Origin of the sequence: Plantibacter flavus (genome assembly GCF_002024505.1) — a bacterium.
GTDB lineage: Bacteria > Actinomycetota > Actinomycetes > Actinomycetales > Microbacteriaceae > Plantibacter > Plantibacter flavus_A.
The window spans coordinates 2035485-2092993 of sequence record NZ_CP019402.1; the positions used below are offsets into that span (position 1 = coordinate 2035485).

Here is a 57509-nt window from a genome sequence, read left to right on the forward strand (position 1 = left end):
AGTCCCGTCCACCGGAGCATCCGGGCCCGCTCGATCGGGTCGTGGTTGTCGGAGGTGTGGACGCGATCGGACCGCTCGAGGACACCGAGGTCGACGCGGCCTCCGCCCGACGCGCAGCTCTCGATCTCGAGGTGCGGGTGCCGCGATCGGAGCTCGTCGAGCAGCCGGTAGAGGGCTTCGGTCTGGTCGTGCACGGCTGCCCGCCCGGTCGACGGATGCCCGGCATCGACGAGGTCGCGGTTGTGGTCCCATTTCAGGTACGCGATCCCGAGCTCGCCGACCAGTGTGTCGATGGCCTGCAGGATGTGGTCGAAGGCCGCCGGATTGCCGAGATCGAGCACCTGTTGGTGCCGGACGGGCGACGGGAGCTCGTCCCTCGCCCGCAGGATCCAGTCCGGGTGCTCGCGTGCGAGGTCGGAGTCCTCGTTGATCATCTCGGGTTCGAACCACAGCCCGAACTCCATGCCGAGCGATCGCACCCGGTCGGCGAGCGGCGCGAGACCGTCCGGCCAACGCTCGGGGTCCGGTGTCCAGTCACCGAGGCCGCGGGTGTCGTCGTGACGTCCGCGGAACCATCCGTCGTCGAGCACGTAGCGCTCGACGCCGATGGCCGCGGCCCGGGTCGCCAAATCGGTGAGGACCTCCAGGTCGTGATCGAACAGCACCGCCTCCCAGACGTTCAGGGTGACGGGGCGCGGACGCCGAGCCGCCCGCGAGGTCGAACGCAGCCAGCGGTGGTACCGCGACGAGGCGGCATCGAGGCCGACGCCGTGGGCCCCGTACACCCATGGAGTCCGATGGTCCTCGCCCGGGCCGAGTCGGACCTCGCCCGGCAGGAGCAGCTCGCCGCCACGGAACGCGAGGTGTCCGTCGGTGCGTTCGACGCCGATCGTGTGGTTGCCGCTCCAACCGACGTGGCACAGCCAGACGTCACCGGTCCGGCTGTCGAACCCCGGTGTTCCGATCGCGGTGACCCCGGTGGCGTCGAGACCGGGGCGACCGTGCCGCGACTCGCGGAGGTGCGTCCCGGTCGTGACCGGAAGCCGCTGCGGCAGCTTCTCGTTGCCCCACCGACCGGCGAAGTCGAGGATCTCCCGAGCCGACGTCGGGATCGGGAGGGCCGGCACGACACCCTCGATCTCCAGGAGGTCGTCGCCCCGGTTCGTGACCGTCACGCGCGTGCGCAGCAGGCCACTCTGTGTCAGTTCGATCGCCACGAGGAGAGCGATGCCCGTCTGGTCGTCGACCGCGGTCACCTCGACCAGCGCGGCGCCGCACTGCCGCACCTCTCCGGCCGGGAGGGCCGCTCTGTCGACCTCGACCGAGGCCACATCGAAGCGCGACGACCAGGCCGTCCCGGCGCGATGCGCCCGGAGCCCCGGGAGACCCGACCAGCCCGACACGTGCTCGGGCAACAGGCTCGGCTCGTACGGCGCGTCCGATCCGTCGACGAGGTCCCCGCGCACGGCGGCTGTGGCCGCGGCAAGCCACTCGAGGTCGTCGGCATCGACGGCGGCACCCCAGTGCGCGATCGTCGGGAGGCGGGTCCCGTGCTGGACGAGGACGACGGAGACGCCGTCGCACTGCAGATGGACGACGCGGTGTTCGAGCGTCGCTGAGCGGTCGGACATGGTTCCTCCGAAGCGGTCGGTGAGGCGGGTGTGACGGCCGGTGGGCCGAAGGTCAGGCTGAGTCTCGGACGACGAGCGTGGTGTCGAGCCAGCGCGGAGCGGTCGTCCGGCCGGCGATGAGCTCCATGACGAGTTCCGCGGCGACCCTGCCCATCTGCTCCAACGGCTGACGGACCGAGGTCAGCGGTGGCTCCGCGGTTGCCGCGACGACCGTGTCATCGAACCCGACGAGCGCGATGTCGTCCGGGACCGTGCGGCCACTGGCCTCGAGGACGCGCATCGCTCCGACCGCCATGAGGTCCGAGCCCGCGAAGACGGCGTCGAGGTCCGGGTACCGGGAGAGCAACCGAGCCATGGCCGACGACCCGCTCGGCATGGTGAAGTCGCCTCGGGCGACCGCACGGGTGTCGAGGCCGCGTTCGGTGAGGACGTCTCGCCAGCCTCGGACACGGTCACTGGACGCGGCCATGTCGGCGGGGCCCGAGATGACGCCGATCCGCGTTCGGCCGAGCGCGATCAGGTGTTCCGCGGCGAGCCGACCGCCGGCGTAGTTGTCGGAGTCGACGAAGGTGACGTCCTCCGTGTGCTCACCCATCGGGCGGCCGACGAAGACGATGGGGAGGTCCACCGAGGCGAGCGCCTGGGTGATGGTGCTGATCTCGTGCTGCAGGATCACCACCGCCCCGTCCACGTAGTGCGCCGCCAGGTAGGCGACGAGCGCGTCGAGTTGGCGCGGGTCGGCGAGGAAGAGCGCGGGCTGCTGGGCTGCCGACAGGAGCGCGGCGGTGGCGCCCTTGAGCGGTGCCGCGACGAACGATCCGGAGAAGGGTTCGAGCTCACCCGCCGCGAGGACGATCGCGACGGCGCCCGTCCTGCCCCCGGCGAGCGACCGGGCTGCGACATTCGTGCGGTAGGCCAGTTTCGCGGCCGCTTCGCGCACCGCGACGACCATCGAGGCGTCGACCGTCGAAGCACCGGCGAGGACCCGCGACGCGGTCGCTCGGGAGACGCCGGCCTCTCGGGCGACGTCGACCAGGGTCGGTTTGCGCATCCTCGCTCCTTTGCGATCGTCCACCTGCCGGTGGTCTGGCAACGAGCATCGCAGAATCCGAGAGAGCGTTCTCCCAGTTGCGCAATATTGCCCTGGTGCCGCGGAACCCCGCTGCCTATGGTGATCACCACGCCCGAACGGTCCGGATGCTCCCCGATCCAGTCGACATCGGCGCGAGCCGGAGAGCGATCTCCGGCCGGTGACCGCAACGTAGCGCGACACCGCGGAACACGATCCCGCATAGGAGGGGGATTTCCAGTGAGATTCCGTCTTGCAGCAGCAGCAACCGTCACCGTCATGGTCGGCGCCCTGGTCACCGGTTGTTCCGGGTCCGGCGGCGGCGATGACAAGACCTTCCAGTTCTGGTCCTTCACGGGCATCGACCAGAAGGCCGATGTCGAGAAGTACAAGGAAGCGCACCCCGACATCACCGTCAAGCTCACCGAGGTCGGAAGCACGCAGGAGACCGCGCAGGCGCTCACCGCGGCGTTGGCCGGCGGTAAGGTCCCCGACCTGGTGCTCATCCAGGGGGACGACATGCCCAACTTCGTCGCGAACCCCGACAACTTCGTCGACCTGAGCACGATGGGCGCCGACGACATCTCCGGGGACTACCTGCCGTGGGTCTGGGACCAGGCCGTGGCTCAGAACGACGCCGTCATCGGGGTACCGACCGACGTGGGCGGGATGTCGATGGCGTACCGTGCCGACCTCTTCGAGGCCGCTGGCCTGCCGTCGGAACCGGACGCGGTCGCGGCGCTCTGGCCCACCTGGGACGACTTCATCTCCGTCGGCCAGCAGTACGTCGCCGCCACCGGGAAGCCGTTCCTGGACAACGCCGGCACCTCGGTCTTCTTCCAGACCGTGAACCAGGTCGACGAGAAGTACTACACGCCGGAGGGTGAGCTCGTGTACGACACGAATCCGCAGGTGAAGGAGGCGTTCGACATCTCGATCAAGGCGATCGAGGCCGGCATCACCGCGAACGTCCCCGCCTTCTCCACCGGCTGGAGCACGGGCAAGACCAACGGCGCCTTCGCCGCGATGGCGGCTCCCTCCTGGATGCTGAAGAGCATCAAGACGGACGCGCCCGACACCTCGGGCCAGTGGCGCGTGACGACGGTGCCCAAGGTCGCCGGCAACTGGGGCGGCAGCTACCTCGCCATCCCGAAGCGCGCGTCGAACCCCAAAGCGGCGTGGGCCTACATCAAGGAGATGCAGTCACCCGAGTCGCAGCTGAAGAACTTCACCGACACCGGAGCCCTGCCCAGCACGGTCTCCGCCTACGAATCCACGGCGATCGCCGACTACACCGACCCGTTCTTCGGCGACTCGAAGATCGGTGCCGTGCTCGGCAAGTCCTTGCAGGAGTTCAAGCCGTTCTTCAACGGTCCGGAGACGGCGACGATCGGTTCGGCGATGATCAACACCGTGACGGACGTCGAAGCCGGCAACACCCCACCGGACAAGGCCTGGGACGTCGCGATGAAGGCCGTGAAGGACGCCCTCGGCGGCTGACCCGACGGCCCCGTCCATTCGTCCGCTCCGACCCGGGGCGTTCCGGCCGAGCAACACGCCGGAACGCCCCTGAAGGATCATCGTGACCACGCACATCACTCCACCTCGGCTGCTGCCCAAACAGTCGCCACCCGGTATCGGGACGCGCATCCGCAACACCCTGCCGGAACGCTTCGCCCCCTACGTCTACATCGCCCCGTTCTTCCTGATCTTCGCCGTCTTCGGGCTGATCCCGCTCCTGTTCACCTTCGTCGTGTCCCTCTTCGACTGGAACCCGATCGGTCAGCAGACCTTCATCGGCTTCGACAACTTCACCAGGCTCGCGGCCGACCCACGGTTCTGGAACGCGATGCTGAACACCTTCGCGATCTTCATCATCTCCACGGTGCCGCAGCTGGTCATCGCCCTGGGCCTCGCCCATCTGCTGAACCACGTCCGCCTGCGCTTCGCCACGGGGTTCCGGATGGCGATGCTCGTGCCGTACATCACCTCGGTCGCCGCGACCACGATCGTGTTCGCCCAGCTGTTCGACCGTGACTACGGGCTCTTCAACTACCTCATCAGCTTCTTCGGCGGTGACCACGTCGACTTCCTCAACGACAAGGTCGGCTCGTGGTTCCTCGTCGCGCTCATGGTCGTCTGGCGGTGGACGGGCTACACGACGCTGCTCTACCTGGCGGCACTGCAGGCGATCCCTCGCGACGTGTACGAGGCGGCCGCCGTCGACGGTGCCGGCGGTTGGAAGCAGTTCGTCTACATCACCATCCCGTCGTTGCGTCCCATCATCGTGTTCACCATCGTCACGTCGACGATCGGCGGGCTCCAGGTGTTCACCGAACCACTGCTGGTGAACCCGGCCACCGGCCTCACCTGCGGTGCGGCACGACAGTGCCAGACGCTCACGCTGTTCCTCTACGAGCAGGGCTTCGGCCAGTTCGAGTTCGGATACGGCTCGGCGATCGGTGTCGCGCTGTTCGTGATCGTCGTCCTCGTCGCCCTGCTGAACTTCTTCCTGTCCACCCGCACCCGAGGAGGACGCTGATGTCCGAGACGCTCAACTCCACCCAGCTGATGGCGAGCGCGACCTCCGCCGGCCGGAAACGGAACGGCGGCCGGATCGGCCGCATCCCCTGGTACACCTACGTCCTCCTCGTGTGCGCCGTCGTCGTGAGCATGTTCCCGCTGTACTTCATGTTCGTCGTCGCGACCACGGACTCGGCGACGGCGACCACCCTGCCACCGCGGCTGTATCCGGGCGACAACCTGTTCCACCTCGTGGGGCTCGTGCTCGAGACCGTGCCGTTCATCCAATCGATGATCAACAGCCTCATCGTCGCGCTGTCGATCGGCGTCGGATCGGCCCTGCTCTGCGCCCTGGCCGGGTTCGCCTTCGCGAAACTGGAGTTCCGCGGCCGCAACGCGCTGTTCATCCTCGTGGTCCTCACCATGACCGTGCCGACGCAGCTGAGCGTGATCCCGCAGTACCTGATCATCTCCGCGCTCGACTGGGTGGACACGCTTCAGGCGCTCATCGTCCCCGGCCTTGCGAGCGCGTTCGGCATCTTCTGGATGCGTCAGCACATCTCGAGCTCCGTGAGCGACGAGCTGCTCCAGGCGGCGAGACTCGACGGTGCCAACACCTGGCAGATCTTCTGGCGGATCGTCTTCCCGGTCATCCGACCGGCGGCGTTCGTCCTGGGACTGCTCGGCTTCGTCGGATCCTGGAACGACTTCCTCTGGCCGTTCATCGTCCTGAAGTCGCCCGAAATGTACACGGTCCAGATCGCGATCAAGGCCCTGCAGTCGCAGCGGTCGATCGATCTCGGCCTGGCGATGGCCGGGTCGTTCCTGGCCACCATCCCGCTGCTCATCGCGTTCATCTTCGTCGGCAAGCGCATGGTGACCGGGATCATGGACGGAGCGTTCAAGGGATGACCCTGCAACACGACGGCGTCACGCCGACCACGTCGGGTATCGTCCGCGGCGTCTGGAACGACCGACGGGCGTCACCCGACGAGCGGGCGCGAGCACTCCTCGATGAGATGACCCTCGAGGAGAAGGTCGGTCAGCTCGGTTCGGTCTGGTTCACCGAGACGGCGGGCGACTTCGCGCCGAGCGTGGACGGCTCCGACGACCCGGCTGCGCCGACATCGGCGCCCACCGGCGACTTCACGGGTGGCCTCGGGCAGTTGACGCGCATCTTCGGGACCGAACCGGTGACGGTGGCCGAGGGCGTCGATCGCCTGCGGGAACGGCAACGGCAGGTCGTGGCCGGCAACCGGTTCGGCATCCCCGCGATCGCGCACGAAGAGTGTCTGACGGGGTTCGCCGCGTTCGGTGCGACCGCCTTCCCGACGCCGCTCGCCTGGGCCGCCTCGTTCGACGAGGAGCTCGTGGAGCGGATGGCGGAGGCGATCGGAGACGACCTTCGCTCGGTCGGGGTCCATCAGGGGCTCGCGCCGGTCCTCGACGTCGTGCGCGACTACCGCTGGGGCCGGGTCGAGGAGACGCTGGGGGAGGACCCCTACCTCGTCGGCCAGCTCGGCGCCGCGTACGTGCGTGGTCTCGAGCGGTCCGGGGTCGTGGCGACGCTCAAGCACTTCGCCGGCTACGCCGCGTCCCGAGGCGCGAAGAACCATGCCCCGGTGAGCATGGGGCGCCGCGAGCTCGCCGATGTCGTGCTTCCGCCGTTCGAGACGGCGATCCGGCTCGGGGGAGCGCGAAGCGTGATGAACGCCTACACCGATCTCGACGGCGTCCCCGCCGGTGCCAGTGTCGAATTGCTCACCGACATCCTGCGCGACGACTGGGGTTTCGACGGCACCGTCGTCGCCGACTACTGGGCGATCCCGTTCCTCGCGACCATGCACCACGTCGCGAGCGGTGCGGCGGAGGCCGGCGCGCTCGCCCTCACCGCCGGGATCGACGTCGAACTCCCGGAGACCGCCGGCTACGGCGCCGGTCTCGTCGGGCTCGTCCAGGACGGGGCGCTCGACGAGCGGCTGGTCGACCGAGCCGTGCTCCGGCACCTGCGGCAGAAGATCGAGCTCGGCCTGCTCGACCGGGGCCCGCTCGTGCCGGAGCACGCCGCATCGACCGACCTCGACGGCCCCCGCAACCGCGCCATCGCGACGCGTCTGGCCGAGGAGTCGGTCGTCCTCCTCAGGAACCGCGCAGTTCTCCCGCTCCGGACCACCGCGCGCATCGCCGTGATCGGGCCGGCGGCCGACCAGTTCCGCAGTCTCGTGGGCTGTTACGCATTCCCCAACCACGTGTTGTCGAAACACCCCGGGCACGATCTCGGCATCACCATCCCGACGATCCTGGACGCGGTTCGTGCCGAGTTCCCCACGGCGGACATCGTCGTCGAACCGGGATGCAGCATCACCGGGACCGGTCAGGAGGACGTTCCGGCCGCGGTCGAAGCCGCCCGTTCGGCAGACGTCGTCGTGCTGGCCGTGGGTGACATCGCGGGCCTGTTCGGCGATGGCACCTCGGGAGAAGGCTGCGACGCCGAGGACCTGCGCCTCCCCGGGGGTCAGCACGACCTCGTGCTCGCCGTCCTCGAGACCGGGACGCCCGTCGTCCTGACCGTGCTGTCCGGGCGACCCTACGCGCTGGGGGACTACGACCGGGCCGATGCACTGGTCCAGGCCTTCTTCCCCGGCCAGGAGGGCGCAGCAGCCGTCGCGGGGCTGCTGTCCGGCCGCGTGAGGCCGAGCGGACGGCTCCCGGTGCAGATCCCTCGCTCACCGGCCATGCCGGGCACGTACCTGCAGCCGCCGCTCGGTCTGGCGTCCCGCGGGATCAGCGTGCTCGACCCCACGCCGCTCTTCCCGTTCGGTCACGGCCTCACCGCCGGGGACGTCCGCTACCGATCGCTCACGAGTGCAGCGGAGCTCGCCGTCGACGGCGAGGTCCTCGTCGACGTCACGGTCGAGAACATGGGTGTCGAGGACGCCGTCGAGGTGATCCAGCTCTACGGCACGGATCCGTTGGCCTCGGTCGTGCGCCCGTCGGTCGAGCTGCTCGCGTTCGCACGCCTCACGGTCGCTGCCGGGACGTCGACGACCGTGCGTTTCTCGGTGTCGGCCGACCGCTTGTCCTTCACCGGGGTCGACGGTCGCCGGGTGGTCGAACCGGGGACGTACGTGCTGTCCGCCGGGCCATCGGCGCTCGAGCGTCCGCTCACCCGCACGATCGAGGTGACCGGCAACCGGCGGGAGCTGGTCGGGCCGCGCGAGCTCCGCGTGGACTGGCGGCCCGTCGGTGCGGGCGCGAGGAAGGCCTGACCATGCCGTTCGTCCCGATCACCCAGGTCACCCTCACGGGTGGGCCCCTGTTCCGAGCGCAGGAGGCCGACCGCGCCTACCTGCGAGCCCTCGAGCCCGATCGTCTGCTCGCCCCGTTCCTCCGTGAGGCGGGCCTGGAGCCCCGGGCGGCGTCCTACGACGACTGGGAGGTGCGCGGACTCGACGGCCATACCGCCGGACACTACCTCTCGGCCTGCTCCCTGATGGTCGCCTCCACCGGGGACGACGTCCTGCGTTCCCGGCTCGAGTACACGGTCGCCGAACTGGCCCGCGCACAGGACCATCTGGGGACCGGATACGTCGGTGGTGTCCCTCGGAGTGCCGAGCTCTGGGCCGAGGTCGCAGCGGGGATCACCGAATCGACCTTCCGTGCCGGGCGCTGGGTGCCCTGGTACAACCTGCACAAGCTGTACGCCGGGCTCATCGACGCGGCCCGCTTGACGGGGGACCACGCGGCACGTGATGTGGTCCTGCGCCTCGCCACCTGGTGGGAGGAGCTTGCCGCGGGGATCGACGACGAGCACTTCCAGCTCATGCTCGAGACCGAGATCGGAGGGATGAACGAGGCGTACGTCGACCTCTTCGACCTCACGGGCGACGCCCGACATCTCGCGATGGCCGCCCGCTTCACATCCGTCGCCCTCAGCGAACCGCTGTCGCGCCGGTCCGACGAACTGACCGGCCTGCACGCCAACACCCGTATCCCGCAGTTCGTCGGCTTCGCCGCCCTCGCCACGCGGAGCGACGATCCGGCCCTCGCCCGCGCGGCCCGGTTCGCCTGGGAGACGATCCTGACGCGGCGCACGGTCGCGATCGGCGGCAACAGTGTCCGGGAGCACTTCCATGCCATCGACGACTTCACCCCGATGACCGAGGATCGGGAGGGGCCGGAGACCTGCAACAGCTACAACCTCATCAAGCTGGGCCGACGGCTCAGTGCCGACGAGTCCGACCCGGCGATCGCCGACGCGCTCGAACGGATCCTCTTCAACCACCTCCTGTCATCGCAGCACCCCGAGCACGGCGGCCTCGTCTACTTCACCTCCATGCGACCCGACCACTACCGCGTCTACTCCTCGCCGGAGCACAGCTTCTGGTGCTGCGTCGGGACCGGTCTGGAGAGTCACGCGAAACACGGCGAGTCGCTGTACCGGTTCGACGACGACACGGTGTCGGTCGAGCTCTTCGCGCCCTCCATCGTGCGGATCCCGGAACTCGGTCTCGAGCTGCAGCAACGGACGGCCTTCCCGTCCGACGGCGTGGTCGGACTCACCCTCGGGCTCACCGGCTCGCGGCGGTTCCGGCTCCGCGTCCGGGTCCCCGGGTGGAGTGATCCGACACCCGAGATGTTCCTCAACGGCGCTCCGGTGACCGCCGAACGCGAACGCGGCCATCTCGTCGTGGAGCGTGAGTGGAGCGACGGCGACACCGTGTCGTTCGAGCTCACCATGGGCGGTCGTGCGGAACCGTACCCGGACGGCTCGGACTGGATCTCGCTCCTCTGGGGTCCGTCCGTCCTGGCGGCCCGTGGCGAGTCGCTCCCGACCGGCGTCGTGCTGGCCGATCGGCCGCACGCCCCGCACACGGCGGTCGGCCCGCTCACCCCGCTCGCCTCGGCACCGATCGTCACGCGGACGGCTGTGCCCTACCGGGACGCCGACGGGCGACTCCGGGTCGACTCGGACCGAGGACCGATCCCGTTGGAACCGTTCGCAGGCCTGCACGACGCGCGGTACACCGTCACGTTCCCCGTGGCGTCGTCGGCGGACGAGGACGCCGTCGACCGGCGCCGCACCGCCTTGGTCGAGCGGGACCGACGCGCCGCGAGCATCGACGGACGGACGGTCGACCGGGTCGCTCTGGGCGAGCAGCAGCCGGAGGCGGATCACGGGTTCGAGGGGCGCTCCAGCGTCAGTGGCGCGGTGGGTGGGATCCGCTGGCGGAGCACGGCCGAGCGTCTGTCCGTGAGGCTCGTCGATCCGCATCTCCTCGGCCGGGTCGTCAGAGTGACCTGGCTGCACGATCAGGCGGGCCACGGTTTCACCCTGGAGATCGACGGTACGCCGATCGCTCCGCAGGAGGTCGGGCGAGACGACGACCTGGAGTGGGCGGAGTACCCGCTGACACCCACCAGCGCCGGGTGGGGTGTCCGGCGGTTCGCGCTCGTCGCGCAGCCGGATCGCGAGACCCCGCGGTGCACCGAACTCCGAGTGCTGACCGCAGAGGGCGCCTGACCACCGGTACCGGCGCACACAGCACCCCGGGATGCGGGAGCATGGAGCCATGACGACGACGCCGGAGCGGGACGATCTCAACGTGACGCTCGCGGACGTCGCCGCGAGGTCGGGATGCTCGGTGTCGCTCGTCTCCCGGGTGCTCGCCGGGAAGCGCCATGCATCCCCGGACACCAGGGACCGCATCCTCGCTGCAGCGCACGACCTCGGCTACGACCGCGCAGCACAACGTCGCGGTCGACCTCGCTCGGTCCCGCGCCTGCTCGACCTGGCGATGAGTCAGTGGGACGACCCCTGGGCGAACACGGTCGTGACGAGTGTGCGGCGGGCGGCCGCTGCGGCGAACTACGATCTGGTGCTCACGCCGGAGAGCGAGTCGATGCTCGACGACTGGCCCAGTCGGGCACGTGCGCGGGGATCGGCCGGTGTCGTCGTGTGTCTCATCCGTCCCAATGTGTCCCAGCTCGACATCCTCGCCTCGGCCAACATCCCCGTGGCGCTCCTCGATCCGCGTGCGGAGCCGGCGCGGAGCCTGCCGAGCGTCGGGTCCACCGACTGGCAGGGTGGCTTCGACGCGGGTCGGCATCTCGCCCGGCGGGGGACACGTCGGTTCCTCATCATCACCGGCCGACCGAAGTACCGGTTCGGCCGTGCGAGGGAGGCCGGTTTCCGAGCGGCGGTCGAACGGCACGCCGACGGGGCGACGGTCGAGGAGATCTCGTCGCCCTGGTCCTCGGAGAGTGCGTTCGTCTCCGTGCGCAAGCTGCTCAGGCAGGGCGGGCTCCCGATCGGCGTCTTCAGCTGCAACGACGAGATGGCCTACGGCGTCTACCGCGCCGCTGAGGAGCTCCAGCTCCGCATCCCCGACGACATCAGGGTCGTCGGCTTCGACGACCTCCCGCAGTCCAGGTTGATGCCGCCGCCGATGACGACAGTGCGCCAGCCGATGCGCGCGATGGCCGCGCGTGCGGTCCAGCTCGTCCTCGAGGCGGAGCCCGGGACGGACCCCGGGGACCGCGCGGAGTTCCCGACCGAACTCATCGTCCGCGCCTCGAGCTGACGCGGACGCGGACGCGGGAGAATGGTCGCCATGACGGGACCATCGGATACCGAAGACGTGTCGACCGAGTACTCGAGCGTGTCGGCGTGGATGCGGGCGCTCGGCACGGCGACCGGGAACCCCGGCGGCGGGGCCGCATCCGGACTCATGCTGGCGATCGCCGCCGGCCTCACCGCGATGGTCGCCGGCTACACCCGAACCACGCACGCCACCGAGGACGCGAGCGGGCGGGACTCGGCCGAGGCCGAGGCGACGATCGCCGCACTCCGCGCTCGCGCTGAGGCACGCTCCGAGCTGGCGCTGCGTCTGGCCGACGAGGACGCCCACGCCTCGCGAGCGTTCGGCAGCGCCTTCCGTCTACCGGCCGGCGTCGGACGCGACGAGGCGATCCGTGTTGCGTCCATCGAGGCGGCCGCGGCCTCGGCTCGGCTGGGCGAGCATGCCGTCGACGCGATCGACGATCTCGCCTGGCTGACCGAGCACGGCAACCCGGCGTTGATCGCCGACGTGGCGGTGGCGATCGGTGCACTCCGCGCGGCGATCACGGGAGCGCGGACCAACGTCAGCTTCGATCTCGGTTCGGTCCGCAGCGCACACGGCTCCCTCGAGGAGATCCGCGCCGAAGAGCCGCGCCTGTGGGAACTCGTCCCCGTGTTCGACCGCGCCCTCAAGCGGATCGACCGGCTCGCGGCGTCGATCGACCCCGAGGCCGCTCCCACCGACGCGGCGTCGTAGCCGGTGGTCAGCGCCCGCCGGGGCGCGCAGCCGGGCCGCTCGGAACCCGGACGATCAGGGCGTGGTGCAGGTTCCTCAGCGAGACCGAGATCACCGAACCGTGCGAGTCGCCGTCCAGTTGGATCTCCTGCGGCTCCTCGAGTCTGAGATGCATCGTCCGCGCCTGTGCGTAGCTGATCGCGCGTGCCTTCGGCGAGAATCGTCCGACCAGTCGGCCGAACCGCGTGCGGTGCAGCATCCGGTTGAACGTCAGACGGTAACCGATGTTCCCCCAACCCGGACCCTTGCCGGGGCGCAGCATGACGGCATCGAGGAGGCCGTCGTCCACGACGGCCTCCGGGAGCAGCAGGACCCCGCCGGTGAGCGTGCCGGAGTTCCCGACGATGATCGTATGCGCTCGGGCAGCCGCCTCCGGACGGTCGTCCAGTCGATAGTGCAGATCGAACTGCCGGTTGCCGATGATGCTCCGCGCGATCGGATCGGAGTAGGCGAGCCAGCCGATCCGTCGCTTCAGCCGCTCATTGGTGTGGCCCGCCATGTGCGCGTCGAGGCCGATACCGGCCATGACGAGGAAGACCTCGTCCCGGTTCGTGCCGTCGCTGCGCCCGAGACTGACCTGACCGACGTCGACCACCTGGTCTCGCCCTGAACAGGCGATGTCGACCGACCGCTTGAGGTCGCCCAACGGCAGGCCGAGCGCGCGGGCGAAGAGGTTCCCCGTTCCGGCCGGGACCAGCCCGAGGGGGATGCCGGTGGAGGCGATGGCCTCGGCGGCGACCCGCAGTGTCCCATCGCCTCCTGCGACCAGGATGAACGAGGGTGCCGAGGCGATCGCGGCCGCGGACGCACCCCGGCCGTCGTCGTCGGCGCTCGTCTCGTGCCAGGTGGAGGGTGCCAGTCCGTGCGTCGATTCAGCGGCTGCGACGGCCGAGCGGAGGACCTCGATGTCGACCTTGGAGGGATTGACGACGACGGCTGCGCGTCGACGTCCGCGTTCGGCTGGTGCATCGTTCACAGCGTCAAGGATAGGAGGCACCGGCTCGGAACCAGCGGTGGACGCGAGCCGTGCCGCGGGTTCGTGAGACGCTTGCCCCATGGACCTCGAGGTGTCGCCCGGACTGACGATCCCAGCAGCCGAGCTGCAGTGGCGTTTCTCCCGGTCGTCCGGCCCGGGCGGACAGCACGTGAACACCTCCGACAGCCGTGTCCAATTGACATGGAGTGTGGCAGAGTCGGCCGTCCTCACCGACGAGCAACGAGACCGACTGCTCGAGCGGCTCGACGCTCGGCTGGTCGGCGGAGCCATCACCGTGACCGTCTCCCGCGAGCGATCGCAGCTCCGGAACCGCGAACTCGCACTCGAAGCGCTCGCGACGCGCATCAGGTCGGCCCTCGCGCCGCCGGCGCCGACGCGCCGGTCCACGCGTCCGACCCGCGGATCGGCGCGACGCCACCTCGCCGCGAAACAGCAGCGGAGCGCCACCAAACAGCAACGACGACGTCCCTCCGACGACTAGCGGGTCACCACGTCGCCTCCCGCAAGGGCGTGCGTCGGACGGTCCGGTCCATTAGCGTTCCCGGAGAGCGCACCCGTCGACGCCGTCGTCGTGCGCGAACGGAGGAACACCATGCGCATCGTCGTCATCGGAGGGACCGGCCACATCGGCACCTTCCTCGTCCCGCGACTCGTCCGGGCCGGCCACGAGGTCGTGAGCGTGAGCCGCGGCGATCGTTCGCCGTACACGGAGGTTCCCGAGTGGGACCAGGTCGAGCGGGTCCGGGCCGATCGGGAGGCCGAGGACCGGGACGGTGTCTTCGCACGACGCATCGCGGATCTCGGTCCGGACGTCGTCATCGATCTGGTCTGCTTCACGGTCGCCTCGGCGACGGCACTCGTCGAGGGGCTGCGCGGCAACACGGGCCAGCTGCTCCACTGCGGATCGATCTGGCGCTACGGTCCCAGCGCGTCCGTCCCCATCGTCGAGGGCTCCGGGACGGCGCCGTTCGGCGACTACGGTGTCCAGAAGGATCAGATCGCCCGACTGCTCCAGCAGGAGAGCGCCGACGGAGGACTGGTGACGACCTCCCTGCATCCCGGGCACATCGTCGGACCGGGGTGGGCGCCCATCAACCCGCTCGGCAACCTCGACCTCGGGGTCTGGCGGACCCTCGCACTCGGTTCACCGCTGCGCATCCCCGGACTCGGTGCCGAGCTGCTGCACCACGTGCACGCCGACGACGTCGCGCAGGCCTTCGAGCTCGCCGTCGCGAACCGGGATCGTGTCGCCGGCGAGGATCTCAACGTGACCTCGGCCGCCGCGGTGACCGTCCGCGGCTACGCCGAGGTCGTCGCCGGCTGGTTCGGACGCTCGGCTGAGCTCAAGTCGGTGACCTGGGAGCATTTCCGAGCAGAGACACCGAAGGAGCACGCCGACACCACCTGGGAGCACCTGGTGCGGAGCCATTGCGCGTCGATCGACAAGGCACGGTCGCTGCTCGGATACGAGCCCGCCTACACCTCGACGGAGGCGGTCCTCGAGTCCGTCCGTTCGCTCGTCGCCCGCGGGGAGTTGGACGTGCCCGAACCACGAGCAGCCCTGAACACGAGCCGCTGACGACGCGATCCTTCAGGTGGCGTGCAACGAGCTCCGGAGTCCGTGCGGTGCGTCGACTTTCGGACGCTGCAGGATCCCGCGGCGTCGGAGGATCGGCACGAGTTCGTCGAGCATGCGGTGCACCGTCACCGGGTGGAGGTCGCCCGAGAAGATGAACCCGTCGTTGTCCGCCTCACTGCCGGCGCGTTCGATGTGGTCGGCCACCTCAGCCGCCGTGCCGACGACACCGCTGCCGTCGGTGATCCGCCCGAGTCGTGCCTTCGGCACGAGCAGCTCCCGGAGCGTCGCCGCCGCGAAGGACTCGTGCTGGCCGCGCAACGCGTCGAGGCTGCCGCGCGACACGTGGTCGCCGAAGACGGACGGGTCCACCGGTCGGTCGAGGTCGAGCGCGGTGAGGTCCGTCTCCAGGTCGCTCGACCACGCGAGTGCGACGGAGCGCAGGGTCTCATCGTCCGGCTGTTCCGAGGCGGCGACGAGACGGTCGGCCTCGGCACTGCTCGACACGATGACGGGCTTGAACACGAACAGGATCGCGGGAGGGGTGTCCCGACCGACGGCAGCCGACGCGTCGAGGACCCGCCTCCGGTACGCACGGAGGCTCGCGATGTCGAGCGGTGCGAGGGCGAGCTGGACGTCCGACTGTCGTCCGGTGAAGGCGAGCCCTCGCGGCGAAGAGCCCGGCGACACGATGACGGGCTCCCCACCGGAGTCCTCGTCGAAGGGCAGGGCGTTGAGCGGCCCGTCGAAGTCGTAGTGTGCGCCGCGATGCTCGACGCGGTCGAGGTGGCGGCCGTCGGCGAAGCGTCCGGAGGCGGTGTCACCCACGTACGCGCCAGGTCGCCAGCTCCGCCAGAGCGCGCGCACGCCGTCCAGCCACTCCTCCGCCCGCTCATAGGCGATGTCGTGCGGCACGACCGGCTCGCCGAAGTGACGGCTGCTGCCGACGTCGGTCACCACGTTCACCCCGAACCGTCCGCGACTGAGGTGCTGCAGGGTCGCGAACTGCCGTGCCGCCTGGTACGGCGGCAGTTGCAACGGGTTCACGGTCGGGATGATGCCGATGCGCTCCGTCACCGCGAAGAGGAACGGGGCGAGGCTCAGCGGGTCGTGCTTCGGCCCGCCGTAGGCGCCGCGGATGCGGAGGTCGAGTGTCTCGGGGTTCCCCAGCGAGAGGGCGTCCTCGATGATCAGGAGGTCCAGGCCCGCCTGCTCGAGCTCGCGCACGGCCTGCTGGTAAAGAGCAGGTTCCTGCCAGCGGTAGTCCCAGTCGAGGTACGGGTGCCCCCAACCGTGCGGACCGAACCCACGTGACAGGAACCAGCCGAAGCGTTGCCGGGCACTCACGCGGCGACCGCCTCGTCCGCCGTGACGGCCGCGCCGGAGCTCGTCGACGGTTCCCGGACCGGGAGGGCGTCGAACGCCGAGGCGAGGTCCGCGATGAGGTCGGCCGCGTCTTCGATGCCGACGGAGATCCGCACGAGTCCTTGGCCGATGCCGCTCGCCGCGAGCTGCTCGGCCGAACGCTGGGCGTGCGTGGTCGAGGCCGGGTGGAGGATCAGCGACCGGACGTCGCCCAGATTCGTCATCCGCGTGAACAAGCCGACGTGGTCGATGACCGTCCGTGCTGCGTCCCGTCCGCCGTGCAGGGTGAACGAGAACACCGATCCCTGTCCATCCGGCAGATACCGGTCCGCCAGGCCGCGGAACGGACTGTCGCTGAGCCCCGAGTAGTCGACCGAGGCCACTTCGGTCCGTCCCGCCAGCCACGTCGCGAGGGCGAGGGCGTTCTCGCTCTGCCGTTGGACGCGGAGTGACAGCGTCTCGATGCCCTGTGCGATCAGGAACGCGTTGAACGGCGACGGCGTCGGGCCGAGACGCAGCGCGACCGATGCCCGTGCGTAGGCTGCCAGCGCTGCACGCCCGTCCGCCTCGACGTGGCTGAGCCCGCCGAGCGCGGCGACCGGTGAGGTGAGGTGACGATAGCGGTCCGCGTGAGCGGTCCAGTCGAACGTGCCGCCGTCGACGACGACCCCGCCGAGAACGGTGCCGTGCCCCGCCAGGAACTTGCTGGCCGAGTGGACGACGATGTCGGCGCCGTGCTCGATGGGACGCAGGAGGTAGGGCGTGGCGAAGGTGTTGTCGACGACGAGCGGGACCCCGTGCGCATGGGCGACGTCGGCGACGAGACGGAGATCCGTGAGGTCGTTGCGTGGGTTCGGAATGGACTCGACGAAGATCGCGCGCGTCCCGGGTCGGATGGCACGCGCCCAGGCGTCGGCGTCGAGCGGATCGGAGACCTCGCTCGTGGTGATACCCAGCCGACCGAAGTTCTCCGTGAAGAGGCTGCGCGAGCCCTCGTACAGACTCGGCGCGGTGAGCAGGTGGTCGCCGGCCTCGAGCAGGGAGAGCAGGGCGACGCCGACGGCCGCCTGTCCGGAGCCGAGGAGCAGCGCGTCCACACCACCCTCCAGGGCGGCGAGACGGCGCTCGACGGCGTCGATCGTCGGATTGCCGACCCGGCTGTAGCTGTAGCCACCAGGGTCCGGACCGAACCGCTGCTCCGCCTCGTCGAAGTCCGCGAACACGAACCCGGCACTCGCGTAGATCGGCAGAGCCCGCGGCTGGAGCGGCGCATCGGGTGCGCCACCGGCGTGCAGCTGTCGGGTGCTGAAGCCCCCTCGATCCCGCTCGTGCATCGCCTCGTCCTCTCCGTCAGCCCGGCCGTCGTCGACGCCCCGGCGTCGGTGACAGGCACTCTACGGTCGGGATCGGGGCGGGCGCAGGTGACGACGACATGTGCGGACACAATCGGTCGGCGACGCAGCCGTCGGGAGAGGCCCCGTACCCTGGAGAGACGTCGGCCGCGCACACGGTGACCGGCGCCGACGGATCGGACGAGGGGGAACCGTGAAAGCACTCATCGCATCGGGGAGCGGTCGGTATGCGGATCCGTGGCACCCGTACGCGCGCACGAGCCCGCTCATCGCGGAGGTCCTGGAGACGGCCGGCTTCGCGGTCGAGATCGACGAGGACGTCGATCGTGCGATGACGCGACTCGAGGGCGTGGAGCTCCTGGTGGTCAACGCAGGCGACCCGTGGCGGTCCGAGGACCAGGGTCGAGCGCCCGCTGCCGCCATCGACGGTTTCGCGGAGGCGCTGGGTCGGGGGATCGGTGTCCTCGCGATGCATGCGGCGCTCGCCTCGCTGCGGGACTACCCGGACTGGGCGCCGACGATCGGGGCGCTGTGGCTGCCCGGCGTGTCCTGGCATCCGCCGATGGGCCCGACCGTCGTCCGCGGCCTGGCGTCGCCCGACGGCGCGGCGCTCGGCGACATCCCCGTGGACGACGAACAGTACCTGCGGCTGCAACCCGTCGGTCGGAGCACCACCGTCGCCGAGCACGAGGTCGACGGCGAGCGGTTCCCTGCGGTGTGGGTCCGCGAGGTGGGGCCTTCGCGCGTCGCCGTCGACGCACTCGGACACGACGAGCGGTCCTACGCCTCGGCGGAGCACCGTGCACTGCTCGCGACGCTGGCACGGTGGGTGGCCCGGGCGCCGTCTGCGTGATCCGTCACGGATCCTCGATCGGCTTCGTCTGTGTCGTGACCCTCGTCGGCGCAAGCCCCCGTCGAACGGGAGTCGCCTCCCGCGACCGGGTCTATGCTCCTGTTCGGGGCTGCGAGCGACCATGACGGCCGGATGCGGCCCTCGTCAGGAATCGGAACCTCGAGAAAGCCGCACCACGTGTCACAGGACCTCATGTCACCCGAGAACAACGTCCAGCGCATCATGCGCACCGGAACCGTCTGGTTCGGCGTCGCGGTCGGGAGCACCGCGATCGTCCTTGGGCTCCTCCTCAGCTCAGGTTGGCGACCGGCGGTCCTCGCCGAGGGACTCCGCGTGGTCTGGTGGTGCTGCTCGGTCATCGTGGGTTTGAGCATCGGTCTGCTCGGCTGGTCCGGGTGTCCGATCCTGGAGGTGGACGTCCCGACGGCGTCCCGGAACAAGTCGTTGACCATGCAGCTCGGAACGATGCTCTTCATCCTCGGGAGCATCGGCGCCATGTTCACCGTGCTGGCCGGCTCGCCGAGCTGACACCCGCGGCGCGGGCACGTCCGGCTCCTGCAGCATCGTCGCGTCGGAACGGCGTCGTAGAGTCGATGCATGGCCAGATCCTCAGCACCGCTCCGCAGACTCGGGTTCCTCACGATGGGCCTGTTCGACCCCGAGGAGCCGGCGGCCGGGCACGAGGCGACCCTGCAGCTCATCGAGCTCGGTGAACACCTGGGGTTCGACAGCGCCTGGCTGCGGCACCGGCATCTGCAGTTCGGCATCTCCTCACCGGTCGCCGTCCTCGCGGCGGCGACGCAGCGCACGAAGCGCATCGCGCTCGGCACCGCGGTCACACCGCTCGGCGCGGAGAACCCCTTCCGGCTCGCAGAGGACCTGGGCACGGTCGACGTCCTCTCGGGCGGCAGGCTGCTTCCCGGCTTCAGCACCGGTGAGCCGATGCGCTTCGACGCGTTCAAGCACGCGATCTACCCGTCGACGCTCGACCAGGAGGACCTCGGCTACGACCGCGTCCTGCGCCTCCGCTCCTTCATCCGCGGTGACGTCGTCAGTGACAGCGCCGGTCGTGAGGGCCAGGAGGACTACTCCTCACGGGTCGAGCCGCATGCCGACGGTCTGGCGGAGCGGCTCTGGTACGGAGCCGGCAGCCTGCGGTCGGCGGGTTGGGCCGGTGAGCAGTCCTTCAACCTGCTCACGAGCAGCGTCATCGCCGCCGAGGACGGCACGACGGACTTCGCGGCGAACCAGGCCGCTCAGGTGCGTCGGTTCCGAGAACTCCACCCGGCGGGTGAGCGGGCCCGCGTGTCGCAGGGGCTCGTGGTCATCCCGACGGATTCCGCGACGGCGACCCAGCGAGCCCGGTACCGCGAGTACGTCGACTCGAGACGGCACCGCGTCGGCGTCGCCCATGGGCCGCGGCGGATGCTCTTCGCGGAGGACCTCGTCGGCAGCAGTGCGGAGATCGCGGAGCGGCTGCACGAGCACGCCGGCTTCCAGGAGGTCGACGAGGTCGCCTTCGCCCTCCCGTTCACACTCGAACCGGACGACTACACGCAACTACTCACCGACATCGCCGGCGCGCTCGGGCCCGCCCTCGGCTGGCGACCGGCCGCGGACGGAGAGTCCCGTCCCTCCTGAGCGGGCCAGTCGGAGACGCCTTCCGGTCGCGCGTACAGTGCAGGTATGACGCAGCACGGGTTCGGACGGTACGTGGCCATCGGCGACAGCTTCAGTGAGGGCTACGGGGATATCCGGGAGGACGGCACCCTCCGCGGGTGGGCGGACTTCGTGGCCCTCGGCCTCGCCCGGGCGTCCACGGAGACCGTCAGCTACGCGAACCTCGCCATCCGCGGGAGGAAGCTCGTCCCGATCCTCGACGAACAACTCGACCGTGCGATCGAGATGGGTCCGGACCTCGTCAGCTTCAACGGCGGCGGCAACGACATCATGCGCCCGCGGGTGTCGATCGACGGCGTCGCCGACCGCCTGGACGGTGCGGTCGATCGTCTGCGCGCCGGGGGAGCCCACGTGCTGCTGTTGAGCGGCGCGAACCCTTCCGCCCACATCCCGATGGGTTCGCTCCTCGCCCGCCGCGGCGAGCAGCTGGCCCAGGCCGTGCGGGTGCGGTATCCGCGTGACGGGGTGACCTTCGTCGACAACTGGGCTGACCGGACGCTCGCCGACCTCAGGTACTGGTCGGTGGACCGCTTGCACCTCAACGCCCTCGGCCATGCCCGGGTGGCGGGCAACGTGCTGACGGCGCTCGACGTGCCGGTCCCGGAGGAGTGGGGGATCGACGACGTCGCTGCTGCCCCGCCCGGTCCGCGTCAACGTCGCACCGCGGCCTACTACCGGGAACACGTGCTCCCGTGGATCGGGCGCCGTCTGACCGGTCGGTCCTCGGGCGACGGTCGCGAACCGAAGATCGCCCAGCTGCGACCGGTCGACACCCGCGGCTGACCGTCACCGGTCAGCCGCGGACCGTCAGCCGACGCGGACGAGCGTCCGCTGCCAACCGGAGGATCCGTTCGGAGCGATCGGCGCCTGCTTCTCGATCTGGAGGTTCCCGGCCTTGTCGGTCGCGCGGACGGCGACGTAGTGCGTGCCGGCCGTCGCCTCCCAGTCCATCCACCACTGCACCCAGGTGTCGTCGTTGATGGCGGTCGTGAGATTGACGCTCTGCCAGTCGCCGTTGTCGATGCTGACCTCGACCTTGGCGATCCCGACGGTCTGCGCCCAGGCGACACCTGCGATCTTCGCCGGGCCCGCCGGAACCTGCTTGTCGATCCGGGGTGTGTCGATCCGCGAGGAGAGTTTGATGGGCGCCTTCGCGTCGTAGCCGCGCGGGGTCCAGTAGGCCTCGTCCTTGTCGAACGTCGTGACCGTCAGCTTCGTCAGCCACTTCGTCGCCGACACGTAGCCGTAGAGGCCCGGGACGACCATGCGCACGGGGAAACCGTGCTCGAGCGGCAGCGGCTCGCCGTTCATCGCCACGGCGAGGATCGCGTCCAGGTTCGGGTCGGTGAGTGACTCGAGCGGCGTGCTCGCCGTGAACCCGTCGACGCTCGTGGACAGGACCATGTCGGCCTTCGAGTCCGGCATCGCCCGCTTGAGGACGTCGCGCACAGGGATACCGAGCCACTTCGCGTTGCCCAGGAGGTTGCCGCCCACCTCGTTCGAGACGCAGGTCATGGTGATGACGTATTCGTCGAGACCCATGGCGAGGAGTTCCTCGAACGTGATCTGCACCTGCTCACCGACCATGCCGTCGATCGTGAGCGTCCAGGTGGCCGGATCGACCGTCGGCACGGTCAGCGCGGTGTCGACGCGGTAGAACTTGTCGTTCGGCGTGAAGAGCGGGCTGAGGCCGTCGACGTCCGCCTCGGCTCCGTCGGGGATCGTGACGGTCGACTTCGGCGCCGGGAGCTTGAGGGCGTCGCGGACGGCCGTGATCGACGAGGTGGTGACGTTGACGAGGCGTGCGCCCACGCCGACGACGACAGCACCGGCCGCCGCGATGCCGGCCACGCGGAAGAAGCCTCGACGGTCGAACGCCGCGCGCTCGTCGTCCGAACCGTTCGCGGCGCGCTTCGGCAGGCGACGGCTCAGGAGGATGAGGATCACGACGCCCGCCGCGAGACCGAGGATCACCGGGACGACGGCGAGCGGGGTGGCACCGGCGCGGGTGACGGTCGTCGCTCCGGCGAAGACGCCGGCCGCGAATAGGACCACGACACCGAGCGGTGGACGGATCTGCTGCAGGACCCCGGCGATCGCCGCGGCGATCACGACGGCGACCCCGAGGCTCACGAGGAGGAAGATCTTGTCGTTGCTGCCGAACGTCTCGATCGCGAACTCCTTCGCCCACCGCGGGACGATGTCGATCACGAACGATCCGACGGTGAGGAGGGGGCTGCTGCCGCGGGCGAACAACAGCGCCGCCAGCTCGGCGATCGCGAGGAACACCGCTGCTGCGACGATCCCGGACAGTGCTGCCGCGAACCAGACGAGACGTCGTCCGCCCCGTGTGGTGCCGGTCTGGTGCTTCGATGGCATGTGCTACTCCCTGATCGTGGCTCGACAGGAGTTCGGAGCACTGCCCGGATCAGACGGGTCGGATCCGCCGTCCGCCCGTCGTGTCGGCTGTCAGGCCGTCGAGACGGCCAGCCGCAGTCCCGTCTCGGACGCCGACCGGAGGGCCTCTGCGAACTCCTGTTCGCTCCGTTCGCGCTGAGCTGCGAGCGCCGGGTCACGGTCGGCGAGGGTCAGACTCGTCGTGATGACGTGGACGTCCATGCCGAGGGCGCCGCCGAACAACGTCCGCAGCGCCGGCACCTCGTGATCCCAACCCTCGGTCGGGCTGCCCGCGTCGTAGGCGATCCCGCGGCTGGTGGCGATGACGACCGGCCGGCCGGTGAGCGCTCCCGTGTCCGCGGAGGTGACGCCCGGCACGTGGATGTGGTCGATCCACGCTTTGAGCGACGACGGGATCGAGAAGTTGTACAGCGGCGCACCGATCACGACGATGTCGGCGCCGAGCAGCTCGTCGAGCAGGACGCGCTGGAGCGTCTCGGCCTCGGCGGGCGGGTTCGCACCGGGGCGGCGGTCGGCCGGCGCCCAGTGGAGACTCGCGTCGGCGAGGTGGGGGACCGGATCGCGGTGCAGGTCGCGACGGACGACGACGCCGGTGGGGTCGGCGTTCGACCAGGCGTCCACGACGGCCTGCGAGAGCCGGCGGGACCGGGAGGTGTCGAGATCGGCGGAGGAGTCGAGGTGCAGGAGCGTGGGCATGCGACAACGCTAGCAAGCCGGGTCCCGTCCGCTTCCTTGCGGCACGCACTGGTGGCGGTTACCGTCGCAGGATGGTCGACGCCCCAGCCCCAGCCACCTCCGCCCGCCCGGACGCACGCGTCCTCGACGAGACCGACCCGCTCGCGGAACACCGCGCGGCGTTCCTCCCGGCCGAGGGCGTCGTCGCCTACCTGGACGGGAACTCCCTGGGGCGGCCGTTGCGGGCCACGGCGGAGCGGCTGCAGTCGTTCATCGCGGAGGAGTGGGGGACGAGGCTCATCCGGTCGTGGGACGACCGCTGGTTCGAGCTGCCGCTGACGCTCGGCGACCGCCTGGGATCGGTCGTGCTCGGTGCCGCACCCGGCCAGACGGTCGTCGCCGACTCGACGACCGTGCTGCTGTACAAGCTGATCCGCGCGGCGGTCGACGTGACGTCGTCTGCCGGAGGAACCGCTCCGCGCGACGAGCTCGTGATCGATGCGGAGAACTTCCCGACGGACCGCTTCGTGATCGAGGGGGTCGCCGCTGAACGCGGTCTGCGTGTGCGATGGATCGACGCCGACCCGGTCCACGGTGTCGCCGCGCACCAGTTGCGCGAGGTGGTCCACGAGCGGACCGCTCTCGTCGTGCTCAGCCAGGTCGACTACCGGTCCGGAGCGCTGCTCGACGTCGAGGAGCTGACCGCGATCGCGCATCAGGCGGGAGCACTCGTGCTCTGGGACCTGTGCCACTCCGCCGGTGCGGTCCCGATCGAGCTCGACGGGTGGGGCGTGGACCTCGCGGTGGGCTGCTCCTACAAGTACCTCGGTGGCGGGCCCGGTGCTCCGGCGTTCGCCTACGTCGCGGCACGCCATCAGGACCGGCTCCTCCAGCCCATCCAGGGGTGGATGGGCGCCGCCGACGTCTTCGCCATGGCCGACACCTATCAGCCGGCCGTCGGGATGCGCCGGTTCCTCAGCGGGACGCCACCGATCGTGGGCATGCTGCCGCTCGAGGACTCGCTAACGCTCATCGAGTCCGCCGGGGTCGCCGCCATCCGGGAGAAGTCCGAGGCCCTCACCACGTTCGCCATCTCCTGGGCCGACGAGCACCTCGCAGGCTCCGGTGTCAGGGTGATGACCCCTCGTGACCCGGCGCGTCGCGGTGGTCATGTGACGCTCGGTCACCCGTCGTTCCGCGAGATCACCCCGCTGCTCTGGAATGCGGGTGTGATCCCCGACTTCCGGCACCCGGACGGTCTTCGCATCGGGGTCGCCCCCTTGAGCTCCGGCTTCGCCGAGCTCGAACTCGGGCTGATCCGGATCGCCGAGGCCGTCCACCGGTGGACGGCCTCACCCGGCTCCACCCCGCCCGGCTGACGTCCGTCGTAGGCTTGGCGGCATGCCCGCTGCCTCTGGAACCCAGTACCGTCTCCACCACGCCGGTCCGCAGGGCGAGGTCCGAGCGACGATCACCGAACTCGCCGCCGGACTCCGCGAGCTGACGGTCGGCGGACGCACCCTCGTGCAGTCCTTCGGTGAGGACGTCGTCGCCCCGATGGGGTGCGGGATGGTGCTCGTGCCGTGGCCCAACCGCGTCCGCGATGCCCGGTGGACGCTCGACGGTGAACCGCAGCAGCTCGACGTCACCGAGGCGGCGACCGGGAACGCCTCCCATGGTCTGCTGCGCAACACGGGGTACCGGGCGGGGGATCACACCGATCACGCGGTGACCCTGCTCGCCTCGGTGTTCCCGCAGCACGGCTACCCGTTCCGCCTCGACACCTCGGTCGCCTACACGTTGGACGACGACGGCCTGCGGGTGACCCACACGATCGTGAACCGGTCGAGTCGCCCCGCGCCGGTCGCCGTCGGTGCTCACCCCTACCTGGCGCTCGGCGACGTACCGACCGCCGACCTCACCGTGACGGTGGCCGCCGACACCTGGTTCGAGACGGACGAGCAGCGCATCCCGGTCGCCTCCCGTCCCATCGACGGGACCCCGTACGATCTGCGCTCGGGTGCTCGCGTGGGCGACCTCTCGATCGACGTCGGCCTGGGTTCGGTCCAGCAGGTCGACGGTGCCGTCCGACACCGGCTCACCGCACCCGACGGCGACACCGTCGAACTCTGGGCGGACGACGACTTCCGGTTCGTCCAGGTCTACACGCCGAAGAACTTCCCGGCGGCAGACGGACCGACGCAGGCCATCGCCATCGAGCCCATGACGGCCCCCGCCGATGCGCTGAACAGCGGGACCGGACTCCGATGGTTGGAGCCCGACGAGCGGTGGTCGCTGTCCTGGGGGATCCGACTCACGCAGGTGTGACCGGCACGCCGTTCGGCGGACGATCGACCGTCCCACGGGCGGAGGAGGATCAGCTCACAGGATGACGCCGCGGGGACGATGATCGCCCTGGCGTCCGATGTGCCGCCCCCGGGTGTCGACGGACACTTGTGGCATGACCACGCACCTGGACACCAGCCCGAACCTCTTCACCCTGTCCACGCCCCGGGTTGCACAGACCGAGCGGCTGCAGGTGGCGCGGCCGACGGCTCGACCGCGCGGACGGTTCGGGGCGTTCGTGGGCGTCCTCCTGGGGAACATCGTCCTCTGGAGCACGCTCTTCATCACGATCGGTGTCGTGCTCGCACTGCAGCTCGGCATCGTCGGCGTCATCGCCGCGTCACTGTTGCGCTGAGCGCGATCCCGTCGTCAGGCACCTGAATCGGCGAGACCCGTTCCGGAATCGTCCGCGGCGTCCTCGGCGGGCGCGTCGTCATCCAGCGCCTCGTCCTCGACCACGGCGTCCGGGAGCCCCGGCAGCATGGCCGCCGCGCCCTCGTCACGAATGCCTTCGACCGCCCCGAAATCAGACATGATGCTTCCTCTCGATCGTCGTGCCCGCCAGGGTAACCGGCGGACACGACGATCGACAGCCCTTGCGGGCGGGAGCTTCGTCAGTCGACGATCGACACCGTCACGTCGATGTTGCCGCGCGTGGCGTTCGAGTAGGGGCACACCTGGTGCGCCTGGTCGGCCAGCTGCTGGGCTTCATCGTGCGTCACGTTCGGCACGTAGACGTCGAGCTCGACGGCCAGGCCGAAGCCGCCCTCACCGTTCGATCCGATGCCGACGCTGGCCGACACCTCGGCGTCCTTCGTGTCGAGCTTCGCGGTACGCCCGACGGCGTGGAGGGCGCTGAGGAAGCACGCGGCGAAGCCTGCGGCGAACAACTGCTCGGGGTTGGTGCCCTCGCCGCTGCCGCCGAGTTCCTTCGGGGGACGGGTGTCGAAGTCGAGGAGGTCGTCCTCACTGCGGACGTGTCCGTCTCGTCCGCCTCCGGTGGCATGGGCAACTGCTGTGTACGCGATATCCATTGCTCCATCCTTGCACCGTCGTGCGTGCCCGGTGCACCTTCTCCGGGACCTCTCGGCAGGAGTTCAGTGCAGCGTGGATCGAGCCGCGTCGACCACCGCCGTCGTGACGAGCTCGAGCAGTCGGGAGTGGAGTCGCCACTGCTGCCAGAACAAGGGGACGTCGACGCCGCCCGTTTCGTCGAGCACGACGAGATCGCCCCTGCGCAGCGGCGCGTCGGACTGCGCGTCCGGGAGCATGCCCCAGCCGAGACCGAGGCCGACGGCGGTCGCGAAGTCCGCCGAGGCCGGAACATGGTGCCGCGGCGGGTCGGCGGGGTCGACGCCACGTCGTCGGAGGTAGGCGTCCTGGAGATCGTCCTTCCGGTCGAACACGACTACGGGCGCTGCGGTGAGCGCCTGAGCGGTCGCCCCGTCCTCGAACCAGCGCGCCGCGAACGCGGGTGAGGCCATCGGCCGGTATCGCATCCGGCCGAGAGGCCGCACCGTGCACCCCTGGACCGGTTCGGCGTTCGACGTGACCGCGGCCATGACGCTGCCCGCACGGAGGAGGTCCGTCGAATGGTCCTGGTCCTCGCGAGCGAGGTCGAAGACGACCGACTCCCGGGCGGCGACGTCCGCCAGCACGGGCAGCAGCCAGGTGGCGAGGGAGTCGGCGTTCACGACGATCGGGATCACCGCCGGGGTGGCCGGCGTGAGCGCGTCGTCGGCGTGCAACTCGAGCGCCGCGTCGTGACCGAGCAGGTGCACCGCGCGGCCGAGGCGGAGCACGATCTCACCTGACGCCGTGATGGTGATCGGTTTGGTCCGGAGCAGGAGGACCCGTCCGACGCTCTGCTCGAGGGCCTTGATGCGTTGGCTGATCGCCGACGGCGTGACCATCAGCTCCCGGGCGGCCGACTCGAAGGTGCCGTGGTCGACCGCGGCGACGAAGGCCCGCAGTTGCTCGAAATGAAAATCCATCATAAGAGGATCTTACGATTCATCAGAATATTGAACTGGATTCATCATGCTGCGCGTCCTACGGTCGATGGATGACCTCCGCACTGCAGGCCGCGATCGCGGGCCTCGGCCTCGGCCTCTCACTCATCGTGGCCATCGGCGCCCAGAACGCCTTCGTCCTCCGGCAGGGCATCCGGCGCGAGCATGTCCTTCCCGTCGTGCTGGTCTGCGCACTCTCCGACGCGGTGCTCATCATCGCCGGTGTCAGCGGCATCGGCTTCGTCGTGGAGCGGTTCCCCGTGGTCCTCGTCGTCCTCCGTTGGGCCGGGGCCGCCTTCCTGCTCGGCTACGGCCTGCTGGCCGCACGCCGTGCACTCGCCCCGTCCGGTCTCGCCGCCGACCGTGGTGGCAACAGCCTCTCGCTCAGGGCGGCGGTGCTCACCGTCATCGGCCTCACCTGGCTGAACCCCCACGTGTACCTCGACACCGTGCTCCTCCTCGGCTCGATCGCGAACACGCACGGGGAGCTGGGGCGGTGGTGGTTCGCCGCCGGCGCGGTCCTCGGGAGCATCCTGTGGTTCACCGCGCTGGGGTACGGCGCGCGACTGCTCCGCGGGGTCTTCGCGAAGCCCGTGGCCTGGCGCATCCTCGACGTCGCGATCGCGGTCGTCATGATCGCCCTCGCGATCATGCTCGTCCTGCGCCCCTGAGCGTGCTCGAGGGTGCCTGGTTAGGATTGCCGGGTGATGAGAACCCTGCGTGAGGTCAACACGGTCGTCGAGCGCCTCTGGCCACTGTCCGGAGCCGAGGACTGGGATGCCCCGGGGCTCCTCGTCGGCGACCCGGACCAGCCGGTCGGGCATGTGCTCCTGGCCGTCGACGCGGTCGGCGTGACCGTCGACGAGGTGCTCGAGCGCCCCGACGGTCTGCTGCTGGTCCACCACCCGCTGCTGATGCGCGGTGTCACGACCGTGGCGGGTGACCGGTACAAGGGGTCGCTCATCACACGCCTGATCCGTGGCGGCGCCGCACTCATCGCCGCCCACACCAACGCCGACGTCGTCGTCGACGGGACCTCGGACGTCCTCGCCCGACGTCTCGGCCTCCACGACCCGGCTCCGATCGTCCCTGCCGCCGACGGCCTGACCGGGCTGGGTCGGGTCGGCGACCTCCCGGAGGAGACGACGCTCGGCGCGATCGCGCGTGCCCTCGCCGAGATCCTGCCGGCGACCGCCACCGGGGTCCGTGCCTCCGGCGACTACGACCAGGCCGTCCGGAGGATCGCGCTCTGCGGGGGAGCGGGGGACTCGCTCCTGTCCCACCCCGCGGTCCGCGCGGCCGACGTGTACATCACGGCCGACCTCCGCCACCACCCGGCGTCCGAGGCCCGGGAACAGGCACTCCTCGGCGGCGGGCCGGCCCTCGTCGACGTCTCCCACTGGGCGAGCGAGTGGCTGTGGTTGGAGGGGGCCGCCGACGCGCTCCGACGAGAGCTCCCGGGACTCGACGTCCGGGTCAGCGAGATGCGTACCGACCCGTGGGACTTCGTCGTCACCCAGTAGTCGGCGCGGCCGGTAGGGTGATGAGTCGAGAGTTTGGAACAGACGTGAAAGCCAGCCCAGCAGACCAGAAGACGTTGCTCACCCTGCAGAGCATCGACACCGGCGTGCAGCGCACCGCCTACCGCGCGGCGAACCTCCCCGAGGCCGCGCGCATCGCGCAGCTCCAGGCCGAGATCGAGACCGTCCGCCTCCGTCGCCTGGAGCGGGTCGGCGTCCGCGACGACGCACAGACCGAGCTCGGGCGCATCGAGTCCGACGTCGCCGTCGTCGCGGCCCGCATGAAGCGCGACGCCGACCGTCTCCAGTCGTCGACCTCCGTCAAAGACGTCGAAGCGCTGCAGAGCGAGATCGCCTCGTTGCAGAACCGGCAGAACAACCTCGAAGAGATCCAGCTGAACGTCATGGAGCGGGTCGAAGCCGCGGAGGACGCCGTCGCCCAGGTGGACGCCGAGCGCGCCGGACTCCAGGAGCTCCTCGACGAGGTCGTCGCGAAGCGCGACGCCGAACTCGTCGAACTCGAGGCCGAACGGGCACGACTCACCGCCGACCGCGAGTCACTCGCACCCGGCATCCCCGCCGACCTCCTGGCACTCTACGACCAGCGTCGCGCCCGCGGCGGTATCGGTGCAGCACTGTTCCGCGCCGGCACCTGCGGAGCATGCAAGATGTCGCTCACCGGTAACGACCTCCAGGCCGTCCGCGCCGCGCCGTCCGAAGAGGTCGTGCAGTGCCCTGAGTGCGCCGCGATCGTCGTCCGGACGGACGAGTCAGGCCTCATCTGAGTCGGACGCGGGCTGCACGACACCGGCGGTCCGCGGCCGCTGTCACGGGCCGGTAGACTCGTCTCCGTGAACGGGCCGGCTAGACGGTCGCGTCACCGAGACCTCCGGGTGTCGGTGCCGAGGAACGTCCGGGCTCCACAGAGCAGGGCGGTGGGTAACACCCACCCGGGGTGACCCGCGAGACAGTGCCACAGAGAACAGACCGCCGTGGGCGACCACGGTCAGGGTGAAACGGTGGGGTAAGAGCCCACCAGCGACCGGGGTGACCCGGTCGGCTCGGTAAACCTCGTCCGGAGCAAGGTCAACAGGGAACGCTGAGGCTGCTCGCCAAGTTCCCGGGTAGACCGCTAGAGGGCGGCGGCAACGTCGTCCCGAGAGAGATGGCCGTCCAAACGCGAGAGCGTGGGACAGAACCCGGCGTACCGGTCGACCCGTTCACACCCCAGCACGGCCGCGACTGCGTCGAGCCGTACTGCGACACCCGCGCAAGCCTGGGACGGAACCCGGCGTACCGGTCGACCCGTTCACACCCCAGCACGGCCGCGACTGCGTCGAGCCGTACTGCGACACCCGCGCAAGCGTGGGACGGAACCCGGCGTACCGGTCGACCCGTTGACGCTCAACGCCGGGCGCCGCGATGGAATCGCCAGAGCGCGCCCGCAGCACTCAGGCGATGCGTTCGGCGGGGCCGGCGGCGAGAGCGGCTGCGCCGAGGATGCCCGCGTTGTTGCGGTGCACGGCAGGGATGATCGGGGTGTCGAGCTTCAGCAGCGGCAGGAAGTGGTCCGCGTGCTTGGACACGCCGCCACCCACCACGAACTGATCGGGTGAGAAGAGGAACTCGAGGCGCTCGTAGTACTTCTGGAGGCGCTTGGCCCACTTCTCCCAGCTCAGGTCCTCGCGCTCCTTGACCGCGTAGGACGCCCGCGTCTCGGCGTCCTTGCCGTCGATCTCCAGGTGTCCGAGTTCCGCGTTCGGGATCAACGTGCGGTTGTAGATGAGCGCCGTACCGATGCCGGTGCCGAGCGTCGTCAGGATCGTGAGGCCGCTGGCGCCCTTGGCCGCGCCGAACTCGGTCTCGGCGTACCCGGCCGCGTCGGCGTCGTTCACGAAGGTGATCTCACGCCCGAGGCCCTGCTCGAACAGCTGCTCGGCTTCGAGGCCGATCCAGGCGTCGGAGACGTTCGCCGCGGACATCGTCCGGCCGTTGCGGACGATCGCGGGGAAGCAGACGCCGAGCGGGAGTCCGTCCGAGGCCGGGGACAGCTGCTCGAGCACCTGGCGCACCGTCACGACGATGTCCTTCGGCTCGCCACCCTTCGGCGTGGGGATCTTCACCCGATCGGTGAGGAGGACACCGGTCGTGAGGTCGACGACCGCACCTTTGATACCGGTCCCTCCGATATCGATGCCGACGGCGGACCGGGGAGTTGCGTTCGTCATGCGTCCAGCCTAGAGCGCCGCGGGCGCTGCGTCGGTGTCGATCGGGCTCGGAAGCGTGAGGATCTCTGCGCCGCGTTCGGTGACGACGAGCGTGTGCTCGAACTGTGCGGTGAGTGACCGATCGCGCGTCGTGACCGTCCAGTCGTCGTCCCACTGCTCCCAGTCCTGGGAGCCGATCGTGAGCATCGGCTCGATCGTGAACACCATGCCCGGCTCCATCACCGTGTCGTACAGCGGCGCGGCGTCGTAGTGGGGGACGATCAACCCGGAGTGGAAGGACCGGCCGACGCCGTGGCCCGTGAAGTCGCGGACGACGCCGTACCCGAACCGCTTCGCGTAGGACTCGATCGCGCGACCGATGACGTTGATCTGCCGGCCGGGGGCGACGGCCTTGATGCCTCGGTTGAGGGCTTCCCGGGTGCGCTCGACGAGGAGCCTTGTGTCGTCGGCGACGTCGCCGACGAGGAAGGTCACGTTGCTGTCGCCGTGCACGCCGTCGAGGTAGGCGGTGATGTCGATGTTCACGAGGTCACCCTCGCGCAAGGCGGTGTCGTCGGGGATGCCGTGGCAGACGACCTCGTTGACCGAGCTGCAGATCGACTTGGGGTAGCCGCGGTACCCGAGCGTCGACGGATAGGCGCCCGCACCGATGACGAACGCATGCCCGATGGCGTCCAATTCGTCGGTGGTCACCCCGGGACGGACCGCCGCACCGACGGCCTGGATCGCATCGGCGGCGATGGTTCCGGCGACCCGGATGCGTTCGATCTCCTCAGCCGAATACAGGTCGCCCCGGGTGTCGGTGGCCGGTGCGGCGCGGCCGACGTACTCGGGGCGGACGATCGTCTCCGGCACCGATCGGGGGCGGCCGACGCGACCGGGGACCAGGTGACCTGCGGTGTCGAAAGGCATAGGATCAAGCCTAACCGAGCAGGGGAGACGCGCCGTGGCGAAGGAACCATCCGAGCAGTACTGGTACAACACGAAGACCGGCCAGGTCGAGTTCGGCTTCGAGTCGAGTGTCGTGGACCGCGTCGGTCCCTTCGAGACGGCTGCGGAGGCCTCGCACGCACTCGAGCGACTCCGCGCCAACAGCGCGAAGTGGGACGCCGACGAGGCTGCCGAGGACTGAGCCACCCGGGTCGCGTCGCGAGCGGATTGCGGGTCTGCCCTCTTCCGCAGGCGTGGTGCGATCCGCCAGGATGGGCCGAGCGATGAAGCTCGAGCGGGGGGAACATGCACAGGATCGACCGTCCGTGGAGGCGACCGATCGCCGTCGGACGAGGTGCCGTCGCGGCCCTCACCCTCGGACTCCTCCTGATGCCGACGTCGCCGGCCGCTGCAGCGCCGATGGTCGCCTCCGAGGTCACCGCAGCCGAGTGCGTCACAACGGTCCCCGGTGGTTCCCGCTGCGGTGTGTTGACGGTGCCTCTGTCGCGCACGGTGCCGGACTCGGCGGAGGCGACCCTGCCGTACGTGCTCGTACCGGCCGCCCTCGAGACCGGACGACCGCCGCTCGTCTACCTCGCCGGTGGGTCGGCGCTCTCGTCGCTGGACATCCAGCGGCTCGCGGTCGAGGACGGGCTGGCCGCTGACCGCGACGTGGTGTTCGTCGAACGCCGGGGCGGTCTCGACGCCACACCGTCGCTCGACTGCGCGCCGGCGAATGCAGCCATCCGCGCTTCGCTCGGGGCTGATGGGGACCGTGCATCCCGCGTCGCCGCGGTCGACGCGGCCTTCGCGTCCTGCACCGCGTCCTGGCAGGAGGACGGCGTCGTGCCGAGCGACTTCGGCGTCGCCCCCGCGGCTGCGGACCTCCGCGACCTGCGGCAGCAGCTGGGCTACGCGCGTTGGACCATCCTGGCCGTGGGCACGTCGGCCGGCGTGGCCCTCGCGGCCCCCGACGTCGATCCGGGTGGTGTCGACGGCGTCGTCCTCGACGGCCCCGACCTGGGTGCACCCGGGATCGTCTCCGCAGGCGGTGTGGCGGCCGCCCTGGCCGTCGTCCGTGCGCGCGGCGTCGAGCCGCAGGGCACCGTCCCGTCCGTGCCGGCGGCACCACAGGCCGCCGCCGCTGAGGAACCGGAGTCCGCGACCCCGGACACCGCGCCGAGCGAGCCGACGCGTTCCGCCGGGATCCTCACCGCCGCCACCGATGCGCTCATCGCCGCACCGCACCGCACCTCCGGCGCGCACGCGATCACCCTCGGTGGCGACGCGCTCTTGGCGATCGCCTCACACGCGTTGTCCGAACCCACCGCCCAGGCGGCACTCCCGGTGCTCCTGAGCTCGATCGCGGACGGCGACAGCACGGTGCTGGATCCCGTGGCGAACGATGCGATCGCCCGGCTGGGCGACTCCGGTGGCATCCTCGACCGCGTGCTCGGGTGTTCGACGACCGGCTGGCCCGGGGCCGCCGAACGCTCGGACGCGGAGGTCACCACGACGACGCTGCTGGAGGACGTCGCGGCCGCTGCCTGCTCCTCGTTCGCCGTGGCTGCGACGCCGCCACCGGGAGCGGTCGGGACGTCGGTCTTCGTGCTCGGCGCCCCGGAACAGGCAGCCGCTCTCGCCGGCCCCGTCGCCGGCGGCACGGCGGACGCGCTCGTGGCGGTCTTCCCCGGGTCGGGAGCCGTCCCATCGGTGAGCGGTGCGTGCGCACGGGTCGCGATGCGTGCGTGGCTCAGCGATCCGGCGAGCTATCGGGCGGCGCTCTGCGACGCCGACGACGCGGCCGTCGCCGTCGTCGATCGAGCCGATGTCGCGGCGAGCCCGCGATGGGCCCAGCAGACCTCGTCGGACGCCGGGGCGTGTGGTCGCTGCTGGTGCTGCCCATCCTGTTCGGGCTCGTGGCCATCGGATGGTCCGTGGCGTGGGGCTACCGGTTGATCACCCAGGCGCTTCGACGCCAGCCGGTCCAGGACGGTCTCCTGCTGGGGATCGCTCCGGTGTTCGGAGCGACGTGGGCGATCGGCGGAGCCGTCGTGCTCGTCCGTGCGGCCACCTCGAGTCCGGCGATCGCGCTCGTCGGGGTGCCCGCCGCCTTGCCGTGGCTCTCCATCGCCCTCCTCGTGAGTTGCCTCGGGCTGGTGCCCGTCTGGCAAGGGGCCCACCGTGGATCACGGCTGCGGATCGCCGCACTCTCGCTGCTGTGGGCGGCGACGGCCGGCTGGACCGCACTCTTCGTCCTCGCCTGGTGGTGAGCCGTGGATCGCCCACGCCCGGCGCGCGCTGATGAGCGGGAACGGGGACGGAGCCAGTAGCCTAGACACGGGCCGCCGGCCGAAGGAAGAGGGGCAGATGGATAAGCAGCGCGACTTCGTTCTCCGCACGATCGAGGAGCGGGGCGTCAAGTTCGTCCGGCTGTGGTTCACCGATGTCGTCGGGACCCTCAAGTCCGTCGCGATCGCCCCGGCCGAAGTGGAAGGCGCGTTCTCCGAGGGCCTCGGCTTCGACGGATCGGCGATCGAGGGGCTCAGCCGCTCCTACGAGTCGGACCTCCTGGCCCACCCCGATCCGACGACCTTCCAGATCCTGCCGTGGCGCGGCGAGATCGACCCGACGGCGCGCATGTTCTGCGACATCACGACGCCCGACGGCCAGCCCGCCGTCGCCGACCCGCGGAACGTCTTGAAGCGCACCCTGGCGAAGGCCGCAGACATGGGGTTCACGTTCTACACGCACCCCGAGATCGAGTTCTACCTGCTGAAGTCCTCGCAGTACGGCGTCGACGGACCGGAACCGGTCGACTCCGCGGGCTACTTCGACAACGTCCCCGGTGGCACCGCTCATGACTTCCGTCGACGTTCCGTCCGGATGCTCGAAGACCTCGGGATCTCCGTCGAGTTCAGCCACCACGAGGCGGGTCCCGGCCAGAACGAGATCGACCTGCGATACGCCGACGCCCTGACGACGGCCGACAACATCATGACCTTCCGCACCGTCGTGAAGGAGGTGGCGATCGAGCAGGGCGTCTACGCGACGTTCATGCCGAAGCCGCTCGTCCACCAGCCCGGCAGCGGCATGCACACGCACATGTCGTTGTTCGAGGGTGACTCGAACGCCTTCTACGAGGCGGGTGCGCAGTACCAGCTCTCGAAGACGGGCCGGCAGTTCATCGCCGGACTCCTGACGCACGCTCCGGAGATCACCGCGGTGACGAACCAGTTCGTGAACTCCTACAAGCGACTCTGGGGTGGCGTCGGGCCGAACAAGCTGTCCGAGGCTCCGAGCTTCGTCTGCTGGGGCCACAACAACCGCTCGGCACTCGTGCGCGTGCCGCTCTACAAGCCCAACAAGGGCCAGAGCGCTCGGGTCGAGTACCGCGCCATCGACTCCGCGGCCAACCCGTACCTCGCCTTCTCGCTCATGCTCGCCGCTGGGCTGAAGGGCATCGAGGAGGGCTACGAGCTCCCGCCGGAGGCTGAGGACAACGTCTGGACGCTCTCCGACACCGAGCGTCGGGCGCTGGGATACAACGCGCTGCCCGCCAGCCTGGATCGCGCCGTCAGCCTCATGGAGGGTTCCGAACTCGTGGCAGAGACGCTCGGGGAGCAGGTGTTCAACTACGTCCTGCTGAACAAGCGACAGGAATGGCACGAGTACCGGGCCCAGGTGACCCCCTTCGAGTTGTCCAGCAACCTGGAGATGCTCTAGACGAGGGGACCGGTCGGTCGTATGGTCCGCGAGAACATCTCCCTGAGCACGCTCGCCCGACTCGGGTTCACCGGTCTGGGTGAGGCCCGTGACCGGCTGGACGAGCTCGCGGAGCTCGTCCGACTCGACCCGGCGTCGCTGTCTCCGTCCTTCGCCGTCGCGGCCGACCCCGACGCCGCGCTGGTCGGTGTGCTGATGGTCGGTCGGAAGTCACCCGACGAGCTCTCAGCTCTTCTGGCGGATCAGGCCTCGGCCGAGCGGCTGTTCCGACTGTTCGGCGCCTCGCAGGGGTTCATCGACTTCTTCCTCCGCCACCCCGACCAGCTGTCGGTGTTCGAGTTGCCCGTCACCCGCGTCCCGACGCTGCAGGAGGCGCGCGACGAACTGCTCGCGAGCGTCGGCGCCGAGGACGGCTTCGCCGCGATGGTCGAGGAGCCGGCCTGGGACGCGATCCGCGTGGTCTACCGACGACTGCTCGCCGAGGTCGCCCTCTTCGACCTCTGCGCCCCGGATCCGATCGTCGTGCTCGACCGGGTGGCCAGTGCCCTCTCCGACCTCGCTGCCGGTGCGTTGGAGGCCTCCATCGCCGTCGCACGCACGCAGACGAGCGGCCCGAGGGGTCCCGGCGTGTACCCGCGCGAGGAGGTCGCGGCCACCCGCTTCGCCATCATCGGCATGGGCAAGGCGGGCGCACGGGAGCTGAACTACGTCTCCGACGTCGACGTCATCTTCGTCGGTGAGGGTTCGGGCGACGGTGAGGACGGGCTCGACAACGGGCGTGCCGTCGAGATCGCCACCCGGCTCGCGGTCCTCACCATGCGCGGTCTCGGACAGGCGGGTCTCGAACCGAGCCTGTGGGAGGTCGATCCGAACCTCCGCCCGGAGGGGAAGGCCGGCGCCCTCGTCCGCACGCTCGAGTCGCATCTCGTGTACTACGACCGCTGGGCGAAGAGCTGGGAGTTCCAGGCGCTCCTCAAGGCTCGGGCCTTCGCCGGCGATCCCGAGCTCGGCGCCCGCTACATCGAGGCGGTGCAGCCGAAGGTGTGGGGGAGTGCGTCCCGCGAGGGGTTCGTCGAGTCGGTCCAGCGCATGCGCGAACGGGTCACCGAACACATCCCGGCGGAGGACGTCCACTACCAACTGAAGCTCGGCCCGGGCGGGCTCCGCGACATCGAGTTCACGGTGCAACTGCTCCAGCTCGTCCACGGACAGCTCGACGACTCCGTGCATCAACGCGGCACCCTCGCCGCCCTCGACGGCCTCGCGACCGCCGGGTACATCGGTCGCGCCGAGGCGCAGGAGTTCGCTCACGACTACCGCCTGCTGCGCGTGCTCGAACACCGCCTGCAGCTGACGCGACTGCAGCGCACGCACATGATGCCGCGCGACGAGCCGTCCCTCCGATCCCTGGCCCGGTCGAGCACGCTCGCGACGACCGCACAGGCCCTCGTCACGCGATGGGAGACCACGAAGCACGGTGTCCGGCAGCTGCACGAGCGGTTGTTCTACCGGCCGCTGCTCTCGGCGGTCGCGGCCTTGCCCGAGAGCGGTCTGAGTCTGACGAGCGGTCAGGCGGAGGCGCGACTCGCGGCGATCGGCTTCGTCGACCCCCGCGGCGCGCTCGCCCACATCGGGGCGCTCACCGCCGGCGTGTCCCGGCGCGCCAACATCCAGCGGCATCTGCTCCCCGTCATGCTCGGCTGGTTCGCGGACGGCGCCGATCCCGACTACGGATTGCTCGCGTTCCGTCGGCTCAGCGAGTCCCTCGGCGAGTCGCACTGGTTCCTGCGGATGCTCCGCGACTCCTCAGGCGCGGCCGAGCGGCTCACGCGGGTCCTCTCGGGGTCCCGGTTCATCGGCGAGCTCATGGACCGCATCCCCGAGTCGGCCGCTTGGCTCGCCGGAGACGAGGACCTCCTCCCGCGATCGTCGACCGCGCTCGGCGAGGAGATCGCCGCCATCCTCAGACGACACGACTCACCGGACACCGCAGCCGCCGCCATCCGCGCGGTACGGCGACGCGAAGTCCTCCGGCTGGCGATGTCGTCGACCGTCGGCATGCTGGACGTGCAGGGCCTCGCTGCAGGACTGACGGACGTGTCGACGGCGACGCTCGCAGGGCTCCTCGGCGCCGTCAGACGCATCGGCGGCCTCGGCGCGGACATCGAGTTCGCCGTCATCGCCATGGGCCGCTACGGCGGAGCTGAGCTCGGACTCGGTTCGGACCTCGACGTCCTCTACGTGTTCCGGCCGAAGGACGGGGTCGACACCCAGGATGCACAGCGCCAGGCCGGAGCGATCGCCGCAGAGCTCAAGCGTCTGAGCGAGGACGCCCGGCTCCCGCTCGACCTCGACCTCGACCTCCGTCCCGAGGGGAAGAACGGTCCGCTCGTGCGCTCCCTCGACTCCTACCGGAACTACTACGCGCGCTGGTCCCTCACCTGGGAGGCGCAGGCGCTGCTCCGCGCCGCCGGGGTCGTGGGCGACACCGAGCTCATCGAGGCGTTCACCGAGGTGGCGGACACGGTCCGTTACCCAGCCGCGATCAGCGAGCAGTCCGTCCGCGAGGTCAAGCGGATCAAGGCACGCGTCGAGAACGAGCGGCTGCCGCAGGGCGCCGACCCGACGAGACACCTGAAGCTCGGGCGCGGCTCGCTCAGCGACGTCGAGTGGTTCGTGCAGCTCCTCCAGCTCGAGCACGGTGCGGCGGTGCCATCGTTGCGCACCACCTCGACGCTCCGAGCGCTCGACGCGGCGGTGGAGGCGGATCTCGTCGATCGGGAGTCCGCCGAACGACTCCGCGAGGCCTGGATCCTCGCCTCGCGAATCCGCTCGGCCATGACGCTGTGGTTGAACAAGACGCAGGACGTGCTGCCGAGCGACCGCCAACAGCTCGAAGGTGTGGCACGACTCCTGGAGTACCCGACCGGATCGGCGAGCCTCCTGGAACAGGACTACCTCGCGGCCACCCGGCGAGCCCGGACGGTCTTCGAGCACGGCTTCTACGGCATCTGAGCCGATCGTCTCGACCACACGGAACCGCCCGCCATCCGAGAGGATGACGGGCGGTTCGCGGTGCAGCAGGTGTCGTCAGACGCCGTAGTACAGCTCGAACTCGAACGGGTGCGGGCGCTGGGCCAGCGGCTTGATCTCGTTCTCGCGCTTGTACTGGATCCAGGTCTCGATGAGCTCCGGCGTGAAGACGTTGCCGGCGAGGAGGAACTCGTGGTCCGCCTCGAGTGCCTCGAGCGCAGCGCCGAGCGATGCGGGCACCTGCGGGATGTTCTTGGCCTCCTCGGGGGGAAGCTCGTAGAGGTCCTTGTCGACGGGCTCGTGCGGCTCGATGCGGTTCTTGATGCCGTCGAGGCCGGCCATCAGCTGAGCGGCGAACGCGAGGTACGGGTTGCCGGAGGCGTCGGGCGCGCGGAACTCGATGCGCTTGGCCTTCGGGTTCGTGCCCGTGATCGGGATACGGATCGACGCCGAGCGGTTACCGGCCGAGTAGACCAGGTTGACGGGAGCCTCGAAGCCGGGGACCAGGCGGTGGTACGAGTTCACCGTCGGGTTCGTGAACGCCAGGACGGCGGGGGCGTGCTTCAGCAGGCCACCGATGTACCAGCGGGCGAGGTCGGAGAGACCTCCGTAGCCGTTCTCGTCGTAGAAGAGCGGCTTGCCGTCGCTCCACAGCGACTGGTGCGTGTGCATGCCCGAGCCGTTGTCGCCGAAGAGCGGCTTCGGCATGAAGGTCGCGGTCTTGCCCCACAGCTCGGCCGTGTTCTTCACGATGTACTTGAACTTGAGGATGTCGTCCGCCGCGGCGACCATGGTGTCGAAGCGGTAGTTGATCTCAGCCTGGCCGCCGGTGCCCACCTCGTGGTGCGCACGCTCGAGGATGAGGCCGGCGTCGATCAGCTTGAGGCTGATGTCGTCGCGGAGGTCGGCCTGCTTGTCGACGGGGCTGACGGGGAAGTAGCCACCCTTGTACGGGGTCTTGTTGCCGAGGTTGCCGCCCTCTTCGGCGCGGCCGGTGTTCCAGGCTCCCTCTTCGGAGTCCACCGAGTAGAAGCTCGAGTGCTGGTTCACCTCGTAGCGGACGTCGTCGAAGATGTAGAACTCGGCCTCGGGGGCGAAGAACGCGGTGTCGGCGATGCCGGTCGAGGCGAGGTACTTCTCAGCCTTCTTGGCGACCTGACGCGGGTCCTTGGAGTAGATCTCGCCGTTGCGGGGGTTGTAGATGTCGAACACCATGATGAGCGTGCGCTCGGCACGGAAGGCGTCGATGTAAGCGGTGGAGACATCCGGGATGAGCTGCATGTCCGACTCGTGGATGTTGGCGAAGCCACGGATGGACGAACCATCGAAGAGCTGGCCGACGGTGAAGAACTCCTCGTCGACGGTGCTGGCCGGGATGTTGAAGTGCTGCTGCACGCCGGGAAGGTCCGTGAAGCGGATGTCGAGGAACTTGACATCGGTGTCCTTGATGAACTTGAGCACTTCGGAAGAATCACTGAACATGTGAATGGCTCCAAATGGGGTTGGTACAGGGAGGCTGCACAGCGCAGCCATCTGTGAGACTACGGGGAGGGGGTTACCCCACCATGACACCCATGTTTCGTGGATGTTACGAGAATCCCCGCCCGAATAGAATGGCACAGTGCCCCACACCCCGCAGAATCCACGGACCTTCGGAGAGCTTCCTCCCAGCGCCTTCCCCGGTGAACGCCTGGGACTCCCGGAGAGCGGTGTCCGATCGGTCGCGCGGGTCGGTCGGCGGATCACCGCGCTCGTCATCGACTGGGCCGTGGCGGTCGTCCTCTCGGTCGCGTTCTTCGCCTACGACGCCACCGCGACACTCGTGATCTTCGCCATCATGCAGTTCGTGTTCATCCCGACCATCGGCGGCAGTCTCGGCCATCGCCTCTGCGGGATGCGTCTGATGCCGTTGACCGGCGGGTGGGTCGGACTCTGGCGGCCGGCCGTGCGAACCGTGCTCCTCTGCGTGGTCGTTCCAGCGCTCGTCTGGGATTCGGACCAGCGCGGCTTCCACGACAAAGTGGCCGGCACGGTGCTCCTGCGGGTGCGCTGAACGCAGCAGGAACCGCGAACGGCCGCCCTCCGTCAGGAGGGCGGCCGTCGTTCCGACACCGCGAAGTGTTCCGAGCGGTTCCGGTGGGTCAGCGCGCGCGCTGCGGGCGGACCCGCATCGGGTCGACACCCTTCGGGATGGGGAGCTGCGTACCGAACGAGGACAGACGGTTGCTGACCGCGAGCACCTCGGGGTTGGTCAAGGACTTCTTCACCTTCCGGAGGGCGCCGGAGAGCTGACGGAGCTGCACCGAGTCGGCGTCGGGCCCGACGTGGAACACCGTGATCGGCACGTTCGGGAGGATGCGGGTGACCTTGCGCTTCTCGTCCTCGAGCAGGCGTGAGGTCCGCGATCGGGGTCCTTCGGCGATCAGTGCGACGCCACCGCGGCCGACGGCCCGGTAGATCGCATCCTGGGTCTTCGGGTTCACGGCGACGGGCATCTCGCTGGTCTGCCACGAGCGCGGAGCAGCGCGGAGCACCTGGCCCACCGCGCCCGGCCGACCCTCGATCTGCGTGTAGACGACCTTGTCCGCGCGCCGGGTGAGGATGAACAGGGCCGCGAGGATACCGGCGAGCACACCCGCGATGATCCACATGACGAGCGCGAAGATGTTGCCCGCCGAGAACAGCAGTGCGACCGCGACACCGATGAGCACCGGCAGGATGAAGCCGCCGAGCATCAACCACTGCGCCGCCTTGTCGTGGCGACGGGTGAGCTGGAACACCTGCCAGAGCTGCTTGATCCGCCCTGGTTCCTTCTGCGCCGCCGGGGGCGCGTCCTTCTGAGCCATGCTCCCAGGATAGCCGGTGACGGAGGGTCCTGATGCTGCGTTCTGCTCCACAGGCCGGTGACGCGGGGACCTTGTCCACAGCCGCGTGCGCCGACGCCGTCGGACGGGACTCCGCGTCGGAGGATCGAGCTATGGAAACACTGCCAGACCCGTCCGCGACCACGACCCGAGTGGCCGGCCGTCGTCTCGTCCGGTGCCTGGGTGAGGGCCGGGAGTGGACGGCCTACTCGACGGTGCTCGCCCACGCCGGCTCCGCGCACGGAGGGCGTACCGACCAGGCCTCCCCGGCGGGCGACGCCGTGCTGCTCCGAGCGAGGGCCGACGCCGCCGAACGCGACCTCTGGCGTCGCGCGGCCATCCTGTCCCGACTCGACCACCCGCACATCGTGAGACTCGTCGACGTCGCCGAGGATCCCACCGGCCTCCCGTGCCTGCTGGTCGAGCGGCTCGCCGGCGGCACGTTGGGCGAAGTCCTGCGCCGCCGGGAGTCGATCGCTCCCGGTGAGGCCGTCACGATCCTGGCACCGCTGGTCGACGCCATCCGCGCGGCGCACGTCTCCGGGATCAGTCACGGGTCGATCAGCGCTTCGACCGTGCGCTTCGCCGACGACGGCCGGCCGGTCCTCACCGGCTGGTCGTGCGCAGTTCCCGTGGATCGCCAGACCGTCGATGGACGGCTCGGCCGCACCGCACCGGCGTTCGCCGCCGATTGGACGGCGTTCGCGGGGCTCATGGACGGTGTCCTGCAGGCTACCGACCCCGATGAAGCCCCCACGACCGTGGCCTGGGCCGACGTCGTGCCTGAACTCGCCGACCACGAGATCGCCAATCGACTGCAACAGCGGATCCACGCCCTGGCACGACCGCTCCCGGTCCTGCTCGACCGGGTCCATTCGTCGTCCGCATCGCCTGCCGATGTCATCCGTGCTTCCGCCGATCGCGCGCAGCGGACCGCTCCGCTCCCGCCGACCCGACGAGCCGCGGTCGAATCGAGGCGTCTGTCGCGGCATCCTGTGTCGCGGCTGCGCCGTCGTCTGGCTTGGCGACCCGGGCGACGTACCCGGACAGCGACCACCGGCTCGACGCCGTCCGTCGACACCGGCCCGAGACGTCGTCGACTCATGATCGGAGCGGCGGGCGCGGCAGCGGCACTGGTGTCGGCGGCGATGGTGTTCCTGCCGTCCGAAGACCCGAGCACCGCGATCGCACCGACGCCGGCCGGTTCGGCCGGCCCGGCGTCCGCGGCGGTCACGGCGGTCGCGCCACCGGTGGAGACACCGACGTCAGCGCCGGACGAAGCCGGCGACGTCGACGTGGTCACCGGTGACGATCCGGCGGCCGCGGCCCGCGAGCTCGTCCGTCGACGTGATGAGTGCCGCACGACGGGGGAGGAGGGGTGCGTCTGGGACTCCGTCGAACGCGGGTCCCCGTTCGACGACGACGAGCACCTCGGTGTCGGGATCGGCTCGATCGATGCGGCGAGTCTGGACCTCGTCGACCGTCAGGGAGACGCGGCGGTCCTTCGCGGCACGGCCGAGCCGTCCGAGACGGACGACGCCACCGCAGGACGACGACAGCCCGTCACGCTCCTCGTGGTGAGGGGCGAGACGGGCTGGCGTCTGCGAGAGGTGTTCACCGCCGGGTGAGGCGGTGGACACGGTGCGGTCGGTTCGGGATCAGATCCCGAGCGAGCCGCGGAAGTCGCCTGCTTCGAGGCGGTTCTTCACCTGGACGAGGAAGCGTGCAGCGTCCGCGCCGTCGATGATGCGGTGGTCGTAGCTCAGCGCGAGGTAGACCGTCGAACGGATCGCGATGGCGTCTGCACCGTCGACCGTCACGACGACCGGCTTCTTCGTGACGATGCCCGTACCGAGGATCGCCGACTGCGGCAGGAACACGATCGGGGTGTCGAACAGGGCGCCGCGCGAACCGGTGTTGGTCAGCGTGAACGTGCCGCCCGACAGCTCATCGGGCTGCAGCTTGTTGTCGCGGGTGCGCTGCGCGAGATCGGCGATCTCGGCGCCGAGCTCGGCGATCGACTTGGAGCCCGAGTTGCGGATGACCGGCGTCAGCAGGCCACGCTCGGTGTCCACGGCGATCGCGAGGTTCTCCGTCTCCGGGTACACGATCTGGTCGCCGTCGACGGTGGCGTTGATGATCGGGTACGTCTGGAGCGCCTCGCTGGCAGCAAGGGCGAAGAACGGCAGGAACGACAGCTTGTTGCCGGTCTTGGCGAGGAACTCGTCCTTGACGGCCGTGCGGAGTGCCGCGACCTTCGTGACGTCGACCTCGACGACGCTCGTCAGCTGGGCGGTGCCCTGCATCGAAGCGACGGCGCGCTCGGCGACGACCTTGCGCAGACGCGACATGGCCTTGCTCGTGCCACGCAGCTCGGAGACCTGGACGGTCGGAACAGCGGGCGACTCCGTGGCGCCACCGGCGCTCTGAGCCTGCAGGACGTCTTCCTTGCGGATACGTCCGCCGACACCGGTGCCGGTGACCGTGCTGAGGTCGACCCCGTGCTGGTTGGCGAGACGACGCACCAGCGGCGTGACGTAGCCGGAGTTGACGACCCCGCCGGCGGCGGCCGTCGAAGCGGCGGCAGGTGCCGGAGCAGCGGGAGCAGCAGGTGCCGGAGCAGCAGCAGGCGCGGCGGCAGGAGCCGGTGCAGCAGCGGGAGCCGGAGCAGCAGCAGGCGCAGCGGCAGGAGCCGGTGCAGCAGCGGGAGCCGGAGCAGCAGCAGGCGCAGCGGCAGGAGCCGGCTCAGCAGCAGGAGCCGGCGCGGCAGCAGGTGCCGGCTCGTGCTCGGCAGCGGGAGCGGGCTCGGCAGCAGCCGGTTCTGCGGCGGGCGCGGGCTCCTCGGCCGCAGCCGCACCCGCACCCGAACCATCACCGATGGTCACGAGAGCGGTGCCGACCTCGACGGTCTCGTCCTCCTGGACGAGGATCGCTTCGATGACACCCGCGACGGGCGAAGGGATCTCGGTGTCGACCTTGTCGGTCGACACTTCGAGCAGTGGCTCGTCGACCTCCACGGTGTCGCCGACATTCTTCAGCCAGCGGGTGACCGTACCCTCGGTGACACTCTCGCCGAGTGCCGGGAGGCTGACGGATTCGCTCATGACCTTGTCTCCTTTGAAACCTGTTGTGTGTTCACTAGCTTATTGGGGTGTTCGGAATGCGTCACAGCGCGTGCAGGGGCTTGCCTGCGAGCGCGAGGAATGCTTCGCCGAGCGCCTCGTTCTGCGTGGGGTGCGCGTGGATCAGCGGCGCGATGTCCTCGGGGTAGGCCTCCCAGTTGACGGCGAGCTGGCCTTCGGCGATGAGCTCACCGACGCGGGCGCCGATCATGTGCACACCGATGACGGGGCCGTCGTTGACCCGAATGACCTTGACATTGCCACTCGTGCCGATGATCTCGCTCTTGCCGTTGCCGGCGAGGTTGAAGTCGTAGCTCGTGATGTTGTCGGCGCCGTACTGCTCGGCCGCCTTGGCCTCGCTGAGACCGACGGACGCGATCTCGGGGTCGCTGTACGTGACCTTCGGGATGTTGACGTCCTCGATGATGACGGGCTTGAGACCGGCGATCTCCTCGGCCACGAAGATGCCCTGCTGGAAGCCGCGGTGCGCGAGCTGCAGGCCGGGGACGATGTCGCCGACGGCGTAGAGCCCGGGGATGTTCGTCTCGAGACGGTCGTTGGTGATGACGAAGCCGCGGTCGATGGTGACACCGACCTCCTCGAAGCCGAGTCCGGCGGTCGACGGGCCACGGCCGACGGCGACGAGCAGCAGCTCGGCGTCGATCGTCTTGCCGTCCTCGAGCGTGATGTGCACGCCCGAGTCGTCCTGGGTGACGCCCTGGAACCGCACGCCGAGCGAGTACTCGATGCCGCGCTTGCGGAACGCGCGCTCGAGCGCCTTGCTGATCGACTCGTCCTCGTTGGGGACGAGGTGGGGGAGCGCCTCGATGATCGTGACCTCGGTCCCGAACGACTTCCAGACGCTCGCGAACTCGACGCCGATCACGCCGCCGCCGAGGACGGCGACCTTCTTCGGCACGAAGTCGAGCTGCAGCGCCTGCTCGCTCGTGATGACGCGGCCACCGATCTCGAGACCGGGGAGCGAGCGGCTGTACGAGCCCGTCGCGAGGATCACGTTCTTGCCGGTGATGAGGTCGTCGCCGACCTGCACGCTCGTCGGGGAGACCAGACGGCCCTCACCCTCGATGGTGGTGATGCCGCGGGCCTTCACGAGGCCCTGGAGTCCCTTGTACTTCTTCGCGACGATGCCCTCGCGGTACTTCGTGACGCCCTCGATGTCGATGCCTTCGAAGGTGGACTTGACGCCGTACTTCTCCGACTCGCGCGATGCGTCCGCGACCTCGGCGGAGTGCAGCAGCGCCTTCGTCGGGATGCAACCGCGGTGGAGGCAGGTGCCGCCGACCTTGTCCTTCTCGATCATGCCGACGGTGAGGCCGAGCTGCGAAGCGCGCAACGCCGCAGCGTATCCGCCGCTTCCGCCTCCCAGGACTACCAGGTCAAAATTCTGCTCGGACACTCCGTTGCTCCTTGTGTGTGCTTCGTGGTCGATCGGAAACCGTCGTGGTGTGTTCGGCGGCGTCGAGGCGGGTCGAACCGCCCCCACCGACCTTACTACGGGTGGCTAATCTCCTCGGCCATTGCGAGGAGGGTGCGGACCGCGACGCCGGTCGGCCCCTTGGCGGTGAAGCCGTAGGGGGCGTCGCCGTTCATCGCGCTCCCTGCGATGTCCAGGTGGGCCCACGGGATTCGAGTGGTGCCGCCCTCCTCGTCGGTGCGGTCCGCGATGAACTCCTGGAGGAACGTGCCTGCGACGAGCATGCCGCCCGCGGTGGTGCCGGGCTTCGCGTTGGCGAGGTCGGCGACGTCGGAGTCGAGGACCTTGCGCAGCTCCGCGGGGAACGGCATCGGCCAGAACAGTTCGTCCGCACCGGAACCGGTCGCGATGAGGTCGGTGACGAAGGAAGCGTCACCCATGACGCCCGTGTAGCGGTTGCCGAGCGCGACCACCGCCGCTCCCGTGAGGGTCGCCACGTCGATGATGGCGTCCGGGCCCTCCTCGCCTGCGGCGACGAGTCCGTCGGCGAGGACCAGCCGGCCCTCGGCGTCGGTGTTGGTGACCTCGACCGTGCGTCCACCCCGGATGGTGAGGACGTCGTTCGGCCGGATCGCCGTGCCCGACGGGAGGTTCTCGGCGAGGCAGAGCCACGCGGTCAGCCGGGTGGGCACTCCGAGACGCGCGGCCGCGGCCAGGACGGCGAGCACGGTCGCCGCGCCGGTCATGTCGTACTTCATGCCGACCATCGAGACCGGCGGCTTCAGCGAGAGGCCGCCGCTGTCGAAGGTGATGCCCTTCCCGACGAGGGCCAGGTGGCTCCGGGCCGCCTCAGGGTGGTAGCTCAGCTTGACGAGTCGCGGAGGCCGGGAGGAACCCTGCCCGACACCGAGGATGCCGCCGAAGCCGTCCTCGGCCAAGCGGGTCTCGTCCCATTCCTCGACCTCGACGTCGAGGCCGTCGACCGCTGCGCGGGCCGCGTCGGCGAAGGTCGCCGGGTAGAGCTCGTTCGGCGGCGTGTTGACCAGGTCCTTGACGAGCGCGATGGCCTCGGCGACCGCGGTGGCGTGCTCCGCGAGCCCGGCATCCGGTGCGTCCACGCTCGACGGGACGACGACGGTGACCCACCCGAGCGGTGTCGGTGCCGGCGCGGATCCGACACCGCGCGACGCGGTGTAGCGGTAGGCGCCGATGGCCGCCCCCTCGAGGACGGCTTCGGCGGCGGCGGCCGTCTCCTCCGTCAACGCGAACGCGATCGAGGCCTGGCCGTCGATCGTCCGGGTCACCGCACCTGCCGCTCGTCGGAAGGCCGCGTCGTCCGCATCCGGCCCGAGGCCGACCAGCACGAGACCGGAGGCCGCACCGAACCGGTCCGGGAGGCGTCGCACCTGGTCTTCGGATCCCGTGACTCCGGAGGCGCGCAGCTCGTCCGCGAGCGGCGCGTAGACGTCGGGCGCCAGGAGCTCCGGTCCGTCGTCGCCCTTCCTCACCGCGAGGACGAGCAGCTCGGCCTCGATTCCCTCGACGGCGGCGGACAACACGGAGAGCACGGGGATCGTCATGCCTCCATCGTAGGCACGAGCGGTTCAGGACCGAGGCGGGGCCGCCGGTGTTCGCTCTCGGCGGTACGGCCGAGGCTCGGAGGGGAAGGGCGCTGCGACACCCCCGTTTAGAGTTGAACCATGCCTACGCCTGACGACCTCTACGAGGTGCACCCGGAGATCGACATCCCCGCCGGCCTCCACCTCGTCGCGGGGCTCACCGGGTTCTCCGACGCCGGCGGCGCGGTCGGGCAGTTGAACGCCTACCTCGACGACGTCCTCGACACGACGGTCATCGCCGAGTTCGACGCCGATGTCCTGCTCGACTACCGCGCCCGCCGGCCGATCATCTCGTTCGACCAGGACCACCTGACGGAGTACCGGCCGCCTCGGCTGACCCTGTCGCTGGCCCACGACGAACTCGGGTCGCCGTTCCTGCTGCTCACCGGTTTCGAGCCCGACTTCCTCTGGGACCGCTTCGTCGCGGCCGTGCTCGAGCTCGTCGACCGCTTCCGGGTCAGCGACACCACGTGGGTGCACGCCATCCCGATGCCGGTCCCGCACACCAGGCCGATCGGCGTCACCGTCAGCGGCAACCGGTTCGACCTCATCGAGTCGCTCTCGGTCTGGCGCCCCCGCACCCAGGTGCCGTCCAACGTGCTCCACCTCCTCGAGTACCGCCTCTACGAGCGCGGCGACAGCATCGCGGCCTTCGTGCTCCTCGTTCCGCATTACCTCGCCGACACCGAGTTCCCGGCCGCGGCGATCACGGCGATCGAGAGCCTCAGTGCGGCGACCGGCCTCATCTTCCCCACGGACCGCCTCCGCGAGGACAGCCGCGACTTCCTCACCAAGATCGACGAGCAGGTCGGGACCAACCACGAGCTCGGCCAGCTGGTCACGACGCTGGAGGAGCGGTACGACGCCTACATGGCCGACAACTCGCCGAAATCGCCGCTCACCGACATCGACGGGGCGCTCCCGACGGCCGACGAGATCGCCGCGGAGCTCGAGAAGTTCCTCGCGAGCCGGCGCCACGGCGACGAGGACCGCTCGACCACCTAAGCTGGATCGGTGGGATCTCGACGCGTCTGGTGGGTGTTCGGCGTCGGGGTGTTCGCCTACCTCATCACCGTCATGCAGCGGTCGACGCTCGGTGTGGCGGCGGTGGACGCCACCGAGCGGTTCCAGATCGACGCCGCCGCGCTCTCGACCCTCGCGGTCGCGCAGTTGATCGTGTACGCCGCCATGCAGGTCCCGGTCGGGGTGCTCATCGACCGCCTCGGGCCTCGCGTCCTGATCATCGCGGGGCTGACCGTCGTCATGGCGGGCCAGATCTGGCTGGGCCTCACGACCGAACTCGGCGGTGCGATCGTCGGCCGGATGCTGGTCGGCCTCGGCGACGCCGCGGTGTTCACCTCCGTGTTGCGGCTCGTGAACTCCTGGTTCCCCACCCGTCGGGTGCCGATCGTCTCGCAGTGGGTCGGCAACATCGGGCAGATCGGACAGGTCCTCTCGGCGGTGCCGTTCTCCTTCGTCCTGCACGCCTTCGGCTGGTCGCCGGCGTTCCTCAGTGCGGCCGGTCTCGTCCTCCTGGCACTCGTCGGGGTGTTGATCGTCGTCCGCGACCGGCCGTCCGGTTCCGACGAGGCACCGCGCCCGGAGACCTGGGGCCACGTCGTCCGCGAGGTCCTCATCAGTCTGCGCCGGCCAGGGACGCGTCTCGGGTTCTGGTCGCACTTCGTCACCCAGTCCTCCGGCACGGTCCTCACGCTGCTCTGGGGCTTCCCCTTCATGGTCTACGCCCTCGGCTACCCGCAGCCCCTCGCCGCATCGTTGCTCATCGTGATCGTGGTCTCCGGCATGATCGCCGGACCCGTCCTCGGGGTGCTCACCGCCCGGTTCCCGTACCGGCGGAGCAACCTCGTGCTCGGGATCGTCACGGTCATGGGCGTCGCCTGGGCCGTACTCCTCCTCTGGCCGGGCATCCCGCCGATGTGGCTCGTGATCGTCCTGTTCGTCGTGGTCGGGGTCGGGGGCCCCGGTTCACTCATCGGGTTCGACTTCGCCCGTACCTTCAACCCAATCCGCGCGCTCGGCGGAGCGAACGGCATCGTGAACGTCGGTGGGTTCCTCGCCAGCTTCGTCATGATGTTCCTCATCGGACTCATCATCGACGCGGTCAGCGGGGGATCCCGTGCCGACTACTCCATGGACAGCTTCCGGATCGCCTTCTCCGTGCAGTACCTCGTGGTCGGGTTCGGGGTGGCGATGCTGCTCGTCGCCCGGTCCCGCACCCGGAGACGCTTCGCCGAGGACGAGGGCATCGCCGTCGGTCCGTTGTGGATCGCGGTCCGAGCGAGGCTCGGGCGCCGTCGCTGAGCGTTCGCTTCGTCCCCTGATCCCACCCTTGACAAACGGCCTGTGGCTCTGTGGCCTTCCTGCGCGCGCTATAATGGAACACGGACCCGTTCACCTCTCGGAATGTCGGCGGCCCTTTTCGGGTTGCACTGCACCAAGACTTGACATGGGTCCTCGTAATGTCCGAAATCACGGACGATCCGGCGATGACTGTCCATGCCGGGTCCGAACAGGAAGGTGCAGCTATGGCCACCAAGACGGCTCGCGCAGACGAAGCAGCGCCAGCAGACGAGGCCACGGAGGCTCCCGCAGCGAAGGCTCGGACCACCAAGGCCACCACGACCCGAGCGAAGGCTGCTCCCAAGAAGGCCACCCGCGCTAAGGCGGGTACGACGTCGAGCACGGAGCCCGATGAGGGCTCGGACGACGAGGACGTCGTCGTCGAGGTCGTCGCCGACGACGCCGTGGTCGACGCGCCCGCGGGCGACGCCACCGAGGCGGTCGAGGAGGAGGACGACAAGTCCGTGCCGGAGATCACCCTCCCCACCGACGCACTCGTGCTCTCCAACAGCGACGACGACGAGATCCCGGTGTACTCGGCCGCGATCACCGGCGCCACCGCCGACCCGGTCAAGGACTACCTCAAGCAGATCGGTAAGGTCGCGCTCCTCAACGCGGCCGAAGAGGTCGAACTCGCGATGCGCATCGAGGCGGGCCTCTTCGCCGAGGACAAACTCGCCCAGCTCTCCGACCTCGAGAAGCGCTCGCGGGTCGGTCGTGAGCTCCAGTGGGTCGCGAAGGACGGCGCCCGTGCCAAGAGCCACCTCCTCGGGGCGAACCTCCGACTCGTCGTGAGCCTCGCCAAGCGGTACACGGGCCGCGGCATGCAGTTCCTCGACCTCATCCAAGAGGGCAACCTCGGCCTCATCCGCGCGGTCGAGAAGTTCGACTACACCAAGGGCTTCAAGTTCTCCACCTACGCGACCTGGTGGATCCGTCAGGCCATCACGCGTGCCATGGCCGACCAGGCGCGCACCATCCGCATCCCGGTGCACATGGTCGAGGTCATCAACAAGCTCGCCCGCGTCCAGCGGCAGATGCTGCAGGACCTGGGCCGCGAGCCCACGCCCGAGGAGCTCAGCCGCGAACTCGACATGACGCCTGAGAAGGTCATCGAGGTCCAGAAGTACGGCCGCGAGCCCATCTCGCTGCACACGCCCCTCGGCGAGGACGGCGACAGCGAGTTCGGCGACCTCATCGAGGACACCGAGGCGGTCGTGCCGGCCGACGCCGTCAGCTTCACGATGCTGCAGAAGCAGCTGGAGTCGCTCCTCGACTCGCTCTCCGAGCGGGAAGCGGGCGTCATCCGGATGCGCTTCGGCCTCGGCGACGGCATGCCGAAGACGCTCGACCAGATCGGCGACACCTTCGGGGTCACCCGTGAGCGCATCCGGCAGATCGAGTCGAAGACCATGGCGAAGCTGCGTCACCCGAGCCGATCCCAGTCGCTCCGCGACTACCTCGAGTAGGAGCATGCGCTACGCCCCGGCCATCCTCGCCGGTCGTGCCGTCCGATTCCTCGCCAGGCTGCGCAAGCCGGGCGGGGGATCGGCCGTTCCCGGCCTCGTGGTCAACCGCATCGCGCCCGGGTTCCTCCCCGACACGCTGAACGCCTTCCCGCGTGGTCTCGTAATCGTGAGCGGCTCGAGCGGGAAATCGACGACCACCAAGATGCTCGTCGGCATCCTGCGTGCCCACGGTGTGTCGGTCTTCACGAACCCGTCCACGGCGAACATCTCCCAGGGCCTCACCTCCGCCCTCCTCGAACGAGCCGACCTCCGCGGCCGGATCGACGCCGAGCTCGGGGTGCTCGAGATGGACGAAGGACACGGAGCGCTCATCGCGCCGCGGCTCGCGCCCGCCCACGTCATCCTGACCAACGTGTCCGTCGACCAGATCGACCGCTTCCACGACGCCGCCATGGTGGCGCGCATGCTCGACGCGATCGCTGCCCGATCGAGCACATCGCTCGTCCTGAACGGCGATGACGCGCTCGTCGACGCCGTCGCGCCGGGCAGCGACGCGACGCGATGGCGGTACGGCGTCTCGACGGCCGTGCTCGGGGCCAGCGCACGCGGCCTCGGGTACAGCACGACCTCGTCCGATCGGGTCGACCCCGGTTCCGGAACCGTCGTCGAAGCCCTCGAGGGCGATCTGGTGTCCATCACCCACCGCGGCGAGACCGTCCGATTCCGTCTGCCGGCCCGCGGCGTGCACTACGCCGTGGATGCGGCTGCCGCCCTCTCCGGCGCCGCCGCGATCCTCGGCCCCGAGTTCCAGCTCGCCACCGCGGCTGAGTCGTTCCACGCGCTCACGCCGGTGTTCGGCCGCGGCGAGGTGACGACCGTCCGCGGTGTCGAGGTCGAGTTCGTCCTCGTCCAGAACCCCGCGAGCTTCCAGCTCAACGTCGACAGCCTGGCGGCCGACACGGAGCAGATCCTGGTGGCCGTCGGAAGCGACGTCCGCGATCCCTCGTACCTCTGGCCGGTCGACACGTCCAAGCTCGGTCGTGTGGCGCTCGTGTCGGGGTCCAAGGCCTGGGAGGCAGCGCTGCAGCTGGGCTACGACGGCGTCGAGATCGACCGCATTGAACCGGACCTCGGCACGGCGTTGGACGCGTTCCTCGCCCTCCCGGCGCCCGCGCACGGTCGGAAGACCGTGATCTTCACCGCCGACTCGATGCGCCGCACCCGCGCGCACCTCGGCCTCGCCTCGAACGATCAGGACGACGCATGACGACCGAGCCGACGATCACCATCGCCGTCCTCCTGCCCTCGAGCTGCAATGTGAACGGCGACGCCGAGAACGGTGCGGTCCTCGCTCGCCGGGCACGCGCACGGGGCCTCGCCGTCGAGCTCGTCCCGGTCGAATCGGTCGCCGAACTCCCGAGCACGGTCCACGCGGTCGTCCTCGGGTCGTGCGACGACCCGTCGGCGCCACAGGTGCTCGAGGCGCTCCGGCCGTTCCGCGACGCCTTCATCGCCTGGGTGGAGGCCGGCGTGCCCGTCCTCGCGGTCGCCAACGGGTGGAAGCTCCTCACTCGCCGGCTCGAGCTCGCGCCGGGGAGCTGGGTCGAGGGCCTCGCCATCATCGAGGGCGACGCCCCGTTGCGGCGCACGCGGGCGAGTGACGACCTCGTCGTCGTGCCGAGCGGCGGCCTCGAGCTCGACGCCCCGGTACTCGTCGGGTACGAGAACCACGGGCGGGACTTCCGAGCCGGGACGGGCGTCGAGGCGATCGGCTCCGTGCAGCACGGACGAGGCAACGGCGACGGCACGGAGGGTGCGCTGGTCGGCCCGTTCGTCGGAACCCACCTGCACGGTCCCGTCCTCGCCAAGAACCCGGAGCTCGCCGATCGGCTGCTCCGTCTGGCGATCACGGTCGCCGCGGGCACCTTGATGCTCGACGAATCACCGGAACTCCACGCCCTCGACGACATCGCTGCCAACGCCAGAGCGCACATCGTCTCCGCTCTCGGTTGAGGCCGCGGGCGATCGAGCCCGCGCTGGTCCGTGTCCGCGCTTCCTCGATGACATGACGAAGGGCCCCGGATCTCGGATCCGGGGCCCTTCGTCGTGATGCCGGTGGACTAGGCGCGCTGCTCGGTGAAGAGTCGCGCGGACTCGTCGTGCCAGTCGGTCGCGACCTGCGTCAGCTTCTCCTGGTACTTCTTGCCGTGGTGCGCGCAGAACAGCAGCTCACCGCTGTTCATCTGCACGCGGATGTAGGCCTGTGCTCCGCACAGATCGCAACGATCGGCGGCAGTCAGTTGCTGGGCGTCGAGGTCACTCGGCGTGCTCTCGGTAGCAGTCTGTGACATGTGCTCCTCCTGACTCGGGCGGCTACGAAACTCGTAGTACTCATGAAAGCACGCGATTGTCACAACGGGGTCCCATTCCGTGCTCTTTTCGCTGTGCGCGTAGATGATTCGGATCAACCGCGCAGCCGGATGGGTCGACGGGCCCGCGACAACGCGTCGTCGAGCGGGTCCGGACGATCGCGCGCCGAGTGTCTCCCTCGGCGTGTCGGCGGCGACGACTACGCTGGGAAGCGTGAGCAGCGACTACTCCGCCAGGCATCTCTCCGTCCTCGAAGGCCTCGAGGCGGTGCGCAAGCGACCAGGCATGTACATCGGTTCCACCGACTCGCGTGGCCTCATGCACTGCCTCTGGGAGATCATCGACAACTCCGTCGACGAGGCACTCGGCGGGTACGGCGATCAGATCGAGATCGTCCTTCACGCCGATCAGAGCGTCGAGGTGCGCGACCACGCGCGTGGCATCCCGGTGGACATCGAACCGAAGACCGGCCTCTCCGGTGTCGAGGTCGTCTTCACCAAGCTCCACGCCGGCGGGAAGTTCGGCGGCGGTTCCTACGCCGCGTCCGGCGGGCTGCACGGCGTCGGCGCATCAGTCGTCAACGCCCTGTCCGAGCGGCTCGACGTCGAGGTCGATCGCGGCGGCAAGACCTACGCCATGTCCTTCCACCGCGGTGAGCCGGGGATCTTCGCCGACACGGGGGAGCCGACCCCGGACGCACCGTTCACGCCGTTCGAGAAGCAGAGTGAACTCCGCGTCATCGGCAAGACCAAGCGCGGCGTGACCGGTACCCGGATCCGCTACTGGGCCGACCGCCAGATCTTCACGAAGGGCGCCCAGTTCCAGGCCGAGGAGCTCCTCGGCCGCGCGCGCCAGACCGCCTTCCTCATCAAGGGGCTCGGGATCCACATCCGCGACGAGACCGTCGAGGAGCCGACCGAGGCGGTGTTCCGCTACGAGGGCGGGATCTCCGAGTTCGTCGACCACCTCGCGGGAGACACCGCACTCACGGACACCTGGCGCCTCACCGGCAGCGGGACGTTCACCGAGACCGTCCCGGTGCTGTCGCCGTCGGGCACCATGGTCGCCACCGAGGTGGAGCGCGAGGCGGAGGTCGACATCGCGCTGCGGTGGGGGACCGGGTACGAGACGGTCATGCGCAGCTTCGTCAACATCATCGCGACGCCGAAGGGCGGCACGCACCAACTCGGATTCGATCAGGGCCTGCTGAAGTTCCTCCGCGCCCAGGTGGAGCAGAACGCCCGCCGACTCAAGGTCGGCTCGGACAAGCTCGAGAAGGACGACGTCCTCGCGGGCCTCACGGCGGTGCTGACGGTGCGTCTCGCCGAGCCGCAGTTCGAGGGCCAGACGAAGGAGATCCTCGGCACGCCGGCCGTCCGCGCCATCGTCGCCAACGTCGTCACGAAGGAGCTCAAGGAGCGGTTCGCCTCGACCAAGCGCGACGACAAGGCGCAGACCGCGCTCGTGCTCGAGAAGATCGTGTCGGAGATGAAGTCCCGGATCTCCGCGCGGACCCACAAGGAGACGCAACGCCGCAAGAACGCGCTCGAGAACTCATCACTCCCGGCCAAGCTGGTCGACTGCCGCTCGGGCAACCTCGAGTCCAGTGAACTCTTCATCGTCGAGGGCGACTCGGCACTGGGCACGGCGAAGCTCGCCCGAGACAGCTCCTACCAGGCGCTGCTCCCGATCCGAGGCAAGATCCTCAACGTGCAGAAGGCCTCCGTCTCCGACATGCTGTCGAACGCGGAGTGCGCGTCCATCATCCAGGTCATCGGAGCGGGCTCCGGACGATCGTTCGATCTCGACGCCGCCCGCTACGGCAAGATCATCCTCATGAGCGACGCCGACGTCGACGGCGCCCACATCCGGACGCTCCTGCTCACGCTCTTCTTCCGGTACATGCGGCCGCTGATCGAAGCGGGCCGCGTGTTCGCCGCGGTACCGCCGCTCCACCGCGTCATCGTCATCAACCCCGGCTCCAAGCCGAACGAGACGATCTACACCTACTCCGAAGCCGAACTGCACGCGGTGCTCGGCGACCTCAAGCGCACCGGCAAGAAGCACCAGGAACCGATCCAGCGCTACAAGGGCCTGGGGGAGATGGACGCCGACCAGCTGGCCACGACCACCATGGACCGCCGTCACCGGACGCTGCGCCGTGTCCGGGTCGAGGATGCGGAGTCGGCCGGACGGATCTTCGAACTCCTCATGGGCAACGACGTCGCCCCGCGCAAGGAGTTCATCGTCGACAGCTCCGACCGGCTGTCACGGGAGAGCATCGACGTCTGATCGTCGGTCGTCCAGCGAAGAGCAGGACCGACGAAGGCCCGGATCGAGCAGTGCGCTCGATCCGGGCCTTCGTCGGTGTGCAGCTCCGGTCAGGACGATTCGTCGCCCGCTACCGCGTCGTCCGTCGCCGGTGCCGCCGGTGCGGTGATCGCGCCGCCGATGAACCCGACGGGGGCGTCGAGCGGCGCCCCGGAGGCATCCCGCTTCGCGCCGACCTCCGGGAGCGTCCGCGGTGTCCCGTCCGTACCGACGGCGTGTGCCGGAGCGGCGCCGACCCACGCGACGGCCAGCTGGTCCTCGCCCTTCAGGAAGCGTTGCGATCGGACGCCGCCGGTCGCGCGACCCTTGGCGGGGAACTCGGAGAACTCCGACACCTTCGCGCTCCCGGTGTCCGTTCCGGCGAGGGTCAGTGAATTGGTCGCGACCGTCACGACGACGACGTCGTCGGTGGGCAGGACCGCCGTGAACGAGATGACCTTCGCACCGGCTGCCAGGTTGATGCCGGCCATGCCACCAGCGGCCCGCCCCTGCGGACGGACGGACGTCGCGGGGAAACGGAGCAGCTGTGCGTCGGAGGCGACGAAGACGAGCTCCGCGTCGTCGCCGACCTGCGTCGCCCCGACGACGTGGTCGCGCGGCTTGAGCGTGATGACCTCGAAGTCCGGCTTGTTCGGCAGGTCGCCGG

51 protein-coding genes and 1 other RNA gene (2 of these 52 cut by a window edge) are annotated in these 57509 nt (G+C 69.7%); 33 read left to right on the plus strand and 19 right to left on the minus strand.

All coding sequences use genetic code 11. From position 1 onward, the window contains the following. On the minus strand, positions 1 to 1631 hold the 5' portion of the coding sequence (locus BWO91_RS09550) for an alpha-galactosidase (RefSeq protein ID WP_079002434.1). It extends 580 nt beyond the left edge of the window; the window shows 1631 of its 2211 coding nt (coding positions 1–1631); it begins with the start codon at positions 1629 to 1631; the stop codon falls past the left edge of the window. Between the two features lie 52 nt (positions 1632 to 1683). Continuing rightward, positions 1684 to 2682 carry a LacI family DNA-binding transcriptional regulator gene (locus BWO91_RS09555; RefSeq protein WP_071260028.1) on the minus strand — a complete coding sequence of 333 codons (999 nt, stop codon included), beginning with the start codon at positions 2680 to 2682 and terminating at the stop codon, positions 1684 to 1686. Between the two features lie 258 nt (positions 2683 to 2940). Here BWO91_RS09555 and BWO91_RS09560 point away from each other — a divergent pair, with 258 nt between their 5' ends. The 7 genes from BWO91_RS09560 (at position 2941) to BWO91_RS09590 (ending at position 12542) form a co-directional block, all read left to right on the plus strand. Further along, positions 2941 to 4200 carry an ABC transporter substrate-binding protein gene (locus BWO91_RS09560; RefSeq protein WP_167620462.1) on the plus strand — a complete coding sequence of 420 codons (1260 nt, stop codon included), beginning with the start codon at positions 2941 to 2943 and terminating at the stop codon, positions 4198 to 4200. Positions 4201 to 4282: 82 nt separating this feature from the next. Then, a complete protein-coding gene (locus tag BWO91_RS09565) occupies positions 4283 to 5242 on the plus strand; it encodes a carbohydrate ABC transporter permease (RefSeq protein ID WP_064293740.1) in 960 nt (319 codons plus the stop codon). Then, positions 5242 to 6135 carry a carbohydrate ABC transporter permease gene (locus BWO91_RS09570; RefSeq protein ID WP_079002436.1) on the plus strand — a complete coding sequence of 298 codons (894 nt, stop codon included), beginning with the start codon at positions 5242 to 5244 and terminating at the stop codon, positions 6133 to 6135. Before BWO91_RS09565 ends, BWO91_RS09570 begins: the two co-directional genes overlap by 1 nt. Then, complete coding sequence (locus tag BWO91_RS09575; RefSeq protein ID WP_079002437.1) at positions 6132 to 8492, plus strand: beta-glucosidase family protein; 2361 nt, start codon at positions 6132 to 6134, stop codon at positions 8490 to 8492. Before BWO91_RS09570 ends, BWO91_RS09575 begins: the two co-directional genes overlap by 4 nt. A gap of 2 nt (positions 8493 to 8494) precedes the next feature. Next, positions 8495 to 10747: a beta-L-arabinofuranosidase domain-containing protein gene (locus BWO91_RS09580; RefSeq protein WP_079002438.1), complete on the plus strand. Its 2253-nt coding sequence runs from the start codon at positions 8495 to 8497 to the stop codon at positions 10745 to 10747. Between the two features lie 49 nt (positions 10748 to 10796). Then, a complete protein-coding gene (locus BWO91_RS09585) occupies positions 10797 to 11807 on the plus strand; it encodes a LacI family DNA-binding transcriptional regulator (RefSeq protein ID WP_079002439.1) in 1011 nt (336 codons plus the stop codon). A gap of 30 nt (positions 11808 to 11837) precedes the next feature. Next, a complete protein-coding gene (locus BWO91_RS09590; protein ID WP_079003919.1) occupies positions 11838 to 12542 on the plus strand; it encodes a cyclodeaminase/cyclohydrolase family protein in 705 nt (234 codons plus the stop codon). Positions 12543 to 12549: 7 nt separating this feature from the next. Here BWO91_RS09590 and BWO91_RS09595 read toward each other — a convergent pair whose 3' ends face one another. Then, on the minus strand, positions 12550 to 13557 hold the full coding sequence (locus tag BWO91_RS09595) for a diacylglycerol/lipid kinase family protein (protein WP_071260036.1): 1008 nt from the start codon (positions 13555 to 13557) through the stop codon (positions 12550 to 12552). Between the two features lie 79 nt (positions 13558 to 13636). Between BWO91_RS09595 and arfB the strand changes: the two genes are divergently transcribed. Next, positions 13637 to 14059, plus strand: a complete 423-nt coding sequence (gene arfB / locus BWO91_RS09600) for an alternative ribosome rescue aminoacyl-tRNA hydrolase ArfB (protein WP_079002441.1) — start codon at positions 13637 to 13639, stop codon at positions 14057 to 14059. A gap of 111 nt (positions 14060 to 14170) precedes the next feature. Continuing rightward, positions 14171 to 15157 (plus strand): NAD-dependent epimerase/dehydratase family protein, encoded by a 987-nt coding sequence (locus BWO91_RS09605; protein WP_079002442.1) that lies wholly within the window; start codon positions 14171 to 14173, stop codon positions 15155 to 15157. Positions 15158 to 15169: 12 nt separating this feature from the next. On the opposite strand, the gene BWO91_RS09610 is transcribed toward BWO91_RS09605, so the two are convergent. Both BWO91_RS09610 and BWO91_RS09615 read right to left on the minus strand, forming a co-directional pair. Continuing rightward, positions 15170 to 16501 (minus strand): LLM class flavin-dependent oxidoreductase, encoded by a 1332-nt coding sequence (locus BWO91_RS09610; RefSeq protein ID WP_079002443.1) that lies wholly within the window; start codon positions 16499 to 16501, stop codon positions 15170 to 15172. Continuing rightward, entirely contained in the window at positions 16498 to 17853 is a 1356-nt protein-coding gene (locus tag BWO91_RS09615; RefSeq protein WP_079002444.1) for an O-acetylhomoserine aminocarboxypropyltransferase/cysteine synthase family protein, read from the minus strand. The genes BWO91_RS09610 and BWO91_RS09615 overlap by 4 nt, the downstream gene beginning before the upstream one ends. 211 nt (positions 17854 to 18064) lie before the next feature. On the opposite strand from BWO91_RS09615, the gene BWO91_RS09620 reads away from it, so the two are divergent. From BWO91_RS09620 to BWO91_RS09635, 4 genes are all read left to right on the plus strand, one after another. After that, complete coding sequence (locus BWO91_RS09620; protein WP_240555772.1) at positions 18065 to 18724, plus strand: ThuA domain-containing protein; 660 nt, start codon at positions 18065 to 18067, stop codon at positions 18722 to 18724. A 177-nt stretch (positions 18725 to 18901) separates the two neighbouring features. Beyond that, positions 18902 to 19252 carry a hypothetical protein gene (locus tag BWO91_RS09625; RefSeq protein ID WP_064293749.1) on the plus strand — a complete coding sequence of 117 codons (351 nt, stop codon included), beginning with the start codon at positions 18902 to 18904 and terminating at the stop codon, positions 19250 to 19252. Positions 19253 to 19321: 69 nt separating this feature from the next. Then, entirely contained in the window at positions 19322 to 20365 is a 1044-nt protein-coding gene (locus BWO91_RS09630) for an LLM class flavin-dependent oxidoreductase (protein ID WP_079002445.1), read from the plus strand. A gap of 45 nt (positions 20366 to 20410) precedes the next feature. Then, positions 20411 to 21187 (plus strand): SGNH/GDSL hydrolase family protein, encoded by a 777-nt coding sequence (locus tag BWO91_RS09635; protein WP_079002446.1) that lies wholly within the window; start codon positions 20411 to 20413, stop codon positions 21185 to 21187. 24 nt (positions 21188 to 21211) lie between these two features. On the opposite strand, the gene BWO91_RS09640 is transcribed toward BWO91_RS09635, so the two are convergent. Continuing rightward, complete coding sequence (locus BWO91_RS09640; RefSeq protein WP_064293752.1) at positions 21212 to 22783, minus strand: molybdopterin-dependent oxidoreductase; 1572 nt, start codon at positions 22781 to 22783, stop codon at positions 21212 to 21214. Between the two features lie 90 nt (positions 22784 to 22873). Next, positions 22874 to 23518: an FMN-dependent NADH-azoreductase gene (locus tag BWO91_RS09645; RefSeq protein WP_079002447.1), complete on the minus strand. Its 645-nt coding sequence runs from the start codon at positions 23516 to 23518 to the stop codon at positions 22874 to 22876. 71 nt (positions 23519 to 23589) lie between these two features. Between BWO91_RS09645 and BWO91_RS09650 the strand changes: the two genes are divergently transcribed. From BWO91_RS09650 to BWO91_RS09660, 3 genes are all read left to right on the plus strand, one after another. Beyond that, positions 23590 to 24876: a kynureninase gene (locus tag BWO91_RS09650; protein WP_079002448.1), complete on the plus strand. Its 1287-nt coding sequence runs from the start codon at positions 23590 to 23592 to the stop codon at positions 24874 to 24876. 22 nt (positions 24877 to 24898) lie between these two features. Then, positions 24899 to 25825 carry an aldose 1-epimerase family protein gene (locus tag BWO91_RS09655; protein WP_079002449.1) on the plus strand — a complete coding sequence of 309 codons (927 nt, stop codon included), beginning with the start codon at positions 24899 to 24901 and terminating at the stop codon, positions 25823 to 25825. A gap of 133 nt (positions 25826 to 25958) precedes the next feature. After that, a complete protein-coding gene (locus BWO91_RS09660; RefSeq protein WP_064293756.1) occupies positions 25959 to 26198 on the plus strand; it encodes a hypothetical protein in 240 nt (79 codons plus the stop codon). A 14-nt stretch (positions 26199 to 26212) separates the two neighbouring features. Here the strand turns inward: BWO91_RS09660 and BWO91_RS19650 are convergent, their stop codons facing one another. The 3 genes from BWO91_RS19650 to BWO91_RS09670 form a co-directional block, all read right to left on the minus strand. Beyond that, complete coding sequence (locus tag BWO91_RS19650; protein ID WP_153303432.1) at positions 26213 to 26377, minus strand: hypothetical protein; 165 nt, start codon at positions 26375 to 26377, stop codon at positions 26213 to 26215. Positions 26378 to 26457: 80 nt separating this feature from the next. Continuing rightward, a complete protein-coding gene (locus BWO91_RS09665; protein WP_064293757.1) occupies positions 26458 to 26877 on the minus strand; it encodes an organic hydroperoxide resistance protein in 420 nt (139 codons plus the stop codon). Between the two features lie 63 nt (positions 26878 to 26940). Then, the gene (locus BWO91_RS09670) at positions 26941 to 27840 is read right to left on the minus strand and encodes a LysR family transcriptional regulator ArgP (protein ID WP_071260042.1); all 900 of its coding nucleotides are present in this window, start codon (positions 27838 to 27840) and stop codon (positions 26941 to 26943) included. Between the two features lie 68 nt (positions 27841 to 27908). On the opposite strand from BWO91_RS09670, the gene BWO91_RS09675 reads away from it, so the two are divergent. The 4 genes from BWO91_RS09675 to rnpB all read left to right on the plus strand — a co-directional run bounded on the left by BWO91_RS09675 (position 27909) and on the right by rnpB (position 30598). Next, on the plus strand, positions 27909 to 28526 hold the full coding sequence (locus BWO91_RS09675) for a LysE/ArgO family amino acid transporter (RefSeq protein ID WP_064293759.1): 618 nt from the start codon (positions 27909 to 27911) through the stop codon (positions 28524 to 28526). A gap of 36 nt (positions 28527 to 28562) precedes the next feature. Next, the gene (locus BWO91_RS09680) at positions 28563 to 29378 is read left to right on the plus strand and encodes a Nif3-like dinuclear metal center hexameric protein (protein ID WP_079002450.1); all 816 of its coding nucleotides are present in this window, start codon (positions 28563 to 28565) and stop codon (positions 29376 to 29378) included. A gap of 44 nt (positions 29379 to 29422) precedes the next feature. Beyond that, positions 29423 to 30160 carry a zinc ribbon domain-containing protein gene (locus BWO91_RS09685; protein WP_079002451.1) on the plus strand — a complete coding sequence of 246 codons (738 nt, stop codon included), beginning with the start codon at positions 29423 to 29425 and terminating at the stop codon, positions 30158 to 30160. A gap of 71 nt (positions 30161 to 30231) precedes the next feature. Continuing rightward, positions 30232 to 30598: RNase P RNA component class A (gene rnpB, locus BWO91_RS09690), an RNA gene on the plus strand. Positions 30599 to 30826: 228 nt separating this feature from the next. Here the strand turns inward: rnpB and ppgK are convergent. Together ppgK and map are read right to left on the minus strand one after the other, a co-directional pair. After that, the gene (ppgK, locus tag BWO91_RS09695; RefSeq protein ID WP_079002452.1) at positions 30827 to 31603 is read right to left on the minus strand and encodes a polyphosphate--glucose phosphotransferase; all 777 of its coding nucleotides are present in this window, start codon (positions 31601 to 31603) and stop codon (positions 30827 to 30829) included. A 9-nt stretch (positions 31604 to 31612) separates the two neighbouring features. Then, entirely contained in the window at positions 31613 to 32515 is a 903-nt protein-coding gene (map, locus tag BWO91_RS09700; RefSeq protein WP_071260046.1) for a type I methionyl aminopeptidase, read from the minus strand. A 34-nt stretch (positions 32516 to 32549) separates the two neighbouring features. On the opposite strand from map, the gene BWO91_RS09705 reads away from it, so the two are divergent. The 5 genes from BWO91_RS09705 to BWO91_RS09725 all read left to right on the plus strand — a co-directional run bounded on the left by BWO91_RS09705 (position 32550) and on the right by BWO91_RS09725 (position 39274). Further along, entirely contained in the window at positions 32550 to 32735 is a 186-nt protein-coding gene (locus BWO91_RS09705) for a hypothetical protein (protein WP_064293764.1), read from the plus strand. 104 nt (positions 32736 to 32839) lie between these two features. Then, entirely contained in the window at positions 32840 to 34492 is a 1653-nt protein-coding gene (locus tag BWO91_RS09710; protein WP_079002453.1) for a hypothetical protein, read from the plus strand. Continuing rightward, positions 34471 to 34806, plus strand: a complete 336-nt coding sequence (locus BWO91_RS09715; protein ID WP_153303433.1) for a hypothetical protein — start codon at positions 34471 to 34473, stop codon at positions 34804 to 34806. The genes BWO91_RS09710 and BWO91_RS09715 overlap by 22 nt, the downstream gene beginning before the upstream one ends. Positions 34807 to 34903: 97 nt before the next feature. After that, entirely contained in the window at positions 34904 to 36259 is a 1356-nt protein-coding gene (locus tag BWO91_RS09720; protein WP_064293766.1) for a glutamine synthetase family protein, read from the plus strand. A gap of 21 nt (positions 36260 to 36280) precedes the next feature. Next, positions 36281 to 39274 carry a bifunctional [glutamine synthetase] adenylyltransferase/[glutamine synthetase]-adenylyl-L-tyrosine phosphorylase gene (locus tag BWO91_RS09725; RefSeq protein WP_079002455.1) on the plus strand — a complete coding sequence of 998 codons (2994 nt, stop codon included), beginning with the start codon at positions 36281 to 36283 and terminating at the stop codon, positions 39272 to 39274. Positions 39275 to 39349: 75 nt separating this feature from the next. On the opposite strand, the gene glnA is transcribed toward BWO91_RS09725, so the two are convergent. Beyond that, on the minus strand, positions 39350 to 40774 hold the full coding sequence (gene glnA, locus BWO91_RS09730) for a type I glutamate--ammonia ligase (RefSeq protein ID WP_056005986.1): 1425 nt from the start codon (positions 40772 to 40774) through the stop codon (positions 39350 to 39352). Positions 40775 to 40913: 139 nt separating this feature from the next. Between glnA and BWO91_RS09735 the strand changes: the two genes are divergently transcribed. Next, positions 40914 to 41345, plus strand: coding sequence for an RDD family protein (locus tag BWO91_RS09735; RefSeq protein ID WP_064293768.1), 432 nt, complete (start codon positions 40914 to 40916; stop codon positions 41343 to 41345). An 88-nt stretch (positions 41346 to 41433) separates the two neighbouring features. Here BWO91_RS09735 and BWO91_RS09740 read toward each other — a convergent pair whose 3' ends face one another. Continuing rightward, the gene (locus BWO91_RS09740; protein WP_071260054.1) at positions 41434 to 42138 is read right to left on the minus strand and encodes a DUF4191 domain-containing protein; all 705 of its coding nucleotides are present in this window, start codon (positions 42136 to 42138) and stop codon (positions 41434 to 41436) included. Positions 42139 to 42269: 131 nt separating this feature from the next. On the opposite strand from BWO91_RS09740, the gene BWO91_RS09745 reads away from it, so the two are divergent. Then, positions 42270 to 43784 (plus strand): protein kinase domain-containing protein, encoded by a 1515-nt coding sequence (locus BWO91_RS09745; RefSeq protein ID WP_167620464.1) that lies wholly within the window; start codon positions 42270 to 42272, stop codon positions 43782 to 43784. A gap of 30 nt (positions 43785 to 43814) precedes the next feature. Here BWO91_RS09745 and BWO91_RS09750 read toward each other — a convergent pair whose 3' ends face one another. The 3 genes from BWO91_RS09750 to BWO91_RS09760 form a co-directional block, all read right to left on the minus strand. Continuing rightward, positions 43815 to 45260 (minus strand): 2-oxo acid dehydrogenase subunit E2, encoded by a 1446-nt coding sequence (locus BWO91_RS09750; protein ID WP_079002457.1) that lies wholly within the window; start codon positions 45258 to 45260, stop codon positions 43815 to 43817. A gap of 61 nt (positions 45261 to 45321) precedes the next feature. Beyond that, entirely contained in the window at positions 45322 to 46695 is a 1374-nt protein-coding gene (lpdA, locus tag BWO91_RS09755) for a dihydrolipoyl dehydrogenase (RefSeq protein WP_064293772.1), read from the minus strand. Between the two features lie 95 nt (positions 46696 to 46790). Continuing rightward, on the minus strand, positions 46791 to 48293 hold the full coding sequence (locus BWO91_RS09760) for a leucyl aminopeptidase (protein WP_079002458.1): 1503 nt from the start codon (positions 48291 to 48293) through the stop codon (positions 46791 to 46793). A 120-nt stretch (positions 48294 to 48413) separates the two neighbouring features. On the opposite strand from BWO91_RS09760, the gene BWO91_RS09765 reads away from it, so the two are divergent. The 5 genes from BWO91_RS09765 to BWO91_RS09785 all read left to right on the plus strand — a co-directional run bounded on the left by BWO91_RS09765 (position 48414) and on the right by BWO91_RS09785 (position 54175). Continuing rightward, positions 48414 to 49337: a proteasome assembly chaperone family protein gene (locus tag BWO91_RS09765; RefSeq protein ID WP_079002459.1), complete on the plus strand. Its 924-nt coding sequence runs from the start codon at positions 48414 to 48416 to the stop codon at positions 49335 to 49337. A 9-nt stretch (positions 49338 to 49346) separates the two neighbouring features. Further along, positions 49347 to 50654 carry an MFS transporter gene (locus tag BWO91_RS09770; RefSeq protein WP_079002460.1) on the plus strand — a complete coding sequence of 436 codons (1308 nt, stop codon included), beginning with the start codon at positions 49347 to 49349 and terminating at the stop codon, positions 50652 to 50654. Between the two features lie 185 nt (positions 50655 to 50839). After that, entirely contained in the window at positions 50840 to 52162 is a 1323-nt protein-coding gene (locus tag BWO91_RS09775; protein ID WP_079003921.1) for an RNA polymerase sigma factor, read from the plus strand. Positions 52163 to 52166: 4 nt separating this feature from the next. Next, entirely contained in the window at positions 52167 to 53429 is a 1263-nt protein-coding gene (locus BWO91_RS09780) for a MurT ligase domain-containing protein (RefSeq protein WP_079002461.1), read from the plus strand. Further along, positions 53426 to 54175: a hypothetical protein gene (locus BWO91_RS09785; RefSeq protein ID WP_079002462.1), complete on the plus strand. Its 750-nt coding sequence runs from the start codon at positions 53426 to 53428 to the stop codon at positions 54173 to 54175. Before BWO91_RS09780 ends, BWO91_RS09785 begins: the two co-directional genes overlap by 4 nt. Positions 54176 to 54282: 107 nt before the next feature. Here the strand turns inward: BWO91_RS09785 and BWO91_RS09790 are convergent, their stop codons facing one another. Further along, a complete protein-coding gene (locus BWO91_RS09790; RefSeq protein WP_056011197.1) occupies positions 54283 to 54513 on the minus strand; it encodes a DUF7455 domain-containing protein in 231 nt (76 codons plus the stop codon). Between the two features lie 232 nt (positions 54514 to 54745). Here BWO91_RS09790 and BWO91_RS09795 point away from each other — a divergent pair, with 232 nt between their 5' ends. Next, entirely contained in the window at positions 54746 to 56824 is a 2079-nt protein-coding gene (locus BWO91_RS09795) for a DNA gyrase/topoisomerase IV subunit B (protein ID WP_240555775.1), read from the plus strand. 89 nt (positions 56825 to 56913) lie between these two features. On the opposite strand, the gene BWO91_RS09800 is transcribed toward BWO91_RS09795, so the two are convergent. Continuing rightward, positions 56914 to 57509: the final stretch of a DNA gyrase/topoisomerase IV subunit A gene (locus tag BWO91_RS09800; RefSeq protein ID WP_079002464.1), read on the minus strand. The gene runs 1912 nt beyond the window's last position; 596 of the gene's 2508 nt are visible here — the last part of the coding sequence; its start codon lies off the right edge, out of view; it ends in the stop codon at positions 56914 to 56916.

Coding starts and splice junctions, on each gene's coding strand:
- BWO91_RS09555 (WP_071260028.1), bottom strand. CDS start 2,682: ATGCGCAAACCGACCCTGGTCGACGTCGCCCGAGAGGCCGGCGTCTCC.
- BWO91_RS09570 (WP_079002436.1), top strand. CDS start 5,242: ATGTCCGAGACGCTCAACTCCACCCAGCTGATGGCGAGCGCGACCTCC.
- BWO91_RS09575 (WP_079002437.1), top strand. CDS start 6,132: ATGACCCTGCAACACGACGGCGTCACGCCGACCACGTCGGGTATCGTC.
- BWO91_RS09580 (WP_079002438.1), top strand. CDS start 8,495: ATGCCGTTCGTCCCGATCACCCAGGTCACCCTCACGGGTGGGCCCCTG.
- BWO91_RS09585 (WP_079002439.1), top strand. CDS start 10,797: ATGACGACGACGCCGGAGCGGGACGATCTCAACGTGACGCTCGCGGAC.
- BWO91_RS09590 (WP_079003919.1), top strand. CDS start 11,838: ATGACGGGACCATCGGATACCGAAGACGTGTCGACCGAGTACTCGAGC.
- arfB (WP_079002441.1), top strand. CDS start 13,637: ATGGACCTCGAGGTGTCGCCCGGACTGACGATCCCAGCAGCCGAGCTG.
- BWO91_RS09605 (WP_079002442.1), top strand. CDS start 14,171: ATGCGCATCGTCGTCATCGGAGGGACCGGCCACATCGGCACCTTCCTC.
- BWO91_RS09615 (WP_079002444.1), bottom strand. CDS start 17,853: ATGCACGAGCGGGATCGAGGGGGCTTCAGCACCCGACAGCTGCACGCC.
- BWO91_RS09630 (WP_079002445.1), top strand. CDS start 19,322: ATGGCCAGATCCTCAGCACCGCTCCGCAGACTCGGGTTCCTCACGATG.
- BWO91_RS09635 (WP_079002446.1), top strand. CDS start 20,411: ATGACGCAGCACGGGTTCGGACGGTACGTGGCCATCGGCGACAGCTTC.
- BWO91_RS09640 (WP_064293752.1), bottom strand. CDS start 22,783: ATGCCATCGAAGCACCAGACCGGCACCACACGGGGCGGACGACGTCTC.
- BWO91_RS09645 (WP_079002447.1), bottom strand. CDS start 23,518: ATGCCCACGCTCCTGCACCTCGACTCCTCCGCCGATCTCGACACCTCC.
- BWO91_RS09650 (WP_079002448.1), top strand. CDS start 23,590: ATGGTCGACGCCCCAGCCCCAGCCACCTCCGCCCGCCCGGACGCACGC.
- BWO91_RS09655 (WP_079002449.1), top strand. CDS start 24,899: ATGCCCGCTGCCTCTGGAACCCAGTACCGTCTCCACCACGCCGGTCCG.
- BWO91_RS09660 (WP_064293756.1), top strand. CDS start 25,959: ATGACCACGCACCTGGACACCAGCCCGAACCTCTTCACCCTGTCCACG.
- BWO91_RS19650 (WP_153303432.1), bottom strand. CDS start 26,377: ATGTCTGATTTCGGGGCGGTCGAAGGCATTCGTGACGAGGGCGCGGCG.
- BWO91_RS09665 (WP_064293757.1), bottom strand. CDS start 26,877: ATGGATATCGCGTACACAGCAGTTGCCCATGCCACCGGAGGCGGACGA.
- BWO91_RS09670 (WP_071260042.1), bottom strand. CDS start 27,840: ATGATGGATTTTCATTTCGAGCAACTGCGGGCCTTCGTCGCCGCGGTC.
- BWO91_RS09675 (WP_064293759.1), top strand. CDS start 27,909: ATGACCTCCGCACTGCAGGCCGCGATCGCGGGCCTCGGCCTCGGCCTC.
- BWO91_RS09680 (WP_079002450.1), top strand. CDS start 28,563: ATGAGAACCCTGCGTGAGGTCAACACGGTCGTCGAGCGCCTCTGGCCA.
- ppgK (WP_079002452.1), bottom strand. CDS start 31,603: ATGACGAACGCAACTCCCCGGTCCGCCGTCGGCATCGATATCGGAGGG.
- map (WP_071260046.1), bottom strand. CDS start 32,515: ATGCCTTTCGACACCGCAGGTCACCTGGTCCCCGGTCGCGTCGGCCGC.
- BWO91_RS09710 (WP_079002453.1), top strand. CDS start 32,840: ATGCACAGGATCGACCGTCCGTGGAGGCGACCGATCGCCGTCGGACGA.
- BWO91_RS09720 (WP_064293766.1), top strand. CDS start 34,904: ATGGATAAGCAGCGCGACTTCGTTCTCCGCACGATCGAGGAGCGGGGC.
- BWO91_RS09725 (WP_079002455.1), top strand. CDS start 36,281: ATGGTCCGCGAGAACATCTCCCTGAGCACGCTCGCCCGACTCGGGTTC.
- glnA (WP_056005986.1), bottom strand. CDS start 40,774: ATGTTCAGTGATTCTTCCGAAGTGCTCAAGTTCATCAAGGACACCGAT.
- BWO91_RS09740 (WP_071260054.1), bottom strand. CDS start 42,138: ATGGCTCAGAAGGACGCGCCCCCGGCGGCGCAGAAGGAACCAGGGCGG.
- BWO91_RS09745 (WP_167620464.1), top strand. CDS start 42,270: ATGGAAACACTGCCAGACCCGTCCGCGACCACGACCCGAGTGGCCGGC.
- BWO91_RS09750 (WP_079002457.1), bottom strand. CDS start 45,260: ATGAGCGAATCCGTCAGCCTCCCGGCACTCGGCGAGAGTGTCACCGAG.
- BWO91_RS09760 (WP_079002458.1), bottom strand. CDS start 48,293: ATGACGATCCCCGTGCTCTCCGTGTTGTCCGCCGCCGTCGAGGGAATC.
- BWO91_RS09765 (WP_079002459.1), top strand. CDS start 48,414: ATGCCTACGCCTGACGACCTCTACGAGGTGCACCCGGAGATCGACATC.
- BWO91_RS09775 (WP_079003921.1), top strand. CDS start 50,840: ATGACTGTCCATGCCGGGTCCGAACAGGAAGGTGCAGCTATGGCCACC.
- BWO91_RS09780 (WP_079002461.1), top strand. CDS start 52,167: ATGCGCTACGCCCCGGCCATCCTCGCCGGTCGTGCCGTCCGATTCCTC.
- BWO91_RS09785 (WP_079002462.1), top strand. CDS start 53,426: ATGACGACCGAGCCGACGATCACCATCGCCGTCCTCCTGCCCTCGAGC.
- BWO91_RS09790 (WP_056011197.1), bottom strand. CDS start 54,513: ATGTCACAGACTGCTACCGAGAGCACGCCGAGTGACCTCGACGCCCAG.